The organism is Halopseudomonas formosensis, from assembly GCF_900115905.1.
In the GTDB taxonomy this organism is placed as follows: Bacteria; Pseudomonadota; Gammaproteobacteria; order Pseudomonadales; family Pseudomonadaceae; genus Halopseudomonas; species Halopseudomonas formosensis.
The window spans coordinates 1-56423 of record NZ_FOYD01000003.1 but is presented as its reverse complement, the minus strand read 5'-3'; the positions used below and the strand labels follow the sequence as shown (position 1 = coordinate 56423).

Below are 56423 nucleotides of genomic sequence, written 5' to 3'. Positions count from 1 at the left end.
TCAGTGATCCTGAGGTGCTGCTGATCGACACCCGCAACGACTATGAGGTGTCCATAGGCACCTTTGAAGGGGCTATTGATCCGCAGACCAGGACCTTCAGGGAATTCCCCGAGTACGTGCGTCAGCAGTTCGATCCGCAGAAGCACAAGAAGGTCGCCATGTTCTGCACCGGCGGCATCCGCTGCGAGAAGGCGTCCAGCTTCATGCTCAAGGAAGGATTCGAGGAGGTCTACCACCTCAGGGGCGGCATTCTCAAGTATCTGGAGGAAGTGCCCGCCGAGCAGAGCAAGTGGCGAGGCGAGTGCTTCGTGTTCGACAACCGGGTCACCGTCCGCCATGACCTGGCGCCGGGCACCTTCGACCAGTGCCATGCCTGCCGGCATCCGGTATCAGCCGAGGACATGGTTTCCCCGCAGTACGAGCAGGGCGTCAGTTGCCCGCATTGCTATGACAGCCTGCCGGAGAAGACCCGGCGCCGGGCGCAGGAGCGTCAGCGGCAGATCGAGCTGGCCAAGCGGCGCAATCAGCCTCATCCCATAGGCCTGGCACCGGAACTGGCCAGCCCCAACGCCCGTTAGGCCGGAGAGCAGCGCATGTCCCAGCGCCTGATCTACATAATGGATCCCATGTGTTCCTGGTGCTGGGGCTTCGCCCCGGTGATCGATGCGCTGCAGGCAGCTCACCCACAGTTGCCGTTGCATCTGGTGGTCGGCGGGCTGCGCCCCGGCGTCACCGATCCGCTGTCCGAAGCCACCCGTCGCACGCTCGGCGAGCACTGGCAGGCGGTAGGCCGGAGCAGCGGTCAGCCGCTTTTGACGCCCGATGCCCTGCCGGACGGTTTCATCTACAACACCGAGCCGGCCTGCCGTGCGCTGGTGGTGGCCCGGGAGCTGGATCCACAGTGCGTCTGGCCGCTGGCCAGGGCCATTCAGGCTGCCTTCTACACCCAGGCCCGGGATGTGACGCAGTGCCAGATCCTCATCGAGCTGGCCGAGCAGGTGGGCTACAACCGGCAGCGCTTTCACAGGGCCTTCATCGCCGAACAGGCGGTGACGGCAACCGCAGCGGATTTCAACTGGGTGGCGGATCTGGGGATCAGTGGTTTCCCCACGCTGCTGGCCCAGCGCAACGGCATGCTGGCACTGCTCGCCAACGGCTATCAGCCGGCGGCGCGGATACTGCCGCTGCTGCAGCGCTGGGTGGAGGCGGGCTGAGAAAAACCCCGCCAGGGCGGGGGCTTCTCGGACTCAGTGGCGCGGGTCGAGCAGGGCCGGGCGGCCTTTCTCTTCGGGGGCCTGGAACAGCAGGTAGAGCTGGGTCAGCACGTCGGGGATGTGGTCCAGCATGTCCTGTACCATTTCCTCGTCCTGGGCGATCTCGGCGAACTCGGGCTGATCCTCGAACAGGCCGGAGCCGACCATGATCGGCAGCAGCAGTTCGCTGACGGTTTCCTCGTCCTGACGGAACCAGTCTTCCTCGCGCAGGAATACCCCTTCCAGAAAGCCCACGCACCAGCTGCGCAGATCCGACAGGTCCGGCTCGTCACCCAGGGTGAGTTCACACGGCGGCTCCAGATCCTCGTCACTGGCCAGGGTCCGGGCGATCTGCGCCTTGAGCTCGCGCAGGGCGGACTCGATATCGGCCTTCTGGGCCTCGTCAACGTAGCGGGGCTCCTCGGCGAACAGCTCGAACATCCATTCCTGTTCCGGCACTTCAACCGGGGCGATGGACAGGGCGGTCAGGTAGCCATGCCCGGCTAGATAATCGAGAGCTTCATCGTGCAGGTCGTCGGCATCAAGGAACTGCTGCAGGCGCTCGAGTTGGTCGGCAAAGGACATGGCACACCTCATCATGGATAATGGGTCGCATTGTACGCATCTGCCGGGCGTTTTGCCAAAGCATTGGCAAACCGGCAGTGTGTCCGGGCGAACCCCGCCTGGGCTGATATACTCGCCCCTTTCATGCCGGTCTCAACCGGCTGCCCGAGTGCAATCATGCAAGGAGAACCATGCGCGAGCAAGCCTTACAGAAACTGCGGGATATTTTCGGTTATGGCGAGTTTCGCGGACAGCAGGCCGATATCATCGATCAGGTTGCCTGCGGCGGTGATGCCCTGGTACTGATGCCCACCGGCGGTGGCAAGTCCCTGTGCTACCAGATCCCCGGCCTGCTGCGCCCCGGGCTGACGGTGGTGGTGTCGCCGCTGATCGCTCTGATGGACGATCAGGTGGCCACCCTCAACGAGCTGGGGCTGCGGGCGGCGGCGCTGAACTCGACCCTGGACGAGCAGAGTCGGCGGGATATCGCCGAGCGCCTGCGTCGGGGTGACATGGACTTTCTGTATCTGGCCCCGGAGCGCCTGCTCAAGCCCCGCACCCTGCAGTTCCTGCAGAGTCTGGACATTGCCCTGTTCGCCATCGACGAGGCCCATTGCGTATCCCAGTGGGGGCATGACTTCCGCCCCGAGTATCTGCAGCTGGGGCAACTGGCCGAGCTGTTCCCCGGCGTGCCGCGCATGGCGCTGACCGCCACGGCCGATGAGCGTACCCGGGAGGAGATTGCCCAGCGACTTCGCCTGGAGCATGCCAGACGCTTCATCTCCGGCTTTGACCGGCCCAACATCTTCTACCGCATCGTGCCCAAGGACCGCCCGCGCCAGCAGCTGCTGGCCTTTCTCAGGGACCAGCGCGGCAATGCCGGTATCGTCTACTGCCTGTCGCGCAAGAAGGTGGAGGACACCGCCCAGTGGCTGAGCGAGCAGGGCTGGCCGGCCTTGCCCTATCACGCGGGGCTGCCGCCGGAGCTGAGGGCCACCCACCAGCGGCGCTTCCTCAACGAGGAGGGGCTGATCATGGTGGCGACCATCGCCTTCGGCATGGGTATCGACAAGTCCAACGTGCGTTTCGTGGCGCATCTGGATCTGCCCAAGAGCATCGAGGCCTATTATCAGGAAACCGGTCGTGCCGGACGTGACGGGCTGCCGGCCGATGCCTGGATGGCCTACGGGCTGCAGGACGTGCTGCTGCTCAACCAGATCATGGCCAGCTCCGAGGGCGACGAGCGACACAAGCGCATCGAGCGGCACAAGCTCGACGCCATGCTGGCGTTGTGTGAGCTTACCGGCTGCCGGCGGCAGTCGCTGCTGGGCTATTTCGGTGAAACCCTGGAAGAGCCCTGCGGGCACTGTGACAACTGCCTGGAACCGGCGGACACCTGGGACGGCAGCGAGGCAGCCCGCATGGCCCTGTCCGCCATCTACCGCAGCGGACAGCGCTATGGGGTGGGGCATCTGGTGGACATACTGCTGGGACGGGATAACGAGAAGATCCGCAGCGCTGGACACCAGCACCTGTCCACCTACGGGATCGGCAAGCAGCTGAGCGAGCAGGAGTGGCGTTCGGTATTCCGTCAGTTGATCGCCCGCGGGCTGGTTGAGATCGATCTCGACGGCTTCGGCAGCCTCAGACTCTCTGAGAGCTGCCGTCCGCTGCTGCGTGGCGAGCAGACCCTGGCCCTGCGCCGGGATATCGCCAGAACCGCACCGCTGCCGGCCCGCGGAGGCGACAAGCCGGTGATTGCCGAGGCCGATCGTGCCCTCTGGGAGCAGCTGCGGGCGCTGCGCAAGCGCCTGGCCGAGGCCCATGGCGTTCCGCCCTATGTGGTATTCGCCGACTCCACCCTGGTCGACATGCTGCGTCTGCGTCCCACCACCATGCAGGACATGGCCCAGGTCAGCGGTATCGGTGCGCACAAGCTGGAGCGCTACGGTGCGGACTTCCTGCAGGTGCTGCTGGCCTATGGCGAGGGCGGGGATGCTGTCCCGCCGGTGCACCAGGCCCAGGAGGTTCAGGCCCTGGCGCTGGCCGGCATGGAGCCGGCGCAGATTGCCGCGCAGACCGGCATGCCGATAAAACAGGTCTATCTGAAGCTGGCCCAGGCCATCAGTACCGGCCAGCTGGAGCTGCACCATGCCGTGGACCTGCCGCCGGGGCAGCTGGAGCGAATCCAGGATCTGTTCCTGAACGAGGCCGAGGACGACCTTCCGGGGGTGCGCGCCGTGGCCCGGGAACTGGATGAGCCGGTGGAGGAGGGCGTGCTGCACTGCATCCGGGCGGCTCTGGTACTGGAGATCAGCGGCTGAGCCGGGGCGGACTCAGAAGGTCTGCCCCAGGTTCATGTACAGCGCCCGCTCGCCTTCCTCGTTGGCACCGATGCCCAGAAACAGTGGCCCGAGAAAGGTGTCCATGCCCAGCAGCAGGCTGGCGGCGCCCATGTAGCCGGTATCCAGCTCGTTGGCTCCGCGGTTGTAGATACGTCCGTACTCCAGGGTGCCCCCCAGATACATGGGAAGGGTCAGCGGCATGCTGCTGGGGTTGAGTCGGCGGTAGTACACGGCCCGCGCCAGATTGTAATTCTGGCCGGCCAGGGCGTTCTCCCGGAACCCGGAGAACTTGCCCAGCCCGCCGAGCAGGAAGCTGCTCTGCGCAACGTCCACATCATCATCGGTACGCCCGATGGAGGCGCCCAGTTGCAAGCTGTGCGGACCGCTGGCGAAGGCCCGGCTGGCGCGCAGCTCGACCTGCTGGTAGCGCTCATCGGCACCCAGGCTGGGCTCCGACTGTCGCCACATCAAGCGTGCCGAATCACCGGAGCGGGGGAAGTTGACGTTGTCCAGGGTATCGCGATCGACCTGCAGGGTGTAGAAGGCCTCGTTGAATTTCAGGGTCGGCTGATCCTGATCGCCCACCCGGATCTCCGCCTCGCCGTCGTAGCGGGAGATGCCGAAGCGCACCTCACCATTATTGGCTATCTGCCGACCCACGTTGATCCCCGCACCGTAGCGCTGCTGGCGATAATCGGCCACCGGGTCGTTGTCCAAGATCACTTCCACATTGCGTGCTTCGGCGTCGATGAAGGGTGCGATGAAGTAGCGCGAGCCGTAGTCCAGCGGCTGGTAGAACTCGCTGTACAGCTGCTGGTGCTCACCCAGCTGCAGTCGGGTCAGCCACTCGGCGCCCAGCGGGTTGACGCCATTGACCCGGAAGCTGGCGCCTATGGTGAAGCGGCTGCCTCCCTCGAAATCGTCGGACAGGTTCAGCCCCAGGCGCAGGTAGTCGGTGCCGGTCTGGCGGCCATGGGTGCGGATCAGCAGGGTATTGCGCTCGCCCTCATGCACTATCTCGTAATTGACCTGACTGAAGTAGTCGGTGCCGTAGATGGTGCCCATGTCCTTGGCCAGGTGGTCGGGGTTCAGCGGCTCACCCAGCTGCTGGCGCACCATGCTGCGTACTACCTCGTCGGCGACCTTGCCGCTGTTGATCACCCGGATGTCATGGATGATCGGCTGGCGGTGGGGGCGGGCACGGGCCAGGTTGCCCCCGGTGCGGTCATCCCGGGGTGAGGAATAGGCGTGCAGCAGGGGCGATTGCAGCAGGCTCTGTTCCCCGGCAGCTATGGCCTCCTCCGCCTCGGCAAAGCTGCTGAAGGCGATGTCGCCCAGTTCCGGCTGCAGCAGCATGTCCGTACCGGTCAGTGTGGCCAGCTGCTCCTGGGTGTTGTGTCGGGTCAGCAGGGTGGTGGTCTGGTCCATAACGTCGAGAATGGTGGTCATCTGCTCCGCCGGCTTCAGCGGAGTGGCGATGTCCACCACTATCACCCGGTCCACGCCCATCTCGCGGGCCACGTCCACCGGCAGGTTCTTCGACAGCACGCCGTCTACCAGCATGCGCCCGTCGACGGTCACCGGGGCAAAAAAGCCGGGCAGGGCGATGCTGGCCCGAATGGCCTGGGGAAGGTGGCCTCGATCAAACACCACGGCGTCGCCGGTGGCAATGTCGGTGGCCACGGCGCGGAAGGGAATGGGCAGCCGGTCGAAGTCGTCTATGTCGTTGGTATGGACCAGCAGGCTCTCCAGAACCAGGCCCAGGTTCTGGCCCTGCAGCAGGCCCAGCGGGAAACTCAGCTTGCCGTCTTTGAAGGACAGCCGCTGCTTGACCAGGAAGTCCCGGTCGTCCTGCTTGCGGCGGTAGGGAATGTCCTCGCGCTGGGGTGAGTCGCTCAGGGCCGCCGGCCAGTCCATTTCCAGGGCGATGCGTTCCAGTTCCTCGGCGCTGTAGCCGGCGGCGTACAGACCGCCGATCACCGCGCCCATGCTGGTGCCGGCGATGGCGTGAATCTGGATGTCCATCTTCTCGATCTGCTTGAGCACGCCGATATGGGCCAGGCCGCGGGCGCCTCCGCCGGACAGTACCAGGCCGGTGCGGGGTTCGCTGGCGGTGGTGGTATCGGCCAGACTCGGCAGGCACAACAGCAGGAGCAACAGAATGAGCGCGGATCTGAACATGGTACGGCCTGAAGAGTGACAAAGGGGGCGAACGGATTGCGCCATAGTATACGGGGCAGGAGACCCGGGGTGCACCCGCCGGCCCGGGGGGAGTTGTTTCAGCGCCGGCACCCGCCGGCGAGTGCTCAGATGATGACCTTGTCGCGCAGCTTGCGCGCGGCCAGCTCCAGGGCCTTGACGATCTCGTCCTTGTCGTAGTTGCGAATGCCGTTGGTGTCCAGGTACATGGAGAATCCCGGCAGCTCGTGCTCGACGAAGGTGGGGGCGGCCCCCAGATCCCGGCGCAGACCGACCACCTGATAGATCTGCAACGGCCGGCTGAAGCCCTTGACGTTCAGCTGGCCCTTGTCCCGGCACATGACCAGATCCTTGGTCAGCGACCAGGTTTCGTGGGAGATCAGAATCTCCCCGGCCTCGGCGGCGCTTTCCAGGCGGCTGGCCAGGTTCACCTCGCGGCCGATGATGGTGTAGTCCATGCGCATGTCGGCGCCGAAGTTGCCGACGGTACAGTAGCCGGTGCTCAGACCCATACGGATCTCCAGCGGCTTGGTGATGCCCTGGCTGCGCCATTGCTGGCGCAGCACCTTCATGTGCTTGCGCATGGCGATGGCCATGGATACGGCCGCTTCGGCGTCCTGCTTGGCGCCGCGGCTGACCGGGTCGCCGAAGAACACCATCATGCTGTCACCGATGAACTTGTCGATGGTGCCGCCGTATTGCAGGGCGATGCGGGACATCTCGTTCAGATAGTTGTTGAGCAGGTCGGTCAGTGCTTCGGCTTCCATCTCTTCGGCCAGCTCGGTGAAGCCGCGGATGTCGGAGAAGAACACCGTGAGTTTCTTGCGTCGGGTTTCCAGGGTGACCTTCTGGTTGCCGGAGAAGATGGATTCCCAGACCTGGGGTGACAGATACTTGGCCAGATTGCTGGCCAGGGTGGCCGCCTTTTCCTGTTCAGCGCTGATCACCTCCTGCGCCTGTTCCAGATGGCGGCCCTGACGATAGATGAACATGGCCATCACCACGGTGAAGATCCCGCCTCCCGCCAGGCTGCAGAACGCCAGCAGCGGGCTGCTGGCAAACTGCGGCTCCGGCGTCAGCAGCGCGGCGGACAGCATGGTACCGGTCAGTGCCAGCAGAAGGGCGGAAAACAGATACAGCGGCCCGCCGATGATGATGGCGGTGAAGCTGATCAGCAGCAGGAACACCAGACTGGGGACCATGCTGAACTGGCACAGGGTGATGAACACCCCGGTGTGCACGGCATCCAGCGCGAGCAGCACCAGATTGAACTGGCTGCGCTGCCCCTTGTTGCGCCAGCGGGCGATCAGGCGCATGAGATGGGGGTAGATCAGGGCGTAGAGGACCGCGCCACCGGTTATCGGGGTCAGTCCCTGCTCCCGGGCCAGCGCGGCAAATACCAGGGCCACGCACAGATAGGCCATGACCCGGGAGTAGTAGCCCTCCAGCGGTGGGCGAACCGGTTGCGTTCGAGTATCCAGATTCATGATCAGTCGTTCCCTGGCCTTGGCGTTTGCCGGCCTGATCTCTGGGGCATGCCCTGATCGGACCGGACGCCGGACCGATCATAGTACGCATGTATCACCGGGAAAAGTACCGCCCCGTGCTGCAGGGGGCGCATCAGAAGCGGATACGCCCGGTCAGCGCGTCGCGCAGCATGACCCAGTCACCCATGAAGCTGTACAGCGGGTACTTGAAGGTCGCCGGACGGTTCTTCTCGAAGAAGAAGTGGCCTACCCAGGCAAACCCGTAGCCGGCCACGGGCAGTGCCAGCAGCAGCCAGAAGTTGGCGCTGATGAGGGCCCAGGCCAGTATCGTCAGGACCAGCAGGCTGCCGACGTAGTGCAGGCGGCGGCTCACATCATTGCTGTGTTCGCTGAGGTAGAACGGATAGAACTCGGCAAAGGAGCGGAACTCGCGGCTGGCGGCGGGCTGCTGGATGCTGGTATCGGACATGGATGTTCTCCTTTGTTGTTATGGGTTTGTTACTGGATCCTGCCCGCCGGTCGTTGCCGGGGGTTTGCTATGATCCCCAACTCATGTTTCTGGAGTTGGTCTGATAATGAATGCATTGAGTGCTTTGCACAACCGTGTTTCCATGCCAAGGCTGACCGGTCCGGCACCGACCGCGGAGCAACAGGAGGCCATGTTCCGCGCCGCCCTGCGTGCACCGGATCATGCCTGGCTGCGGCCCTGGCGTTTTCTGGTGCTGGAGGGGGCGGATCTGGAGCGGCTGGGCGAACTCTTCCATGCAGCGGCGCTGGCTCGCTGTGGAGACCCCTCGGCCGAGGAAGTGCAACGTGCACGCAAGCTGCCCCTGCGCGCGCCGATGATCATTGTTGCCATCTGCAGTCCCAAGGTACACCCCAAGGTGCCGGCTCAGGAGCAGGAAATGTCCTGTGCCGTGGCGGTGGGCAACATGCTGCTGGCAGCCCATGCGCTGGGATTGGGGGCGGTGTGGCGCACGGGTGATCCGGCCCGGGATCCGGTGATACGTGAGGGTCTGGGGCTCAGCGCCGAGGAAAGCATCGTTGCCTTCCTCTATGTCGGTCAGCCTCTTGGGGAGCCCAAGCCGGTGCCGGTGCTCGATTCGCGGGACTTCTTCCAGCGCTGGCCCGACAACTGAGCATGGCGGGGCAGGCTGATGCGGGCGCGCAGGCCGCCTGTATCGGTCAGACTGAAATCCAGCGTGCCGCCGTGTCTGGCCACCGCCCGCCGGGCGATGGCCAGCCCCAGGCCATGGCCTGAGTCGGCGGGCTGGCCGGGTACCCGGGCGAAGGGCTCACCGAGGCGCGACAGCCACTCCTCGGGAACCCCGGGACCCTGATCGCTGATTTCCACCTGATAATCACGGCCAGTGGCCTCCAGCCTGACCATCACTTCTCCTCCTGCCGGGGAAAAACGCAGGGCATTGCGCAGCAGATTGTCCACGGCGCTGGCCAGCTGGTCCGACCAGCCGTACAGGGTGCCGCCGGTGGCACCTTCCAGTCTGAGCTGCCGATCACCGGCAACGAAACGGGCATCCTCAAGGGTGTTGGCAACCAGACTGTCCAGTTCGAAGGGGGCGGGCGGGATGTCCCGCGCATCCAGCCGGCTGAGGGTCAGAATATCCCCGATCAGACTGTCAAGGCGGCTGCATTCGCGGTCCAGGCGCTCCCAGAGAGGATTGTCCGCGCTCAGCCCCTGCTTCTGTCCCAGCGCCAGTCCGATACGCAGCCGCGCCAGCGGCGAGCGTAGCTCATGGGAAATGTCTCGCATCAGCTGGGTCTGACTGTTGAGCAGGCTCTGCACCCTGTCTGCCATGTTCTGGAACTGGCGCGACAGCTGGCCTATCTCGTCCCGGCGGCGCCCGGTCCGGGCCAGGGCAGTGGCATCGAAGCGGCCCTCGGCCAGATCCTCGGCGGCGGCGCCGAGCTGGCGCAGGGGAGCCGTCAGGTAGCGGCTGAGCAGCAGACTCAGTGCGGCCAGCACCAGCATGGCGATGGTGATATTGGTCAGCATGGCAAAGGGCGTGCGCTGCCAGCGGAAGAGTTCGGGGCCGGGTATGTGCAACAGCAACTGGTAGGACGCCTGATCGGAATCCCAGGCCAGCTGGAACAGGCGGCCATAGCGCGGTCGCGGGGGGGAGGCTTCGTCGCTGGCCTCGCGCCGGGGCAGGGTGGGCAGGGTGCCCTGCAGCAGTCGCTGGCCCTGGTCATTGAACAGCTCGGCGCGCAGACGGTACTGCTGCAGCTGCTGCTCCAGCCACTGCTGCGCGGCAGCTGGCCCCTGCTCCTCATAGACGCCAACCAGCTGCGAGCTGAAATCGCGCAGCTGCGGATGGAACTGCAGCAGGAGCCAGTCCTGCTGCAGGGCGCGGCTGATCAGGAAGCCCGAACCACCCACCAGCAGGGTGGCCAACCAGAGAACGGCGAAGACCTTCCAGAACAGCCGCATGGGCGGGGTTACTCCCGGTGTCAGTTAGTGTCGGCGTCGCGCTCGGCGCCACGGCCCTGGCGACGCTCCTGCATGTGCTTGTGCATCTCTTCGCGGCGCTGCTCGCGCATTTCCTGCAGTTTGCTGCGCTGCTCCTCGGTCAGCACCGCGTTGACCTGCTCCTGGCGCTGTTCGCGCAGGGTGCGCATCTGTTCGCGCTGCTGCTGGTGGATGTCGCGCAATTGTTCCTGCTGCTGTTCGGTCAGCTGCAGTTCGCTTGCCATGCGCTCCATATGGCGCTGGTGATGCTTGCCCGGTACCTCGGTGGCGGCCAGTGTGCTGGTGGCCAGGGCGGTAGTCAGGGTGAAGAGACCGGCAATCAGAATAGGTTTCATGGACTTGCTCCCGTTATGACGACCGGGGAATCCGGCCAGTGATTGACAGTCTAGGGATGCCAGTGTCAGCCAGCGCCAGCGTTGGGTAAAGGCTGTGTAAAGTCATTGCCGTGGCGTCCGGAAACGGCATCAGCCATACAGATAGCCGCGCCCGCGGATCGACTGTATGCGGTTGCGCCCGTCGGCAAAACTGCCGAGCTTGCGTCGCAGATTGCTGATATGCATGTCCAGGCTGCGATCATAGGGGCCCAGCGGCTTGCCCAGTGCCTGCCGGGACAGGGACTGGCGATCAACCAGCTGGCCGGCGTGCTCCAGCAGGGTCCTGAGGATCAGAGCCTCGGTCTGGGTCAGGGGCAGCAGCTCGTCATCCTGCCAGCACATCAGGCTGGCGGTGTCCATGCGCAGATCGCCGACTTCCAGTACCGGCGCATCGCTTCCTGCGGCGGAGCGGCGCAGCAGTGCTCGCAACCGCGCCACCAGTTCCCTCGGGTCGGCGGGCTTGGCCAGATAGTCGTCGGCGCCCAGCTCCAGACCGAGGATGCGGTCCACCGGCTCGCCCCGGGCGCTGAGCATCAGCAGCGGCGTGTTGCAGCTCTGGCGCAGTGCGCGCAGCACCTCGAGGCCATTCATGCCGGGCAACATCATGTCCAGCACTATGGCACCGTAGTCACCGTTGAGCGCGGCCTCCAGGCCCTCGGCACCGTCATGCACGGCGGTCAGGCTGAAACCCTCCGCCTCGAGCCAGGAACCCAGCAGATCGCAGAGTTCCCGGTCGTCGTCGATCATCAGGATATGCTGTTTCAATTCAACCACATATTGCGTTTGCGACCACCACCCAGACGGCCCAGCAGCCAGCCGGCCAGCAGGCTGAGCGCCACAGTGGCACCGCCGACCGTGAACCATTTGCGTTGTTCTTCGCTGCGCTGGGTGTCAACCAGTTCCTCCATGACCGCCAGGCGGTCACGCAGGGCTATGTTCTGCGTACTCAACTGTTCGATCTGCGCAGCGTTGTCATTGCCGCTGCCGGCCAGCTGGTCAGCCAGGCGCTGGCGCTCGGCTTCGATCCGGGCCAGCTCGGCCTGAAGGGTGCCTATGTCCTGTTCGGTCTGCTGTTCGATGGCAGACTCATCGGCGGGCGTGTCGGCAGACTGCGCAATGCCGGTCTGGGGAAGCCAGAGTGTGGCCAGCAGAGCGAGGATCAGGGGGTGGTTGGACATGTGGATTCTCCGGTCATCAGGCTGGCAGTACGCGTTTGAAAGGTTTTACCACGACCTGCGAATACACCCCGGCGCTGACATAGGGGTCGGCATCGGCCCAGGCGCGTGCTTCCTCCAGGGAGGCAAACTCGGCGACTACCAGACTGCCGGTGAACCCGGCTTCCCCGGGGTCGTTGGCGTCCACCGCGGGGTGGGGGCCGGCCAGCAGCAGGCGGCCGGCATCCTGCAGCTGCTGCAGGCGCTCCAGATGCGCCGGTCGGGCGGCCAGTCGGGCCTGGAGTGAGCCAGGCGCATCGCTGGCGATGATGGCGTAGAACATGGGTTCTCCTGATCGGTGAAGCGGGTCCTGGCGCCTACGTTATGCGATTCGGTTAGGTGTTGTCAGCGCCCAGGCGGCATAATAGCCGAATTCTCTTGCCGGATGACCGGAGACAGGCGTGTTGGTTGATCTTCATATGCACAGTACCGCGTCGGATGGTGCCCTGGCGCCGGCCGAGCTGATGGCCCGGGCGGCCGAGGCCGGTGTCGACCTGGTCGCTCTGACCGACCACGACTGCGTGGACGGTCTGGATGAGGCCCGTGACGCCGCTGCCCGGCTGGGCATGGCGTGGGTCAGTGGCGTCGAACTCTCGGCCCAGTGGCAGGGCCATACCGTGCACGTGCTGGGCTATGGCTTCGACCCTGTCGCACCGGGGTTGCAGGACGCCCTGGGGCAGGTGCGCCAGGGGCGCTGGCGCCGGGCCGAACAGATTGCCGAGCGATTGGCCGCCAAGCGCATGCCCGGCGCCCTGGAGGGCGCGCTGGCTGCCCAGCGCGCCGCTGGGGGCGACCCCGACAGTCCGCCGGCACGGCCGCATTTTGCCGACTGGATGGTGCAGGTCGGACATGTCCGGGACCAGGGGGAAGCCTTCCGCAAGTGGCTGGGCGCCGGCAAGCTGGGGGATATCAAGCAGCACTGGCCGACCCTGGCCGAGGCGGTGCAGCAGCTGCGTGGGGCAGGCGGGGTTGCGGTGCTGGCGCACCCCTGGCATTACGGCTTTACCCGGGCCCGGCTGCGGCGCCTGCTGCGCGACTTCGCCGAGGCCGGCGGGCGCGGTCTGGAGGTGGTCAATGGCAAGCAGGCGCCGGAGCAGGTCGGGTTGCTGGGCCGGCTGAGCATCGAATTCGGCTTTCTGGCCAGTGTCGGCAGCGATTTCCACCATCCTGCGGCGCCCTGGATGGCCCTGGGCGCCATGACGCCCCTGCCGAGCGACTGCCAGCCGCTGTGGACCGACAACCGATTTACCGATGCGGTTGTGATGCATGCTCAATAAATCCTAAACTCCTGCTAAACAACGCGAGATTACTGCCGTGAGCCAATACTTCCAGATCCACCCGGACAACCCCCAGCCGCGGCTGATCAGCCAGGCGGTTGAGATCATCCGTGCGGGCGGGGTGATCGCCTATCCGACCGACTCGGCCTATGCACTGGGCTGTCATCTCGGCGACAAGAACGCGCTGGAGCGCATTCGGCGGCTGCGGCAGCTGGACGACAAGCACAACTTCACGCTGGTGTGCCGCGACCTCTCCGAGCTGGGGGTCTACGCCAAGGTGGACAATGCCACCTTCCGCGCATTGAAGAACAACACTCCGGGGCCCTATACCTTCATTCTGCACGCCACCACCGAGGTGCCCCGGCGGCTGCTGCACCCCAAACGGCGCACCATAGGCCTGCGGATTCCCGGTCACCGCATTACCCAGGCGCTGCTCGAAGCCCTGGGCGAGCCGCTGATGAGCGTCACCCTGATGCTGCCCGGCGAGGACCTGCCGCTGACCGATCCGGAGGATATCCGCGACCGGCTGGATAACCATGTGGATCTGATCATTGACGGCGGCGTCTGCGCCATCGAGCCGACCACTGTGGTGGCGCTGCTCGATGGCGAGACTGAGGTGCGCCGCATCGGTCTCGGCGATCCCGAGCCCTTCGGTGCAAGCCGTGACTGAAGCCATGCCGGCCGCCGACCGGACCGTTGGTGGCCGGCAACTAACCGACGACTGCCAACCCCTATGAACTACCAGACAATCAGGAGTATCCCTTGAGTTCCGTTGAATCCCGGCACCGGGTCGTATCCGGCATGCGTCCTACCGGACGCCTGCATCTTGGTCATTATCACGGTGTGCTGAAGAACTGGGTCAAGCTGCAGCATGAGTACGAGTGCTTCTTCTTTGCCGCCGACTGGCACGCCCTGACCACCCTCTACGAGAACCCGCAGGACATCGAACAGAACGTCTGGGACATGATGATCGACTGGCTGGCAGCTGGCGTCAGCGGCACCTCCGCGACCCTGTTCATCCAGTCCCAGGTGCCGGAGCATGCCGAGCTCAGTCTGCTGCTGGGCATGTCCACCCCGCTCAGCTGGCTGGAGCGGGTACCGACCTACAAGGATCAGCAGGAAAAACTGCGCGAGCTGGATCTGGCCACCTACGGTTTCCTCGGTTACCCGCTGCTGATGAGTGCGGACATCCTGATCTACCGCGCCGGTCTGGTGCCGGTGGGCGCCGATCAGCTGTCCCACGTGGAGATCACCCGGGAGCTGGCGCGCCGCTTCAACCATCTGTATGGCAAGGAGCCGGGGTTCGAGGACAAGGCCCGTGCGGCAATCCAGAAGATGGGCAAGAAGGCCGCCAAGCTCTACAGCAACCTGCGCGCCGCGTACCAGGAGCAGGGCGATGCCGAGGCCCTGGAAACGGCCCGGGCGCTGTTGCAGGAGCAGCAGAACATCACCCTGGGTGACAAGGAACGCCTGTTCGGTTACCTGGAAGGCGGTGGCAAGGTCATCCTGCCCGAGCCCCAGGCGCTGCTGACCCCGGCCTCCAAGATGCCGGGGCTGGATGGGCAGAAGATGTCCAAATCCTATGGCAATACCATCACCCTGCGCGACACCACCGACGAGGTGAGCGAGAAGGTGCGTCGCATGCCGACCGATCCGGCCCGTGTGCGGCGCACCGATCCGGGTGATCCGGACAAGTGCCCGGTCTATCAGCTGCACCTGGTGTATACCGATCAGGCCACCCACGACTGGGTCAATCAGGGTTGCCGCAGCGCCGGCATCGGCTGTCTGGACTGCAAGAAGCCGGTGATCGACGCCATCTGCGCCGAACTGGGCCCGATCCAGCAGCGGGCCGTGGAGTACGAAGGCAATCCGGATGCGGTGCGCCTGATCCTCAACGAAGGTGCCGAGCGCGCCCGTGATGCGGCCCGTGACACCCTCAACGAAGTGCGCCAGGCCATGGGCCTGAGCTACCGCCGCGGCTGATGAGCACTCGCGAGCCGGAGCAACTGACCGCCGCTGCCCCGACAGCGGCGCCGCCGGTTGCTCCGGCTCCGGTGCAGCATGAGCTGCCGCTGGCCATCGTCAATGGCCAGCCGCTTACCGAACTGCCCCAGGATCTGTACATACCGCCCCAGGCGCTGGAGGTCTTTCTTGATGCCTTCGAAGGGCCCCTGGATCTGCTGCTGTACCTGATCCGCCGGCAGAACCTGGATATCCTCGACATCCCCGTTGCCCAGATCACACACCAGTACATGGGTTACGTGGAGCTGATGAAGGCCGTGCGCCTGGAGCTGGCCGCCGAATACCTGGTGATGGCGGCCATGCTGGCGGAGATCAAGTCGCGCATGCTGCTGCCACGCCAGGAGACCCAGGGTGACGAGGAAGAGGACCCCCGGGCGGAGCTGATCCGGCGGCTGCAGGAATACGAACGTTTCCGCCAGGCCGCCGAGCAGCTGGACGAGCTGCCGCGAGTGGGTCGGGATATCGCCCTGGCCAGCGCTGCGCCGCCGGCCCTGCAGGCGCGGACCGCCCATCCGCCGGTGAGCATGGAGGAGCTGTTGCTGTCGCTGGCCGAGGTGTTGCGTCGGGCCGACATGTTCGAAAGTCATCAGATCAGTCGCGAGACACTGTCGACCCGAGAGCGCATGACACAGGTACTGGAGCGGCTCCAGGGCGGCCAGTTCGTGCCCTTCAGCGGCCTCTTCACTCCCGAGGAGGGGCGGCTCGGGGTGGTGGTGACCTTCATGGCGGTGCTCGAGCTGATCAAGGAACAACTGGTCGATCTGGTGCAGAGCGAGCCCTTTGCACCCATTCACGTCAAGGTAAGGACAGATGTCACAGCCAGCGCTTGAACGGATTCTCGAGGCGGTGCTGCAGGCGGCGGGCAAGCCGCTGAGCCTGGAGCGCATGCGTGAACTCTTCGACGAGCACCTGGCGCCCTCCGCGCAGGAGCTGCGCAGCGCGCTGACCCGTTTGCAGGAGGAGTATGCCGACCGGGCGGTGGAGTTGCGCGAGGTGGCCGGTGGCTGGCGTCTGCAGGTGCGCAGTGATTATGCCGAGTGGGTCGGTCGGCTCTGGGAGGAGCGGCCGCAGCGCTACTCCCGGGCACTGCTGGAGACCCTGGCGCTGATCGCCTATCGCCAACCTGTAACCCGGGGCGAGATCGAGGAAGTGCGGGGCGTGGCGGTGAGCAGCCAGATCATCCGCACGCTGCTGGATCGGGAATGGGTACGGGTGGTCGGCCATAGGGAGGTGCCGGGCCGACCGGCCATGTACGCTACCACCCGGCAGTTTCTCGACTACTTCAATCTGACCAGTCTGGCCGAGCTGCCGCCACTGGCGGAGCTGCGTGAACCCAGCGAGGTGCTGGAGCACCCGCCGCTGGCCGATGAACAGGCACCTGAGGGCTCGCAGCCTGCCTGGCCGCCGGCCGACGGCGGCGAGGAGGAGGTGGAGACCGGCACCGACTTCCATACCCTGCTCGAAGAGCTCAATGCAATGGAGACCGGCCTCAAGACCGACTTTGCCGACCTGCCGCCACCGGGGATGGATGTCGAGCCCGAGGACCCGGACGAGTAGTAGATCCCGCTGGCTGCTGCGCGGGCAGGGTGCTATTCTGCGCACCCATCCGTTCATTTCAGTCGCAAACACACCGGGAGGTGCCCATGACAGACCAACCCATCAATCCCGAACTGCAGGAAGACGTGCCTGCCGCCGGGGAAAAACTGCAGAAAGTCCTGGCCCGCATGGGGCTGGGTTCCCGCCGCCAGGTCGAGGAGTGGATCTCCGCCGGTCGGGTAACCGTCAACGGTGAACCGGCACGTCTGGGTTGTCGCGTGGACAGCCTCGACCAGATCGCCGTCGATGGCCGCCCGCTCAAGCGTGACCTCAACACCGAAGTGGTACGCCGGGTGCTGATCTACAACAAGCCCGAGGGCGAGGTGTGCACCCGTGACGACCCCGAAGGGCGCCCGACCGTGTTCGACCAGCTGCCGCGGCTCAAGCAGGGGCGCTGGGTCAATGTCGGACGACTGGATATCAACACCACCGGGTTGCTGCTGTTCACCACTGATGGCGAGCTGGCGAACCGGCTGATGCATCCGTCCTGGCAGATGGACCGCGAGTACGCGGTCCGCGTGATGGGCGAGGTGGACGAGGAGATGATCGAGCGGCTCAAGGAGGGCGTCATGCTCGAGGACGGGCCGGCGCGCTTCACCGACATCGTCAGTTCCGGTGGCGAGGGTATCAACCGCTGGTTCCATGTCTGTCTGCTGGAGGGCCGCAACCGCGAAGTGCGACGCCTGTGGGAATCCCAGGGCGTGCGGGTCAACCGTCTCAAGCGGGTACGTTTCGGGCCGGTGTTCCTGGGCGCGGAGGTGCCGGTGGGGCGCTGGCGTGAGATGAACCAGCAGGAGCTGGATGTGCTCAGCGCCGAGGTCGGACTGCCGCCGGTGCGTCTGCCCGAAGTCAGCGTGGCGGAGAAGGAAAGGCAGAAGCGCCAGTCGCGCAAGCCCTCCATGCATCAGGCGCGCTCGGTACGCCAGAGCAAGCCCAGGGACAGGGATCGGCGCCGCTGATCGATCTGAGGCCCCGGTTCGCCGGGGCCTGTCATTTCAGCCCCGCGCGTCCAGCGCCTGGCCGTTGACCTTCTGGCTGTCGGGGCCCAGCAGGTACAGGAAGGCCGGCATGATATCCGCCGGTTCGGGGTTCTTCTCCGGCTCCTCGGCGGGGTAGGCTGCCTTGCGCATCGCCGTGCGGGTCGCGCCGGGATTGATGCTGTTGACCCGAATCTCGCTGGTACCTTCCTGCTCATCGGCCAGCACCTGCATCAGCCCCTCCAGGGCGAACTTGCTGACCGCATAGGGGCCCCAGTAGGCCCGCGCCCGGCGACCGACGCTGGAGGACACGAAAATCACCGAGGCATCCGGCGCAGCGCGCAGCAGCGGCATCATCGCCTTGGTCAGCGCGAAGGGCGCGTTGACGTTGACCTGCATCAGCCTGAGCCAGTCCTCGTTCTTGACCTGATCGAGCAGGGTGCGCGGGCCAAGCTGCGCAGCATTGTGGACCAGGCCGTCGAGCTTGCCGAAGGTATCGAACAGCTGGTCGGCCAGGTCGTTGTAATCCTTCTCTGCCGCTGTCTCCAGATTCAGCGGACAGATCGCCGGCTGCGGATACCCGGCTTTCTCTATTTCGTCGTACACCGCCTCCAGCTTGGCCAGGGTGCGGCCCAGCAGCACCACGGTGGCGCCGTGGGCGGCACAGGCCAGGGCGCAGGCGCGACCGATGCCGTCGCCGGCGCCGGTGACCAGAATGACACGTCCTTGCAGCAGATCCGGTGAGGCCTGGTAATCAAACATGGGAAGACTCCTGTTGTTTCAGCTGCTCCAGCCAGGGGCGCAGGGCAGCGGCGTTCCTGATGGTGAAATCGGCGTTCCAGTGTAACGGATCATCCCCGGGGGGAAGATAGCCATAGAGCGCCGCGACCGTGCGCATGCCGGCAGCGTGCCCGGCCTGGATGTCCCGCAGGTGATCACCGACGTAGACACTGCGTGCCGGATCCACACCCATCTCGGCGCAGGCCTTGAGCAGGGGCTCGGGGTGCGGCTTGCCACGGCTGACCTGATCGGGGCACACCAGGCTGGCGCAGCGCCCGGCCAGACCCATCGCTTCGAGCAGCGGGATGCTGAACCGGCTCATCTTGTTGGTTACCACGCCCCAGGGCAGCTGCTCGGCGTCGAGCCAGTCGAGCAGCTCGACAATACCCGGAAAGGGGCGGGTGTGGCGGGCGATGTCCTGCTGGTAGCGCTCCAGAAACTCGTCCCTGAGCTCGGCGAACTGCGCATGCTCGGGGGTGATGGAAAAGGCGGCGCAGAGCATGCCGGCGGAGCCATCGGAGACCGTGGAGCGGATCAGGTGCAGCGGCGCTTCCGGCATGCCGCGTTGCTCGCGCATGCTGTGGATGATCGCGAGAAAATCCTCGACCGTATCCAGCAGCGTGCCGTCCAGGTCGAAAAGAACTGCCTGGAGCATGGTCACTGACCGCGCTGGCAGTGGATCATGTAGTTGACGTCCACGTCCGGGGCGAGCTTGTAGTGGCGCAGCAGCGGGTTGTAGGTCAGGCCGATGATGTCCCGGGTATCCAGGTCCGCTTCCCGAGCCCAGCGGCTCAATTCGGCCGGGCGGATGAACTTGGCATATTCGTGGGTGCCGCGCGGCAGCATGCGCAGCAGGTATTCTGCACCGACAATGGCAAAGGCGAAGGCTTTCGGGTTGCGGTTGATGGTGGAGAAGAACACGTGGCCGCCCGGCTTGACCAGGGTGGCGCAGGCGCGGATGACAGAGGCCGGATCGGGGACGTGCTCGAGCATCTCCATGCAGGTCACTACATCGAAACGCCCGGGGTGGAGTTCGGCCATTTCCTCGGCGGTGCACTGCTGGTAGTCCACCTGCACTCCGGACTCGAGCTGATGCAGACGGGCAACCGCCAGCGGCGCTTCGCCCATGTCGATACCGGTGACATGGGCGCCACGCTGGGCCATGGCTTCGCTGAGAATGCCGCCGCCGCAGCCGACGTCCAGTACTTCCTTGCCGGCCAGTGATGCCTTGTCGTCAATCCAGTTGGTACGCAGCGGGTTGATCTCATGCAGTGGCTTGAATTCGCTCTCACGGTCCCACCAGCGGCTGGCCAGTGCTTCGAATTTGGCAACTTCCGCACGATCGACGTTAAGCGTCATTTCAATCCCCTCATTGAATTAGCCGGCCCCCGCGGGGCTGATATCTGTTATTGACCTGCCAGGACAGGCGGCAGCGGCGCCTGCGGCCAGTGTAGTCCCGGATGCCGCGAGCTGCCGTGTCGCGGATTGCAGGAGGCTTCCGGCAGTATACCCTCTGCTCCCGGGCTGGGGCAGTGACATTTGCGCACGCGCCGAGGCGCTGGGGGTATAATGGCGTTTTCGCTGGAGTCCCCCATGCAGTTTCCTTCCCGGGATCAGGTGCCGCCGGCCGCATCGGCACTGGAATGGCACACCAATCATCTGCGCCTGCTCGATCATCGGAGTCTTCCCGAGGCCCGGGTGTGGGTGGAATGTCGGGATGCGGATGAGGTGGCAGACGCCATCGTCCAGGGCGTGGTCCCGGGTGCGGCCGCCGGCGTGGTGGCGGCCTACGGTATCGCCCTGGCGGCGCGCCGTATCGGTCGGAGCGCTGACTGGCTGGCGGCGCTGAAACCTGATCTGACGCTGCTGGCCGGGTCGTCACCGGCATCGGCTCAGCTGGGCTGGGTGCTGAGCGTCGTGATTGATCGGTTGCAGCGTCTGCCTTCCAGCGGAGCGGATGTGCCGGAGCTGCTGGCGCAGCTGGCCATGGATCTGCATCTGAGTGATCGGGAGGCGGCGCGCAGCATGGGCCAGCTGGGGCTGCAGGTCTTCAAGCGTCACGCCAGTCAGTCGCAGCGATTGCTGGCAATGCCCGGCAATCTGGCCGGCGGCAGTCTGCGTGGGCTGCTGGAGCTGGCCCGTGCCGCCCATGGGGCGGGGCTGATGGAGCATCTCCATCTGTGTGCGGATCAGGATGCCGGGGCGTTGCGCCTGGCGCGCTGGGCGCTGGAGCAGGATGGGGTGCCGGTCAGTGCTCAGGTACTCGCTGCAGCCGGCGAGCTGATGAAGGGCGACAATCTGCACTGGGTGGTGGTGGGTGCCCAGCGCGTTGCCGCCAACGGTGATGTGATCAGCGATCTGGGCACCTATGCGCTGGCGGTGCTGGCCATGCACCATGGGCTGCGTTTCATGGTGGTTGCGCCCAGCTCGGCGTTTGATGTGGGGCTGGAGGATGCGGATGAGATCGAGCCCGAGGATGCGCTGCTGCAGCGCGATGGGCGGTTGCAACTGGATGTCACCCCGGCGGAGCTCATCGATGTGCTGGTAACCGAGCGCGGGGTGGTCGAGCGTCCCGACGCCGGTCGAATCGCCGAGCTGCTGAGTCCGCTGCGCCTGCACTGAGAGGACCGTCGAGCGACTGTGATGTCGAGCACGGGATTGTCGGGCGGCTCCCGCCGGGGCATGGGGTGTGGTATCATTTGCCCCTTTGATCCGGACCCGACAGGGCCTCGTTCCGCGTTGTGTACGCATGGTCACCCCAGCGGTGGCCGACAATAAAAGGAATGCCGTTTCATGGGTGAGCTGGCCAGAGAGATCCTTCCAGTCAATATTGAAGATGAGATGAAGCAGTCGTACCTCGACTACGCGATGAGCGTGATCGTGGGACGGGCGCTGCCGGATGTGCGCGACGGACTCAAGCCGGTGCACCGCCGGGTGCTGTTCGCCATGAGCGAGCTGAAGAACGACTGGAACAAGCCCTATCTCAAGTCTGCCCGTGTGGTCGGTGACGTGATCGGTAAATACCACCCCCACGGTGACTCGGCGGTCTACGACACCATAGTGCGCATGGCCCAGCCGTTCTCCCTGCGCTACCTGCTGGTGGACGGTCAGGGCAACTTCGGTTCGGTGGACGGTGACAGCGCGGCAGCCATGCGTTACACCGAAATCCGCATGACCAGGCTGACCCATGAGCTGCTGGCGGACCTGGACAAGGAAACCGTCGACTGGGTCGACAACTACGACGGCTCCCTGCAGATTCCCGAGGTGCTGCCGACCCGTATCCCCAACCTGCTGGTCAACGGTTCCAGCGGTATTGCGGTGGGCATGGCGACCAACATCCCGCCGCACAACCTCACCGAGGTGATCAACGGCTGTCTGGCGATGATCGCCAATCCGGATATCACCATCGACGAGCTGATGGAGCACATTCCCGGTCCGGACTTCCCCACCGCCGGCATCATCAATGGCCGTGCCGGTATCGTCGAGGCCTACCGCACCGGCCGTGGCCGCATTTACGTGCGTGCCCGCTGCGAGATCGAGGATATCGACAAGGTCGGCGGCCGGCAGCAGATCATCATCAACGAGCTGCCGTACCAGGTGAACAAGGCCAAGCTGATCGAGCGCATCGCCGAGCTGGTCAAGGAAAAGAAGCTCGAGGGCATCAGCGAGCTGCGTGACGAGTCCGACAAGGACGGCATGCGCGTGGTGATCGAGCTGCGCCGTGGCGAAGTGGCCGAGGTGGTGCTCAACAACCTCTATGCCCAGACCCAGATGCAGAGCGTGTTCGGCATCAACGTGGTGGGTCTGCTGGACGGCCAGCCGCGCATCCTCAACCTGAAGGAGCTGCTGGACGCCTTCATCCGCCATCGCCGCGAAGTGGTGACCCGCCGCACCGTCTACGAACTGCGCAAGGCCCGCGAGCGCGGCCATATTCTCGAAGGCCAGGCGGTGGCCCTGTCCAACATCGATCCGGTGATCGAGCTGATCAAGGCTTCGCCGTCCCCGGCCGAAGCTCGCGAGCGCCTGCTGGCGACCGCCTGGGAGCCGGGCAGCGTGATGGAGATGGTCGAGCGTGCCGGTGCCGAATCCTGCCGTCCCGATGAGCTGCCCGAGCAGTACGGTCTGCGTGACGGCAAGTACTACCTGTCCCCGGAACAGGCCCAGGCCATCCTTGATCTGCGCCTGCACCGCCTGACCGGTCTGGAACACGAGAAGCTGCTGACCGAGTATCAGGAGATCCTGGTTCAGATCGGCGAGCTGCTGCGCATCCTCAACAGCGAGGTGCGCCTGATGGAAGTCATCGTCGAGGAGCTGGAGCAGATCCGTGACAGCTACGGCGATGAGCGCCGCACCGAGATCGTGGCTTCGCGCATGGATCTGAGTGTGGCCGATCTGATCACCGAGGAAGACCGCGTGGTGACCATTTCCCACGGCGGTTATGCCAAGAGCCAGCCGCTGGCCGACTACCAGGCCCAGCGCCGTGGCGGTCGCGGCAAGGCGGCGACCGGGGTAAAGGACGAGGATTACGTATCCCACCTGCTGGTGGCCAACAGTCACACCACGCTGATGCTGTTTTCCAGCAAGGGCAAGGTGTACTGGCTCAAGACCTACGAGATTCCCGAGGCCTCGCGTACCGCCCGCGGCCGGCCGCTGGTCAACCTGCTGCCGCTGGAAGAGGGCGAGTTCATCACCGCCATGCTGCCGGTGGAGGAGTACACCGAGGGCTGGTACGTGTTCATGGCCACCGCCAACGGCACCGTGAAGAAGACCCCGCTGCCGCAGTTCAGTCGTCAGCGCAGTGTTGGTCTGATCGCGCTGGATCTGGACGAGGGCGACATCCTGATCGGCGCTGCCCTGACCGATGGCAGCAAGCAGGTCATGCTGTTCTCCGACGGCGGCAAGGTGACCCGTTTCGAGGAGTCCGACGTCCGGCCGATGGGCCGTACCGCGCGCGGCGTGCGCGGCATGCGCCTGGCCGACGGACAGCGACTGGTGTCCATGCTGATTGCCGAGGAGGGTACGCAGATTCTGACCGCCTCCGAAAACGGCTACGGCAAGCGCACCCCGGTGGAGGAGTTCCCGCAGTACAAGCGGGGTGGCCAGGGCGTCATCGCCATGATCACCAACGAACGCAATGGTCCGCTGGTCGGCGCGGTACAGGTGGTCGACGGCGAGGAAATCATGCTGATCTCGGATCAGGGTACTCTGGTGCGTACCCGGGTGTCCGAGGTCTCAAGCCTGTCCCGCAACACCCAGGGCGTGACCCTGATCAAGCTGTCCAACGGCGAGAAGCTGGTGGGTCTTGAGCGGGTGCAGGAGCCTTCCGATGACGAGGAAGGCGATGATGAAGAGATGGGCGATACCGACGCCGGTGCAGCCGAAGGCAGTACCGGAACCACAGACGCAGAAGAGTAGAGGTCAAGGTGAGCAAACGCGTGTTCAATTTCTGTGCTGGCCCGGCAGCGTTGCCGGAAGCCGTATTGCAGACAGCCCAGGCTGAGCTGCTGGACTGGCAGGGCAAGGGCCTGTCGGTCATGGAAATGAGCCACCGCAGTGACGAGTTCGTGGGTATCGCCGAGCGGGCCGAACAGGACCTGCGCGACCTGCTCGCCGTCCCGTCGGACTACAAGGTGCTGTTCCTGCAGGGTGGCGCCAGTCAGCAGTTCGCGCAGATCCCGCTGAATCTGCTGGGCGAGGGCGGCAGCGCCGACTACATCGACACCGGCATCTGGTCGCGCAAGGCCATCGAGGAGGCCTCCCGTTACGGTCACGTCAACGTCGCGGCCTCGGCCAAGGGCTACGATTACTTCGCCATCCCCGGGCAGAACGAGTGGCAGCTGTCGGCCGATGCCGCCTATGTGCACTACACCCCGAACGAAACCATCGGCGGCCTGGAATTCAACTGGATTCCCGATGTGGGTGACAAGCCGCTGGTGGCGGACATGTCCTCCACCATTCTGTCCCGTCCGCTGGATGTATCGCGTTTCGGCCTGATCTACGCCGGCGCGCAGAAGAACATCGGTCCCAGCGGCCTGGTAGTGGTCATCATCCGCGAGGACCTGCTCGGCAAGGCCCACAGCAGGTGTCCGACCATGCTCGATTACAGCGTGGCCGCCGCCAATGGCTCCATGTACAACACGCCGCCGACCTTCGCCTGGTACCTGTCCGGGCTGATCTTCCAGTGGCTCAAGGAGCAGGGTGGGCTGGAGGCCATGCAGCGCATCAACGACGCCAAGCAGCGCAAGCTGTACGCCGCGATCGATGCCAGCGAGCTGTACACCAACCCGATCAATATCGCCGACCGCTCCTGGATGAACGTGCCTTTCCGTCTGGCCGACGACCGTCTGGACAAGCCGTTCCTGGCCGGTGCCGAAGAGCGCGGCCTGCTCAACCTCAAGGGGCATCGCTCGGTGGGTGGCATGCGTGCCTCCATCTACAATGCCGTGCCCGAGGCGGCGGTGGATGCGCTGGTGGCCTACATGGCCGAATTCGAAAAACAGCACGGTTGATCAGCGATGTCAGAAGAAGCCCAACTCAAGGCCCTGCGTAACCGGATCGACGCCATCGACGAGAAGGTTCTGGAGCTGATCAGCGAGCGTGCCCGCTGTGCCCAGGTGGTGGCCGAGGTGAAGCAGAAGACCCTGGCCGAGGGCGAGCAGCCGGTGTTCTACCGCCCCGAGCGCGAGGCCCAGGTGCTCAAGCGCATCATGGAGCTGAACAAGGGGCCGCTGGACAACGAAGAGGTTGCCCGGCTGTTCCGCGAGATCATGTCTGCCTGCCTGGCACTGGAAGAGCCGCTGCGTGTGGCCTATCTGGGGCCCGAGGGTACCTTCACCCAGGCCGCGGCGCTCAAGCATTTCGGTCACTCGGTGAAGAGCCTGCCGATGGCGGCCATCGATGAGATCTTCCGCGAGGTGGCGGCCGGCGCCGTGCATTTCGGCGTGGTGCCGGTGGAGAATTCCACCGAGGGTGCGATCAACCACACCCTGGACAGCTTCCTCGAGCATGACCTGGTGATCTGCGGCGAAGTGGAGCTGCGCATTCACCACCATCTGCTGGTGGGCGAGAACACCCGGGTGGACAAGATTTCCCGGGTCTACTCCCATGCCCAGTCCCTGGCGCAGTGCCGCAAGTGGCTGGATGCCCACTACCCCAACATCGAGCGGGTGGCGGTGGCCAGCAATGCGGATGCGGCGCGCCGGGTGCAGAGCGAGTGGAATTCGGCGGCCATCGCCGGCGACATGGCCTGCGAACTCTACGGGCTGACCCGGATTGCCGAGAAGATCGAGGACCGCCCGGACAACTCCACGCGTTTCCTGATCATCGGCAATCAGGAAGTGCCGCCGACCGGCGATGACAAGACCTCGGTGATCGTGTCCATGAGCAACCGTCCGGGCGCGCTGCATCATCTGCTGCAGCCGTTCCACGACAACGGCGTGGACCTGACGCGCATCGAGACCCGTCCCTCGCGCAGTGGCAAGTGGACCTACGTGTTCTTCATCGACTTCCTCGGCCATCAGCATGATCCGCTGGTCAAGGATGCACTGGAAAAGATTCGCGATGAGTCGGTAGGGCTGAAGATTCTCGGTTCCTATCCCAAAGCGGTACTTTGAAACTGTCGCAGCAGGCCGCAAGCGTCCGGCGAAAGGCGATGCTTGGGGCCTGCCGCCTGAAGCTTGAGGCTTGGACATGAGTTGTGATTTTCTGAGTTTGGCGCTGCCGGGCGTGCAGAAGCTGTCGCCCTATGTGCCCGGCAAGCCGGTGGAAGAGCTGGCCCGGGAGTTCGGTCTGGACCCGGCAAGCATCGTCAAGCTGGCCAGTAACGAGAACCCCCTGGGGCCGGCTCCCTCGGTCCTTCAGGCGGTGCAGCGGGCCCTGCCGGAGCTGACCCGTTATCCCGATGGCAACGGTTTTACCCTCAAGCAGGCGCTGTCCGAGCGCTTCGGCTTCGAGCTGTCGCGTATCACCCTGGGCAACGGCTCCAATGATGTGCTCGAGCTGATAGGTCGCGCCTTTGCCATGCCCGGTGTTGAGGTGGTGTTCAGTCAGCACGCCTTCGCCGTCTACCCGATAGTGACCCAGGCGGTGGGCGCTACTGCGGTCCAGGTGCCGGCGCGCAACTGGGGCCATGACCTGCCGGCCATGGCTGCGGCCATCACCCCGGCGACCCGGCTGGTGTTCATCGCCAACCCCAACAACCCGACCGGCACCTGGTTCGAGCGGGCGGAGTTCGAGGCGTTCATGGCCAGCGTGCCGGAGCATGTGCTGGTGGTGCTGGATGAAGCCTATACCGAATACGTCGAGCCCGGCGAGGCGCTGAACGGCTTCGATTACATCGAGCGTTATCCCAATCTGATCGTCTGCCGCACCCTGTCCAAGGCCTATGGTCTGGCAGCCCTGCGGGTCGGTTACTGCATCAGCCATCCGCAGGTGGCAGATGTGCTGAACCGGGTGCGTCAGCCGTTCAACGTCAACAGCCTGGCCCTGGCCGCAGCGGTCGCCGCCCTGGCAGACGAGAGCTATCTGGCGGAAAGCCGCCAGCTCAATCGCGATGGCATGCGCCAGCTGGAGCAGGGGCTGAACGAGCTCGGACTGCAGTGGATTCCCTCGCGCGGCAACTTCATTGCCGTGGACCTGGGGCGCGATGCCGGCCCCGTCTACCAGGGACTGCTGCGCGCCGGTGTCATCGTACGCCCGGTCGCCGGCTACGAAATGCCCAATCACCTGCGCGTCTCCATCGGGCTGCGCGAGGAAAACCAGCGATTCCTCGAAGCGCTGGCCGGGGTGCTCGCCCAGTGAGCCAGTCGATCATCGGATCGTCCTCGGCCCAGCCGACAATAGGCCGTCTGGCGGTCATCGGGCTCGGCCTCATCGGCGGCTCCTTTGCCAAGGGGCTGCGCGAGTCCGGTTGCTGCCGAGAGGTGGTCGGCTGCGATCCCGATCCGCAGACCCAGCAGCTGGCGGTATCCCTGGGTGTGGTGGATCGCATGGCCGCGGACATTGCCGATGCGGTGCGGGGCGCTGATCTGATCCTGCTGGCGGTGCCGGTGCTGGCCATGGAGTCGGTACTGCGTCAGCTTGCCGCCCTGGACCTGGGGTCGGCGGTGATCACCGACACCGGCAGCACCAAGACCGCAGTGGTCGAGGCGGTCCGTCAGGCCTATGGTCGCGTGCCGCCCCGCTTCGTGCCCGGTCATCCGATAGCCGGCTCCGAGCGCAGCGGCGTGGAAGCCGCGGATGCCGGGCTGTTCCGCCGGCACAAGGTCATACTGACACCGTTGGAGGATACCGACCAGGCCGCCCTGGCTGTGGTGCGCCGGGCCTGGCAGTTGCTGGACGCCGATGTCGAGGACATGCCGCTGGCAGACCATGACGAGGTGCTGGCGGCGACCAGTCATCTGCCGCATCTGCTGGCCTTCTCGCTGGTCGATACCCTGGCCTCGCGCAGCGAGAACCTGGAGATATTCCGCTATGCTGCCGGCGGCTTTCGAGATTTTACCCGGATCGCTGCCAGCGATCCGGTCATGTGGCGTGATGTGTTTCTGGCCAACCGCGATGCGGTGCTGCGCAGTCTTGACACCTTCACCCGTGATTTAAGCCGCTTGCGTGCGGCGGTCGAGGAGGGGGATGCCAACACTCTTTTGGGGGTGTTTACCCGGGCCCGGTCCGCACGTGAGCATTTCAGCAAGATTCTGGCCCGCAGGGCATATATGGAACCCATGCAGACTCAATCAATCAATTTCATCGCCAGCCCCGGCGGCACCGTTCAGGGACGTATCCGCGTACCGGGCGACAAGTCCATCTCCCATCGCTCGATCATGCTGGGCTCCCTGGCCGAAGGGGTGACCGAGGTCGAGGGCTTCCTCGAGGGTGAGGACAGCCTGGCGACCCTGCAGGCCTTCCGCGACATGGGCGTGGTCATCGAGGGGCCGCACCGTGGCCGGGTGACCATCAATGGCGTGGGTCTGCACGGTCTGCAGGCTCCTCCGGGGTCCATCTATCTGGGTAATTCCGGCACCTCCATGCGGCTGCTGGCCGGCCTGCTGGCCGGGCAGAAGTTCACCAGTGAACTGACCGGTGATGCCTCCCTGAGCAAGCGCCCCATGGGGCGTGTGGCCGATCCGCTGCGGCAGATGGGCGCCAGTATCGATACCGCCGAGGGTGGCCGTCCGCCGCTGGTGATCAAGGGCGGCGAAAGCCGGCTCAAGGGCATGGATTACCAGATGCCGATGGCCAGTGCCCAGGTCAAATCCTGCCTGCTGCTGGCGGGTCTGTACGCCGAGGGGGCTACCTCGGTGACCGAGCCGGCACCGACCCGGGATCACACCGAGCGCATGCTCCGGGGCTTCGGTTATCCGGTCAAGGTCGAGGGCAGCAGGGTGACCGTCGAGCCTGGTCACAAGCTGACTGCCTGCAGGATCGACGTCCCGGCGGATATCTCCTCCGCAGCCTTCTTCATGGTCGCGGCGAGCATTGCCGAAGGCTCGGATCTGACCCTGGAGCACGTCGGCATCAACCCCACCCGGGTCGGAGTGATCAATATCCTGCGAGCAATGGGTGCCGATATCGCCCTGAGCAACGAGCGCGAAGTGGGAGGCGAGCCGGTGGCCGACATCCGCGTGCGCTACGCGCCGCTCAAGGGTATCGAGATTCCCGAGGATCAGGTACCGCTGGCGATCGACGAATTCCCGGTGCTGTTCATCGCTGCCGCCTGCGCCGAAGGGCGCACCGTGCTGCGCGGCGCCGAGGAGCTTCGGGTCAAGGAATCCGATCGTATCCAGGTCATGGCTGACGGTTTGCAGCAGCTGGGGATCAAGGCAGAGCCGACCCCGGACGGGATCATCATTGAGGGCGGCGTCATGGGCGGCGCCACGGTGGACAGCCACATGGACCACCGCATCGCCATGTCCTTCGCCGTGGCCTCCCTGCGCGCCACCGCGGATATCCGCATCACCGACTGCGTGCATGTGGGTACCTCCTTCCCCGGCTTTATCGACCTGGCCCGTTCGGTCGGTATGAATCTTCGTCAGGAGGCCAGCGCGTGAGTGACCACTCCACCCCCGTGATCACTGTTGACGGGCCCGGAGGCTCGGGCAAGGGTACCTTGTCCGGCATGCTGGCAGCTCGTCTGGGCTGGCACCTGCTGGACTCCGGCGCCCTGTACCGGCTGCTGGCCTTTGCCGCGCAGAAGCGCGGCACCGACCTGGCCGACGAGCTGGCGCTGGTAGAACTGGCGGCCAACCTGGACGTGCAGTTCATCGCCGATGCCGAGGGTGGCGAGCAGCGCATCATGCTTGAGGGCGACGATGTCAGCCGCACCATACGGACCGAAACCGTCGGTGCCGGCGCCTCCCGTGTGGCAGCCCTGCCGGCGGTACGTCAGGCGCTGCTGGCTCGCCAGCAGGCCTTCCGCGAGGCGCCCGGACTGGTGGCCGACGGCCGGGATATGGGGACAGTGGTTTTTCCCGATGCGCAGTTGAAGATCTTTCTGACCGCAAGCCCCGAGATTCGCGCCGAACGGCGCTACAGGCAGTTGCTGGAAAAGGGCGAAACTGCTAGTCTTGCGGGTCTTCTCGATGAGATCAATGCGCGGGACGAGCGGGACATGAATCGCAGCATAGCGCCACTGCGGCCGGCTGAGGATGCGGTTCTGATCGATTCGTCGCACATGAGCATCGAAAACGTACTTGAGACAGTGCAGGCGGAAGCGCGCAAACGTAACCTTCTGGGCTGATCAGGCGAGTCCTTTGTCGGGCAACCAGCATCACCGTCAGGGGCATTACTTTAATCAACCCACGCAAGCTGGTGGCGTGGCGGGTACGTGGCTGCAGGGCGCGCGAAGTTGGCGGCTCGGCGGTAGCGGCCTTTTACATATCTACAGGAATCCAAATGAGCGAAAGCTTTGCCGAACTTTTTGAAGAAAGCCTGAAAACCCTTGATATGGAGCCGGGCTCCATCATCACCGGTATCGTTGTGGACATCGACTCCGACTGGGTCACCGTTCACGCCGGCCTGAAATCCGAGGGTGTCATTCCGCGCGAGCAGTTCCTGAACGAACAGGGCGAACTGACCATCAGCGTGGGTGATGAGGTACACGTTGCACTGGACGCCGTTGAAGACGGCTTCGGTGAGACCAAACTGTCCCGCGAGAAGGCCAAGCGCGCCGAATCCTGGAAAGTCCTCGAAGCAGCTTTCGCCGCAGAAGAAATCGTCAAGGGTGTCATCAACGGCAAGGTCAAAGGTGGCTTTACCGTCGACGTCAACACCATCCGTGCGTTCCTGCCGGGTTCTCTGGTCGATGTCCGTCCGGTTCGCGATACCGCGCACCTGGAAGGCAAGGAACTGGAATTCAAGGTCATCAAGCTGGACCAGAAGCGCAACAACGTTGTCGTTTCCCGCCGTGCCGTACTCGAAGCCGAGAACAGCGCCGAGCGCGAAGCCCTGCTGGAAACCCTGCAGGAAGGCCAGGTTGTCAAGGGTATCGTCAAGAACCTCACCGACTACGGTGCGTTCGTTGACCTGGGCGGCGTAGACGGCCTGCTGCACATCACCGACATGGCCTGGAAGCGCATCAAGCATCCGTCCGAGATCGTCAACGTTGGCGACGAGATCGACGTCAAGGTGCTGAAGTTCGACCGCGAGCGCAACCGCGTTTCCCTGGGTCTGAAGCAGCTGGGCGAAGATCCGTGGGTCGCCATCACCGGTCGTTATCCGGAAGGTACCCGCGTCATGGCCAAGGTCACCAACCTCACCGACTACGGCTGCTTCGCCGAGCTGGAAGAGGGTGTCGAAGGCCTGGTTCACGTTTCCGAAATGGACTGGACCAACAAGAACATCCATCCTTCCAAGGTCGTTCAGGTTGGCGACGAAGTGGAAGTCATGGTTCTGGACATCGACGAAGACCGTCGTCGCATCTCCCTGGGTATCAAGCAGTGCAAGATGAACCCCTGGGAAGAGTTCTCCAGCAAGTTCAACAAGGGCGACAAGATCTCCGGTTCCATCAAGTCCATCACCGACTTCGGTATCTTCATCGGTCTGGACGGCGGCATCGACGGTCTGGTTCACCTGTCCGACATCTCCTGGAACGAGACTGGCGAAGAAGCCGTACGCCGCTTCAAGAAGGGCGACGAGCTGGAAACCGTCATCCTGTCCGTTGATCCGGAGCGTGAGCGCATCTCCCTGGGTATCAAGCAGCTGGAAGACGATCCGTTCTCCAACTTCGTTGCCCTGAACGAGAAAGGCAGCATCGTTACCGGTACCGTCAAGGAGGTTGACGCCAAGGGTGCGGTAGTTACCCTGGGTGACGACATCGAAGGTACCCTGAAGGCCTCCGAAATCAGCCGTGACCGCGTTGAAGATGCGCGCAACGTGCTGAACGTCGGCGACGAAGTCGAAGCCAAGATCATCGGTGTTGACCGCAAGACCCGCGTCATCAGCCTGTCGATCAAGGCCAAGGACGTCGAGGACGAGAAGGAAGCCATGCAGGATCTGCGCAAGCAGGAAATGCTGGCCGCCGGTCCGACCACCATTGGTGATCTGATCAAGCAGCAGATGGAAAACAAGGGCAACTGATTGCCTGAGTGACTCCATGCAAGAAAGGGCGACTTCGGTCGCCCTTTTTTGTGCCCGCATAAAAAAACGGCACCTGAGGCTTGACTTCGTGAAGGTGTTCGGATCTTCAGCCTTGAACCTTTAAGCACAAGCGTGGTACAACCTTTGAAGTGGATCCTACTCGCTTGAATAAAAAGGGAAAATGATGACCAAGTCTGAGTTGATCGAGCGCATAGTCGAGCAACAACAGGGGCAGTTGACGGCCAAGGATGTAGAGCTGGCAATCAAGACCATGCTGGAACACATGTCGGCGACGCTGGCGGCCGGAGAGCGTATAGAAATCCGCGGGTTCGGCAGTTTCTCACTTCATTACCGCGCTCCCCGGGTCGGCCGTAACCCCAAGACGGGGGAGTCGGTTGCCCTTGAAGGCAAGTATGTACCGCACTTCAAGCCGGGCAAGGAACTCCGTGATCGGGTTAACGAGTCATTGGAAACAGCCTGAGCCCGGTATAATAAAACACGGTGCTGCGCTATACTTTCCGGCATGCTTAATGGATGAGGGTGGTGTTGCATGCAATGGCTCAAGCGCGCGGTGCTTATCATCGTTCTGTTACTGGTGGCACTGTCGACCATTGATTTCATGCTGGAGAACCAGCAGAGCATTGCGTTGCAGTTCCTCGAATTCTCCTCTCCCCAGCTCCCCATTTCCCTCTTCATGGTGATTGCCTTCATTCTCGGCAGTCTGCTCGGCATCTTCATCGGCTGGCTCATGACTACCCGCCTGCGCCTGCGCCTGATGGTGCAGAGCAATGAGCTGAACCGCTACCGCAAGGAAATCGACAAGCTGCGCACCCAGGCCGTCAAAGGCTGACCGACATGCAGGAACTGCTGTTCCTCGGTTTGTTTGTAGTGGCCCTGGCCATCGGCTGGTTCCTTGGGCGCCGCGAGGCAATCCGGGTCGGCGTCATGCTGGCACCCCACGGCAGCGCCATCGACAAGCAGTATTTCATCGGTCTCAACTACCTGCTCAACGAGCAGCCGGATGAGGCGATAGAAACCTTCATCCGGGCACTTGAGGTCAACCCGGAAACGGTCGAGACCCATATTGCCATCGGCAAGCTGTTCTGCCAGCGGGGTGATGTGGAGCGTGCGATCAAGGTACACCAGAACCTGCTGGCGCGGCCTAATCTGACCGCGCTGCAGGCCGACCGGGTGCAGTTCGAACTGGCCAGGGATTATCTGGCAGTAGGCCTGCATCACCGGGCCGAGCGGCTGCTCAACGAGCTGGTGGAAAACAGCTCGACTCTGCGGGCGGAGGCGCTGGCTGATCTGGTTCGTATCCACGAGCGGGAGCGGGACTGGCAGAAGGCCGTTGAAACCGGGCGACGTCTGCTGCGCGAGCGCGAGGAGTTCGCGGTCACGCTGGCACACTACTACTGTGAACTGGCACGTGAGTCCATCCGACGCGGGGAGGTGGTACAGGCACGGCACGAACTGCTGGATGCTCTGGCGGTCCATCGGCAGAGTGTGCGGGCCATGCTGATGCTGGCCGATCTCGACGCGGCGCAGGGGCGCGATGCCGAGGTGCGCAGATGGCTCCAGCGGTTGGCCACCCATGACTCGGATTTCGTGCCCGAGGCGCTGCCGCTACTGCATCGGCTGGCCGAGCGCGGGGCGATCGATGTGCTGGCATATCTTGATCAGGTACTGGACAATAGCCAGCCGCCGATGATGGCCACGGTACTGGCCAAGGCGGACGAGCTGAACAGGCGAAATGGTATCAGTGCGGCGAGCAATCATGTGCTGGCCCATCTGCAACAACAGCCCTCCCTGAGCGGACTGCTCTATCTGATTGATTTGCACAAGGGCAGTGTGGAGCCCAGAGGCTATGCCAATCTGATGATTCTTCGTGGGATCGTCGAGGCTCTGCTGGTGGATCAGCACAAGTATCAGTGCCAGGCCTGCGGTTTTTCGGGCCGCCAGCTGCACTGGCAGTGTCCGACCTGTCATGGCTGGTCAACCATACGCCCACTGAAGGGACGTGAGCTGGCGAAGGCCGGCACACAGCGATTTATCTGATACAGGAATACGAAATGCCCTGCCAAACTCCGATCATTGTTGCCCTGGATTTCCCTGACGCGGCCACCGCAGTGGCCATGGCCGATAGGTTGAATCCGACCCACTGCCGGGTCAAGGTCGGCAAGGAGCTGTTCACCGCCGCCGGCCCGCAGGTAGTGGAGGCGCTGCAGAACAAGGGATTTGAAGTCTTTCTGGATCTCAAGTTTCACGATATCCCCAACACCACGGCCGGGGCGGTGCGCTCGGCTGCTGAGCTGGGTGTGTGGATGGTCAACGTCCATGCCAGTGGCGGCCGGCGCATGATGGAAGCCTGTCGGGAGGTGCTGGACAAGCGCACCGGCCAGCGGCCCCTGCTGACGGCCGTTACCGTCCTGACCAGTCTCGAGCAGGAGGATCTGCAGGAAGTGGGCATCGATATCGAGCCCATGGTGCAGGTTCAGCGTCTGGCACGCCTGACCCAGGAGTGCGGTCTGGATGGTGTGGTCTGCTCGGCGCGGGAGGCCAAGGCGCTGCGCAATACCCTGGGCGACGACCTGCAACTGGTCACCCCGGGCATTCGCCCGGCCGATGCCAGTGCCGACGACCAGAAACGCATCGTCACCCCGGCGCAGGCCATAGAGAACGGCAGTACCTATCTGGTGATCGGCCGGCCGATCACCTCCGCCGCCGATCCGGCCCAGGCGCTGGACGCCATTCTGCAGAGTCTCTGACCCGAAGGGTCGTCACCCTGGACGCGCCGCCGCGAACTCTCGCCGGCGTCGGGCGGCTTTCCATGCAGGTGCTGTCCGGATTCAGGAGTTCGGGCGGCTCCACAGCCATAGCGCCACGCAGGGCAGAAACAGCGTCAGGAACCAGCGCAGCAGCATGGGGGCGGGCAGCAGCCAGATCGATACCAGACTGCTGAGCATCAGCGCACTGGCCATCCATTTTGCTTTGCGTGGTACCGCCCGGCGCTCGCGCCAGTCGATGATCACCGGACCGTATTTCGGATGACGCAGCAGGCGTTGCTCCATCTGCGGCCAGCCCCGCGCGCCCGCCCAGGCCGCCAGTAGCAGGAAGGGGGTGGTGGGCAGACCGGGCAGCACCACGCCAAGGGCGCCCAGCCCCAGGGCAAGGGAGGCAATGCTGCGCCAGTGCCATTTCATCGGGTTGCTCTCAGGTGTTGTCGCTGGCAATGATGCCGGCGCGGTGTTCCGGGGCAGGTGTCTGGCCCTCGGCGAACTCGTCCAGCAGCCGTTGGATGCTGGGAATCCGAATGATCCGCGCCCGACTGTCAATCAGCCCCCGCTCACGCAGATTGGCGATGGCCCGGGAGAAGGTTTCCGGCTTGATCGACAGGCGCGCGGCAATCAGGCTCTTGGGCAGTAACAGTTCGATCTCGGCGCTGTCGGTCCCGCGATCGCGAACCTGTCCTACCAGGTAGAGCGCCAGGCGCTGGGTGGCATTCTGCAGGGTCAGGTTCTCCAGCTCGTCCAGGCGCTGGTGCAGGCGCACGCTCATGTGGCCCAGCAGGTGCAGGCAGGTGTGGGGGTTCTGCTCCAGATGGCGCAGCATCAGCTTGTTGGAAAAGCCTATGAGGCGAACCGGCTCCAGGGCCTCGGCACATACCGGAAACACCGAACGCTGCATGAACATGATGGCTTCGGCGAAGGTGTTGCCTGCGGTAATGATCTCGACGACCTTTTCCTTGCCGTCAGCGGAAATGCGGTAGAGCTTGACCTTGCCACTTTGCACCAGATAGAAGCGCTCGGCCGGATCGCCCTGGCGCTGGATCAGGCCCTGTGGCGGGTACTCCCGTACCTGGGCATCGGCCAGCAGTTCCTCCTGTGCCTTCTCATCGAAATGGGAAAACAGCGGATGATTCAGAATCAGTTGGCGTTGTTCCTGTGTTGAGACCATGGCTGCTCTTCCTTCGGTGAGTTGGGGGCGGGACGCCCCGTGTTCTGCCGCATCCTGAACACATTATAAGGCTTCTGCGGCGCTCGGCGCTGACCGGAGCACTATCCGGGCATCCCTTGATATGCGTCAAAGTGGCACACAGCTGAAGGGCGTAGTCTGCGGACCATCAGCAAGACATGTACCGGAGCACGCTTTCCATGTCCGATCCAATCAGTTGGGACGCGGGTCTGATCCGCCGCTACGACAAGGCCGGACCGCTTTACACTGCCTACCCGCCGGTTGCCCAATACAGTGACGGCATCCTCCCAAATGACCTGTTCGCCGCGCTGCGGGAAAGCGGTCATCTGGATCGACCATTGTCCCTGTACATCCATATCCCGTTCTGCGCCAACGCCTGTCATTACTGCTGGTGTCCCCGGGTTATCACCAAGGACCGCAGTCGTGCACAACCCTATCTGACTGCGCTTTACCGCGAGATGGAGCTGGTCGCCCGGCATCTGGAAGGTGATCAGCCGGTGCAGCGACTGCACCTGGGGGGCGGCACCCCGACCTTCCTCGGCCATGCCGATCTGACCGAGTTGATGGCTCGGGTACGCGGGCATTTCCATCTGCACGAGGATGATAACGCCGACTACAGCGTCGAGGTCGACCCGCGGGAGGCCGACTGGTCGACGCTGGGTCTGTTGCGCGAGCTGGGATTCAACCGGGTGAGCCTGGGTGTCCAGGACCTGGACCCGGAGGTGCAGCGCGCGGTGAACCGCCTGCAGAGCCTGGAACAGACCCAAGCGGTGATGGATGCGGCGCGCGCGCTGGCCTACCGCTCGGTCAGCATGGACCTGATGTACGGCTTGCCCGGTCAGACGCGGGACTCCTTTGCCCATACCCTGGAACGGGTGCTGGAGATGAAGCCGGATCGGCTGACATTGCACAACTATGTGCACCTGCCCCAGCTGCATGCCTCCCAGCGTCATATCGACGAGAGCCGCCTGCCCAGTCGTGATGAGCGGCTGGCGATCTACGCCCGGAGTCAGTGCCAGCTGCTTCAGGCCGGCTACCGTTATATCGGCATGGGCCAGTTCGCTCTGCCGGATGACGATCTCAGTCTGGCCCGGGAAACCGGCCTGATGAGCAGGGGGCTACAGGGCTATGTCCCGGGAGAGCAAACGGATCTGCTGGGGTTCGGCATGGCGGCCATCAGTCAGGTGGGGGACCTGCGCTGCCGCAACACCGGCGATGTGCTGGAGTATCAGCAGAGTCTGGCACGGGACCGGCTGCCGCTGCGCACGGGTCTGCGCTGTACCGCTGACGACCGCTTGCGCAGTGCCGTCATCCAGCAGTTGATGTGCCGTTTCGCCCTGCGATTCAGTGACATCGAAAAACGCTTCAATATCGAGTTCTTCGCCTACTTCGCCGATTGCCGGGCCCAGTTGCAGCAGATGCATGACGACGGGCTGCTGCAGCTTGGGGAGCGCGGTATCCAGGTGCTGCCGGCGGGCAAGCCCCTGATCGCACGAATCTGCATGGTGTTCGATGCCTACCAGCAGGTCGGCAATGGTAACCGCTACGCCCACACCCTCTGAGTGTCCGCGAGCCTGCTGCCGCGAATCTGTATAATGCCCGGCTTTATGGCTCACTGACACGACAGGCTTCCCATGCAATCGAAAATCAGAATTGGTATCGCCGGCTACGGCAATCTTGGACGTGGCGTGGAGATGGCCATTGCCCAGAGTCCTGATATGCAACTGGTCGGCGTCTTCACCCGGCGTGATCCGGCCAGCATCCAGTTGCTGGATGCGAGCGTACCGGTTCATCCCCTGGACGATATCGAGCGGTTCCAGCAGCAGATCGATGTGCTGATCCTCTGCGGTGGCTCGAAGAACGACCTGCCCGAGCAGGGCCCGGCGCTGGCGGCGCTGTTCAACACCGTCGACAGCTTCGATACCCATGCCACCATCCCCGAATACCATGCGGCGCTGGATCAGGCCGCCCGCCCGGCAGGCAAGACCGCGATGCTGTCGGTCGGCTGGGATCCGGGCCTGTTCTCCCTCAATCGCCTGTACGGCGAAGCCATCCTCCCGGTCGGGGCAACCTACACCTTCTGGGGCAAGGGGCTGAGTCAGGGCCACTCCGATGCGGTGCGCCGAGTGCCCGGGGTCAAGGCCGGGGTGCAATACACCATTCCCGCCGAAGAGGCGATCGAACGGGTGCGCAACGGCGAGCTGCCCGAGCTCAGTACACGGGAAAAGCACAAGCGTGAATGCTACGTGGTGCTGGCTGACGGAGCGGATGCCGCCGAGGTGGAGCAGGCGATCGTCAGCATGCCGCACTACTTTGCCGACTACGACACCACAGTCACCTTCATCACGGAAGAAGAGCTGCGCCGTGATCATGCCGCCATGCCCCATGGTGGCGTGGTGATCCGCAGCGGCACTTCCGCTGCCGGGACCACCCAGGTGATGGAATATACCCTGAAGCTGGGCAGCAACCCGGAATTCACTGCTGCGGTGCTGGTGGCCTACGCCCGCGCCACCTGGCGCCTGAATCAGCAGGGTGTGGTGGGGGCGCAGACGGTGCTGGATGTAGCGCCGGCATTGTTGTCGCCAAAGTCGCCCGAGCAGTTGCGCAAGGAGCTGCTCTGATCCGCATCAGCCTCTGACTCGTCTCGATTGACCGGCCCGGGAGTGCCCTGTGCATGCCCCGGGAACCGGTGGAGGTCTTCAGTCGCTTCTACAGCTGACTCAACCGGGCCGGCCATCCGGCCGCGGCGCCAGCAGGATCGGTGTGTAGTGCCAGACAAACAGGGCGAAGGCGCTTGCCCAGCACAGCGCTGCCAGCCAGTAGCCGGTCAGCGGCATGGGGATTGTCAGCCAGACCCGCAGCGGCACCGCCAGGTTGATCAGGATGAAGGCCAGGCTCATTGCCGCCGCCGGTTGCAGGGGGCGGCCGGTGTGGCCGAGGCTGACCCGTGAGATCATCGTCAGGATCATGCCGCCCATGCCGCCGATGGCCAGCAGGTGGGTGGCCTGACTGAAGCCCAGCAGCCAGCCTCCGTGCCACAGGGCCATGGCAATCAGTGCCAGCGCCAGCCAGGCATAGGACAGGTGCAGTGACCACAGCAGTGGCACTGTCCAGATGCGCGGGTGGTGCCAGCGCAGCAGCCGCAGCAGGTGCCCCAGACCCAGCAGCAGGTAGATCGGCGCCTGCCAGGGTGAGGGCCGCAGGCCCACGCCGGTCAGCATCAACAGCGCGACAAACACGCTGCCGGCCATCAGCAGGTTGTCCAGGCGGGGCAGGGCGGCGGTCTGCTCGCGCAGATCCAGCCCGCGCTGGGTGAAGAAGGGGATCACCCGACCACCGATCAGGCCCATCAATCCGGCGATCAGCCAGAGCGCGGCGACGCTGCCATGCCGCTGCAGGGCGAAGTCATCCTGCGCCAGACCCAGCAATGCCAGCAGGTTGCACAGGGTCAGCAGCACCAGCATCACCAGCACCGGGTAGTTGCGAGTCTGCCGGACCTTGAACAGCAGCCGGCCGATGACCAGCGCCACCAGTGGCAGAAACAGCAGGTCCACCGGCACCAGCAACCACAGCGGAGCATTCAGCAGCCAGACCAGCCGGCCCGCCAGCCACAGCGCGGTCAGCAGCAGTACCGGCAGGCCGCTGATGGTCGGCACCCCGGTCCAGGCCTGGATGGCGGTCAGCAGAAAGCCGGCAACAATCGCCATGCCGAAGCCGAACACCATCTCATGCCGGTGCCAGCCGAGGCTGCCACCGGCGGGTGTGAACTCGATATGGCCGAGAAAGGCGGCAATCCACAGTGGCACGGCCAGCACCGCAAACAGCGCCCCGGCCAGAAATAGCGGACGAAAGCCCAGGGCGAACAGGGCGGGGAGTGTGCTGCGAGGTTCCTGCATGAAAATCTCCTGATTGCTTGTTATGCTTTTCCCGGTGTCACCGGTACTCCGCGACCGATGGCACCCAGGCCAACGGCGACGGGAAAAACATGACCTATCTGACGATCAAAACACTGCACCTGCTGGCGGCCATCGCCTTCATCGGCACGCTGTTCTTCCAGGTGCTCATTCTTGCTCCCGCTTCGCGCCGCCTGGCCCCGGCAGTACGGGAGGCGATCGGTCCGGTGCTGGGCCAGCAGGCGCGTCACGTCATCCACTTCGTTGCGCTGGTGCTCTACGGCGCCGGTCTTACCCTGGCCTGGCCCTATCGCACGCTGCTGGCCAATCCGTTGTCCAGCACCTTCACCATCCTGCTGTCCCTGAAGATACTGCTGGCCTTCCTGATCATAGGTCACTATGTGGCGCTGATCTTCCTGCGCCGCGGTCGGCATATCGGTGAACGCGGCATGCACTGGCTGAACGTCAGCCTGCTGGTCCATGCGGTGCTGCTGGTGGTCTGTGCCAAGAGCATGTTCGTGCTCTGAGGTCAGCGGTTGAACAGTACCTCGTTCTCCAGTTGGATGTGCTGGTCCAGTTCCTGACAGAAAATCTCCAGTTCGCGGTACAGGGTTCGCCAGGTGCCGCACGCATACTCCGGTGGCTGGTTGTTGTTGGTCAGCCCCCGCAGCCTGGCCAGGCCCTCATCGTGCTGCTGGTGTTCAAAACGCATCACGCTGATGGGGCCGCGCGCCATCAGACTCTCGCCACGCAGCAGCATCGGAAAGAGTATCTGTTCCTCCTTCTGCATATGGCTCTCCAGCGCCTGATGGATATCACACAGGTGGTCGGCCAGACCGTTGGGGCACTCCGGGTGGCCGCCGTGCACCTGTTCCACCCGCCGTGCCAGACGTATCAGCTCGGGGAGCTGCTGGCGGTGGCGCTCATGGAACTCGTGGAGGATGTGGTCGATAAGCTGGTCGGTGGGAGTATTTACCCAGCTGCCGGTATCGAGGCGCAGGGTATCGAGGCGGGGAGGATGGGCGTGGGGCATGGGGCTCTCCGAATGGTTGATTCCGCTGATATATTCATCAGAGCAAGTCGCATGCCAGCTGTATCTGACTGATATATAGGGTGTTTTATAAATATATGGTTTTTCCTACCCGGCAGGCGTATGGTTCGATGAACCATTAAAGGGTTTGATTGACCATGATTGAAGACTTTCTCCTCCCCGATCTGGTGACCGAACTGCCCGCCGCCATCCGCCTGCAGCGTCTGGTGCAGGTGCTGCGCGAGACCTTCATGTGTGGTGCGGTAGTGCTGCTGCAGCATGACAACGACGCCCTGCGCCCGGTGGCGGCCGTGGGGCTGGTCCAGGATGCCCTGGGTCGTCGTTTCGACCTCGCCAGGCATCCACGCCTGGCAGCGCTGATCTCCCGGCGGGAAATCACCCGGTTCGAAGCCGACAGCACCCTTCCCGATCCCTACGATGGCCTGCTTGATGACAGCCCCGGCGAACCGCTGCCGGTACACGACTGCATGGGGGTGAGTCTGCATGTGGAAGGTGAGCTGTGGGGCGTGCTGACCCTGGATGCGCTGGAGGAGGGGACCTTTGACGAGGGTGCCCGGCAGAAGCTGCAGCGCCTGCTGCCGCTGATCGAGGGGCTGCTGCGGGTAACCCGGCTGGAGCAGGAGAACCGGGCCCTGCGCATGGTGCGTGCCGACGAGCAGCGGGCTCTGCCGGGAATCAAGCAGCATGGCATTGTCGGCAACAGTCAGGCGATCACCCGTCTGCTGGACGAGCTGTCGATAGTGGCCGATTCGGACCTCACGGTACTGATCACCGGCGAGACCGGCGTGGGCAAGGAATTGTTCGCCCACTGGTTGCATGCCCATTCGCCCCGGGCGGGCAAGCCCCTGGTGCAGGTCAATTGTGCCGCCCTGCCTGAGTCGCTGGCCGAGAGCGAGCTGTTCGGCCATGTGAAGGGGGCCTTCTCCGGCGCCAACAGCGACCGGGCCGGGCGTTTCGATGCGGCCAATGGAGGCACCCTGTTCCTCGACGAGGTGGGAGAGTTGCCCCTGCATGTGCAGGCCAAGCTGCTGCGTACCCTGCAGAACGGCGAGATCCAGCGCCTGGGGGCCGACCAGCCGCTGCGGGTGGATGTGCGCATTGTGGCCGCGACCAACCGCAACCTGGCTGACTCGGTGGCCAAGGGCGACTTCCGTGCTGACCTGTACCATCGCCTGTCGGTATACCCGGTGCCGGTGCCACCGCTGCGCGAGCGGGACAATGATGTGCTGCTGCTGGCGGGGCACTTTCTCGAACTCAACCGCGCCCGCCTTGGGGTGCGCAGCCTGCGCCTGTCCCCTGATGCCGAGCAGGCGCTGCTGGGCTACGACTGGCCGGGTAACGTGCGTGAACTGGAGCATGTCATCAGCCGGGCGGCGATCAAGGCGCTGGGCCGTAACGGCTCGCGCCAGGCCATGCTGACGCTGGATGCGGCACTGCTGGATATTCCCATCGGCTCGGGTGCGCTGACCGCGCAATCTGCGCAGACCGAGCTGGATCCGGCCGAGTTGCAACCACTGCGTCTGAGTGTCGAGGCCTGCCAGCGCGAGCAGATCCGCCGGGCGCTCGCCGCCTGCGACGACAACTGGAGTGCTGCCGCCCGCCTGCTTGAACTGGATGCCAGCAACCTTCACAAGCTGGCGCGGCGCCTGGGTCTGAAGAGCTAGGACGGGATCTGCCGGTGGCCGGTAATCACGCAGTCATGCAGGCGCCGGTCAATCGGGCTACAATCGGCGGCTTCCCAGAATCACGGTAGTTGCCATGCCCCTTCCCAGTCATCACCTCGAACTGCTCAGCCCGGCCCGGGATGTAGCCATCGCCCGCGAAGCCATACTGCACGGTGCCGATGCCGTGTATATCGGCGGTCCGAGCTTCGGGGCGCGGCACAATGCCGAGAACAGCGTGGCGGAGATCGCCGAGCTGGTGCGTTTCGCCCGTCTGTTCCATGTGCGCATCTTCGTTACCCTCAACACCATTCTGCATGACGACGAGCTGGAAGCCGCCAGACTGCTGATCCACCAGTTGTACGATGCCGGAGTGGACGCGCTGATCGTGCAGGACATGGGCATCATGGAGCTGGATATACCGCCTATCGAGATCCATGCCAGCACCCAGTGCGATATCCGCACCCTGGACAAGGCGCGCTTCCTCGATCAGGCCGGCTTTTCCCAGCTGGTACTGGCCCGCGAGCTGAACCTGCAGCAGATCAGGGCGATCCACGAGCAGGTCGACTCAACGCTGGAATTCTTCATCCATGGGGCCCTGTGCGTGGCCTTTTCCGGGCAGTGCAACATCTCCCACGCCCAGACCGGTCGCAGTGCCAACCGGGGTGACTGCTCCCAGGCCTGCCGGCTGCCCTACACCCTGAAGGACGAGCGCGGCGCGGTGGTGGCCTACGAGAAGCACCTGCTGTCGATGAAGGACAACAATCAGACCGCCAATCTGGAAGCCCTGATCGATGCCGGCATCCGCTCGTTCAAGATCGAGGGCCGCTACAAGGACATGGGTTATGTGAAGAACATCACCGCCTGGTACCGGCAGCAACTCGACGCCATTCTCGAACAGCGTCCGGAGCTGGCCAGGGCCTCCAGCGGCCGCACCGAGCATTTCTTCGTGCCGGACCCGGACAAGACCTTCCATCGTGGTAGCACCGATTACTTCGTTACCGACCGCAAGATCGACATCGGCGCCTTCGACTCACCGACCTTCACCGGTCTGGCGGTGGGCGAGCTGCTGGAGGTGCGCAGGAACGACCTGCTGGTGGTCACCGATGTGCCGCTGTCCAACGGTGATGGCCTGAACGTGCTGGTCAAGCGCGAGGTGGTGGGCTTCCGCGCCAATGTCGCCCAGCAACTGGCACAGTACGAGGAGGAGGGCAGATCGCGCTGGCAATACCGGGTCGAGCCCAACGAACTGCCTGCCCAGCTGCGCCGGGCGCGCCTGCCTCAGCAATTGAACCGCAATCTGGATCACGACTGGCAGCAGGCGCTGCAGCGTACCTCCGCCGAGCGGCGCGTGGGTCTGCGCTGGGAGGTCGAGCTGGGTCCGGAGCAGTTGCGCTTCGGCGCCACCAGCGAAGAGGGCGTCAGCGTGAGTGCCGAGATCGAGGGGCCCTTCGATCAGGCCCGTCAGGCCGATCGCGCCCTGGAGCAGATGCAGGATGTGCTGGGGCAGCTGGGCAATACTCACTATCACGCTACCGATATCCGCATCAGCGGCGGTCCGGTTCCCTTCCTGCCCGGTTCGCGCCTCAAGGCACTGCGCCGGGAGCTGGTGGAGCAGCTGGATGCAGCCCGGGTGGCCGCCTTCCCCCATGGTTTCCGCAAGCCGGTGGCGGTGCCGCCGCCGGTGTACCCGCAGTCGCACCTGAGCTTTCTGGCCAACGTTTACAACCACAAGGCGCGCGCCTTCTACCAGCGCTACGGGGTCGAACTGATCGACGCTGCCTACGAGGCCCATGAGGAGGCGGGCGAGGTGCCGGTGATGATCACCAAGCACTGCCTGCGCTTCTCCTTCAACCTCTGCCCGAAACAGGCCAAGGGTGTGACCGGGGTGCGCACCAAGGTGGCGCCCATGCAGCTGGTGCACGGTGACGAGGTGCTGACCCTGAAGTTCGACTGCAAGCCCTGCGAGATGCATGTGATCGGCAAGATGCGCAGCAACATCTTCCACTCGCCGCCGCCGGGCAGCGGCAGCAATATCGTCGGCAGCATCACCCCGGAGGAGCTGCTCAAGACCATTCCGCGCCGGGCCCGTTGAGGCGCGGCGCTGGCGCGCTCATTGGGCCTTTACCGCATCCTCGTGCAGTGATTCGTTGAGCTGGTCGACCACTATGGCCCAGCGGGCATCGTCCTCCAGCTTCTCCTGCAGGAACTGTCGCTGACTTTCGCTCCAGAAGGGCGCCTCGGTGATCCGCACGTCGGCGGGTAATTGATGGGTTCGGATGAACTCGGCGATGGCCTCGGCGCTGGAATCCAGTCCCAGTTGGAGGAACAGGTTGGTCATGCGTACCTGGGTATTGTCCATGCTTGCCTCCCGGTAGGTAGTCCTGCTCTAAAGCTATCTGCTGGGCGCGGAAAAGCAAGCCGGTAGCGGCAAGCGGACCCTCGGGAGCGGGAACAGCCCGGGCGGCTCCGGGCGTTCCCGTAACGGGACTAGAACTTCATGCCCGGCAGGTTCAGCGAGGCAGTGTTGCCCCCATCCACGGCCAGCGCCTGGCCGGTGACATAGCTGGCATCGTCGCTGGCGAGGAAGGCAATGGCGCCGGCAATTTCCTCCGGGCGGCCGTAGCGACGCAGCTCGCAGCGCGAACCGAGCCTGTCTTCCTTGTTGTTCTCCCGCGCATAGTCGAACACCCGCTGGGTCATGCCGGTCTCGATCAGCCCGGGGCACACGGCGTTGACACGGATATTCCACTGCCCCAGATCGCAGGCCGAGGTCATGGTGAAGTTGATCACTCCGGCCTTGGAGGCGCTGTAGGCGTTGCCGCCGGCGCCGGAGCGGATGCCGGCCACCGAGGCGGTGTTGACGATGGCGCCGCCGTTCTGCTCACGCATCTGCCGGGAGGCATATTTGGTGAACAGCACCACCCCGAACAGGTTGACGTTGATGATCTTCTGCCAGGTTTCCATGTTCTGGTCGGTGGCCAGACTGTAGTCACCCCCGGCGATGCCGGCGTTGTTGCACAGTACATCCAGCCGCCCGAAGTGGGCCACGGTGTCGGCCACGCACTGCTCGACAGCGGCCTCATCGGATACATCCAGCTCGCGGTGCAGCACCTCGGTGTGCTCCGGCAACTGCTGCAGTGTCTCGGTCAGACCTTCGGCATTGCGGTCGACCAGCATCAGGCGGGCGCCCTCGCTGGCCAGGCGTTTGGCGGTAGCCCGGCCAATGCCGCTGCCGGCACCGGTGATCAGTACAATCTTGTTCTCGAAGCGCTGCATTCTCATCTCCTGTTATTGTTCAGCTGCCGGCTCAGTGGTCGATGCTCGGCTCGCTTGCTGGAACGTCATCCCGGTCGTCGGTATTGATGCCAAGCCGGTCGGACAGCTGATCGGTATCGATATGCCAGGAGTCGGCGATGCCGCGTTCGAAGCGTACCGGTGAGAGGGCGATCAGACCGTCGCGCAGAGCACCGACATCGGTTTCCCGCCCGATGATGCGTTCGCTCTGGCGTTTGAAGCCAAGCCAGTAGTAGGGGACGCCGCGGGTGTCCTCGCGACGCTCGATCTTCACGCCGCCGATGCTGCCGCGCTGCGGCCGACAGATGGCTACCCCACGCACATCCTCCGGCGCCAGGGCCGGGAAGTTGATGTTCATGGCGCAATCCTCCGGCCAGCCCCTTTCCAGCAGTTCGCGCACCAGCTGCGCGCCGTACTGCCGGGAGGTTTCCCAGTGAACCGGATTGGTCGAGTGGTAGGCCTGACTCAGGGCAATGGCCGGAATGCCCAGCAGGGTGCCGGTAAGGGCACCGCCGATGGTGCCGGAGTAGGCCACCGAGTCGCTGATATTGGCTCCGCGATTGACACCGGACAGAATCAGATCCGGCTTGGCCGGCAGCAACTCGGCGACACCGAGCAGGATGCAGTCACTGGGCGTGCCGCTGACGCTGAAGCGGCGCTCCTCGAACTGGTGAACCCGCAGCGGATGGTGTACCGAAATGGACATGGAGACGCCACTCTGATCCAGGTCGGGGGAGACCAGCCATACCTCCTCGGCGATCTCGCGGGCGATCTCCTCGAGCACCTGGAAGCCCGGCCCGCGCCAGCCGTCGTCATTGGTCAGCAGTACGCGTTTTACCGGTTTGGACATGAAGTACCTCGATTGACAGTGCTTGGGGCAAGGGCCTTGCGCAGGTGCGGCACACCCCGATCCGGGTTGGCGGGCACCGGCGCGTCGACGCTGCTCTGTCCCGGCCCCGCCAGGGGTAGCGCGGGTGCGCTACACCCCGGTGTGCCGTTACTTGCGCTGGGCGATTTCCCAGCCGACATCGGCCAGCAGACCGGCCCGCTTGCCTACTTCCAGAGCATCGGCGTTGCTGGCGTTGCCCTGCAGTGCGCGGTGGTAGACGCCCTGGACAATGGCCGCCAGGCGGAACAGGGAGAAGGCCAGGAAGAAGTTCCAGTCCGGAATGGACGAGCGGCCGGTGTACTCGCAGTACCAGTCCAGCACCTGCTGCTCCTCGGGAACGTTGTAATCCTTGAGGTTGAGCCCCTTGAGACCACGCATGCCTTCGAAGCCGGTGTCCTGATGGTAGGGCAGGCAGCAGTAGGCCAGATCCGACAGCGGGTGACCCAGGGTCGCCAGTTCCCAGTCGAGGATGGCCACGACCCGGGGTTCGGTCGGATGCAGGATCAGGTTACCGATGCGGAAGTCGCCGTGGGCGATGGTGGTGAAGTCGTCCTGGGGCGCGTTCTTGGGCAGCCACTCCATCAGTGCGTCCATCGAAGGCATGTCACCCGTACGGCTGGCCTCGAACTGGCCGCTCCAGCGCTTGATCTGACGCTGTACGTAGCCTTCGTGGCGACCGTAGCTCTCCAGCCCAACGGCCTTCCAGTCCACATTGTGCAGCCGTGCCATGGTCTCGATCATGGAGCGGTGGATGGGCATGCGCTGTTCGATGTCGACCTTCTCCAGCAGCGGGTGGGAGTGCACGCGGCCTTCGACGTGATCCATGATGTAGAAGGCGGTGCCGATCACCTCCGGGTCTTCGCAGAGCAGGCGCGCCTTGGGCACCGGCACATCGGTCTGCCCCAGGGCGTTGATCACCTGAAACTCGCGCTCGACCATGTGCGCCGAGGGCAGCAGCTTGCCCGGCGGCTTCTTGCGCAGGACATAACGCTTCTCGCCGATGGTCAGCAGGAAGGTCGGGTTGGACTGGCCACCCTGGAACTGCTTGACCTGCATGCCGTTTTCAACGCCCGGTATGCGTCCCTTCAGGTAGGCTGCCAGCCGCGCTTCATCGAAGCGGTGGGCGGGCAATACGTCGATCAGGATGGCTTCGCTCATCTACAGGATCCCATGCGTAACTAGTGTTGTGGTTGTGCTTCAGCTACCAGAGCCTGCCACCGCGGCAAGGATTTTGCCAGCAGGGCAGGCGGGTTGACCGGGCTCAGGTGATGGTGTCGCCACCGTCGGCCACTATGGTCTGGCCGGTCACGTAGGCACCGGCGGAGGAGGCGAGGAACAGGGCGACACCGGCGATGTCCACCGGTTCGCCGACCCGGCGCAGCGGCAGGGCCTGTTCGACCCGGGTCAGACGGTCCGGGTCGTCCAGCAGCGCCTGGGCGAAGTCGGTGCGGATCAGGCCGGGGGCGATGGCGTTGACGCGGATGTTCTTCGGACCCCACTCCAGCGCCAGGTTGCGCGCCAGGCCCGCCTCGGCTGCCTTGGACATGCCGTAGACGCCGATATTGGCGCTGGCACGGATGCCGGCGATGCTCGACAGCAGCACGATGGAGCCGCCGCCCAGGCGCACCATCTGCGGGATCACCATGTTGCACAGCCAGAAGGTGCCCTTGACGTTGGTGCCCATGATCTTGTCGAAGGCCTCGTCGCTGACCTCGGAGGTGGGGCCGTACACGGGGTTGGTGGCGGCGTTGCACACCAGGATGTCGATCTTGCCCCAGGTGTTGAGGGTGGTATCCACCAGGTTCTGCAGCTGGGCCTTGTCGCCCACATGGCAGGGGATGGCCAGAGCCTCGAAGCCCTGGGCCTGGAGTTCACCGGCAACCTTTTCGCAGGCATCGGCCTTGCGGCTGGAGATGACCACGCGGGCGCCGGCCTTGGCAAACTCTTCGGCGATCGCCTTGCCGATGCCCTTGGTGGAACCGGTGATCACTGCGACCTTGCCGGTCAGATCAAAAAGAGAGCTCATGGATAGCTCCTGTGAAAGTGGTGAGAGGATTGTCGGTCATCGTGAGGGCATCCGCCGGATGCCCTCAACCGAAGTCGTCAGAGGTACTGACCCATTTCCAGCTTGGCAATGCTGTTCAGGTGCACTTCGTCCGGACCGTCGGCCAGGCGCAGGGTACGGGCCTTGGCGTAGGAGGAGGCAAGGAAGCTGTCCTGGCATACGCCCTTGGCGCCATGGACCTGAATCGCGCGATCGATCACGTTGCACAGCATGGTCGGGGCCACGGCCTTGATCATGGCGATCTGCTGACGGGCAACCTTGTTGCCGTACTTGTCCATGCTGCGTGCGGCGTGCAGGGTCAGCAGGCGGGCCTGGTCGATTTCGCAGCGCGAGCGAGCGATCATTTCCGGCACGCTGCCCAGCTTGTACATCGGCTTGCCGAAGGCAACCCGCTCGGCGGCGCGGCGGCACATGGCTTCCAGCGCACGCTCGGCCTGGCCGATGGCGCGCATGCAGTGGTGGATACGGCCCGGCCCGAGGCGACCCTGGGCGATCTCGAATCCGCGACCCTCACCCAGCAGGATGTTGGAGGCCGGAACCCGCACGTTTTCGTAGCGGATCTCGGCGTGGCCGTGGGGAGCGTGGTCATAACCGAATACGTGCAGGTCACGGACGATGGTCACGCCGGGGGTGTCCAGCGGCACCAGGATCATGCTCTGCTGCAGGTGACGGGGTGCATCGGGGTTGGTCTTGCCCATGACGATGGCGATCTTGCAGTGCTCGTTCATTGCGCCGGAGGACCACCACTTGGTGCCGTTGATGACGTACTCGTCACCTTCGCGGCGGATCTCGCACTGGATGTTGGTGGCGTCGGAGGAGGCCACATCCGGCTCGGTCATGGAGAAGCAGGAGCGGATTTCACCGGCCAGCAGCGGCTTGAGCCATTTTTCCTTCTGTTCTTCGTTACCGTAACGCTCGATGGTTTCCATGTTGCCGGTGTCCGGGGCGTTGCAGTTGAACACCTCGGGGGCGAAGGAGACGCGGCCCATGATCTCGCACAGGTGGGCGTATTCCTCGTTGGTCAGGCCGGCGCCGCGCTCGGACTCGGGCAGGAACAGGTTCCACAGCCCCTGGTTGCGCGCCTTCTGCTTGAGTTCTTCAAGGATGGCCGGGTGGCCCCATTTGTTCTGTTTCACCTGCTGGTAGAACAGTTCCTCGTTGGGGTAGATGTGCTCATCCATGAAGGCTTCGAGCTTTTGCTTCAGGTCCTGAATGCGGGGGCTGAGATCGAACATAATGGATCCTTGCAGAGTCGGAGTAGATTGAACCACAGTAGTAGCGGTGGCCGGTTGACGCCGACCTTATAGAGGGACAGGCACCGGGAAAAGCATGTCCTGCAGTTGGAATGGAGGTGCATAAGCAAATTTGATCGGGCTGGCGCCGACCCCGCCGAAATTCACTGACCCATGGAGTAGATGATGTTCAAGACCCTCACTGCAGTCGCGCTGGTACTGACCGCCGGTCTGGCTGCCGCCCAGGATTACCAGGCCGCGCCGCGACTGCAGCCCGAGCAGCAGGAGCAGATCCGCCAGGCGGTAGGCAATCCCCACCGTACGATCAGCAACCTGATGCGCGATGCCGGTCGCAATCCCGAACAGACCCTGAGTTTCTTTGCGGTGGAACCGCAGCATACGGTAGTGGAAGTCTGGCCGGGCGCGGGCTGGTATACGGAGATTCTCGCCCCGCTGCTGCGCGAGCAGGGGAGGTATATTGCGGCGCATTTCGATCCGCAGAGCCCGGTCGGTTACTTCCGCCAGTCCCGTGCCAGCTTCGAGGAAAAGCTGGCAGGCAAGCCGGATGTCTATGACAAGGTCGAGGTAACGGTGCTCAACTATGAGCCGGATGTGGCCATGGCGCCGCCCGAATCCGCTGATCGGGTGCTGACCTTCCGCAACGTGCACAACTGGCTGGCCGAGGGTGAGGAGCAGGCGGCTGTGGTGTTTGCCAAGATGTATGCGGCTCTCAAGCCTGGCGGGCTGCTCGGGCTGGTGGAGCACCGGGCGCGCATCGGCACCGATCTGGAGACCATGATAAAGACCGGTTACGTCACCGAAGAGCTGGTGGTGCAGCTGGCTGAACAGGCCGGCTTCGAGCTGGTCGGGCGCAGTCCGGTGAACCAGAACCCCAGAGATACCACCGACCACCCCGAAGGTGTCTGGACCCTGCCGCCCACGCTGCGGCTGGGCGATGAGAATCGTGCCCAGTATCTGGCGATAGGCGAAAGCGACCGGATGACGCTGCTGTTCATCAAGCGCTGAAAGCTGCCCCGGGGCGGTGACGCCCCGGAGGCCTGCCGCTGGTGCTTTTTCCTTCGCGCGCCTGTCCCTTCCCCCGGCGGGTCTTCCCTCCTATTGCATCTGTCCTTCACCGCCGCCGCGGACGCCGATTCCTTAACGATTTGAAACCGTCATAGCTCCAACTGATAATTCCGCATCCTGTTTGTTGATGAGTGGTTTTCGAAATCGACTTTCGCTGTGCGAACCTGATAGTCTTCGGGTGAGTCCTCTTGCGAGCGGAGTACACGAGTGCTGAACAACAATAATTACCCCACCACGGGGCGTGCCTGGTTCACCGTGGTCATTCTGCTGCTGGCTTATGTGCTGTCCTTCATCGACCGGCAGATACTGAATCTGCTGGTCGGCCCGATCCGTGCCGATCTGGGCATTTCCGACACCCAGATGAGCCTGTTGATGGGCCTGTCGTTCGCTATTTTCTATACCGTAGCCGGGATTCCGCTGGGCCGGGTGGCCGACTCGCGCAGCCGTCGTGGGCTGATCGCCTGGGGTATCTTCTTCTGGAGTCTGATGACCGCCGCCTGCGGCCTGGCCAAGACCTACTGGCACTTCGTGCTGTTCCGTATTGGTGTCGGCGCCGGGGAAGCTGCCTTGTCGCCGGCCGCCTATTCGCTGATGGCCGACAGTTTCCCGCCGGAGAAGCGCGCTACCGCCATCAGCGTGTACTCCATGGGTATCTATCTGGGCGCCGGCATGGCTTTCCTGCTTGGCGGCATCGTCATTACCTGGGCCAATGCCAAGGGTGACGTGACCCTGCCGGTACTGGGTGTCATCCGTCCCTGGCAGCTGATCTTCCTGGTGCTGGGTGTGGTCGGCGCGCTGTTCAGCCTGGTGCTGCTGGCCATCAGGGAGCCGACCCGCAAGGGCGTGGGCGCCGGCGTGGCTGTGCCGCTCAAGGATGTGGGCGCCTATCTGCTGAAGATCCGCAAGGCGGTGATCTGCCACAACTTCGGCTTTGCCTGCCTGTCCTTTGCTTCCTATGGCGCATCGGCATGGATTCCGACCTTCTTCATCCGCACCCACGGTCTGACAGCCGGTGAGGTGGGTATCTACTACGGCAGCCTGGTGATGGTAGCCGGCTCGCTGGGCATCGTGTTCGGCGGCCGCCTGTCGGACTATCTGGCACGCAAGGGCCATCAGGATGCCAACATGCGGGTAGGCCTGTTGTCGGCGGTGCTCACGCTGATGTGCAATGTGGTCTTCCTGGTGGATAACATGACCCTGCTGTGGGTGATCATGTTCTTCAATGTATTTACCGTCGCCATGCCCTTCGGTGTCGCCCCGGCGGCCATCCAGGAGGTCATGCCGAACTCGATGCGGGGCCAGGCCTCGGCTATCTACCTGTTCGTCATCACCCTGATCGGCCTGGGCATCGGTCCGACGGCGGTGGCCCTGGTGACCGACTACGTGTTCCAGGACGACATGGCGGTACGTTATTCGATCTTCTGGGTGGCCAGTGTCATCACCATAGGTGCAGTAGTGTTGCTGTGGCTGGGCATCAAGCCCTACCGTGAGGCGCGGGAAACACTCGCTGCCTGGGGTGCCCGGCAGGAACAGAACGCCTGATGCATTCACCCTTTACTCTCGGCACCCGAAGCAGGGTGCCAGGCTTGAAAAACAGGAGCTGAACCATGACTGATGCAGTAATCGTTTCCACGGCCCGTACCGGCCTGGGCAAATCCTACCGCGGCGCACTGAACGACACCCACAGTGTCGACATGGCCGGTTTCGTGATCCAGGAAGCGGTCAAGCGCGCAGGCATTGACCCGGCGCTGGTCGAGGACGTGATCCTCGGTGCCACCTTCCACGAAGGTGCTCAGGGCAAGAACATGGCCCGTCTGGCAGCCATCCGTGGCGGCCTGCCGGTAACCACCGCCGGCATGTCCCTGAACCGCTTTTGCAGTTCCGGCCTGCAGTCCATCGCCATTGCTGCCCAGCGTGTGGTCAGCGAGAAGATCCCGGCCATCGTTGCCGGTGGCGTGGAATCCATCAGCCTGTGCCAGAACGACAAGATCAACATGTTCCGCGGCACCAACGAATGGATCATGAAGAACAAGCCCGAGCTGTACCTGTCCATGATCGAGACTGCCGACATTGTCGCTGCCCGCTACAACGTCAGCCGCGAGTCCCAGGACGAGTACTCCCTGATCAGCCAGCAGCGCGTGGCTGCAGGTCAGGAGTCCGGCAAGTTCGACGACGAGATCGTACCCTTCACCACTACCATGAAGGTGCAGAACAAGGAAACCGGCGAAATCACCAGTCAGGAAGTCACCCTGACCCGTGACGAGTGCAACCGTCCGAGCACCACCCTGGAAGGCCTGGCCGCTCTGCAGCCGGTGCGTGGTCCGGAGCACTTCGTCACCGCCGGTAACGCCAGCCAGCTGTCCGACGGCGCCTCCGTGTGCACCGTGATGAACAGCAAGGTCGCCGAGCAGCTGAACATCGAGCCCATGGGTATCTTCCGCGGCTTCGCCGTCGCCGGCTGCGAGCCCGATGAAATGGGTATCGGTCCGGTCTTCGCCATTCCGCGTCTGCTTGAGCGCAACGGCCTGACCATGGACGACATCGGTCTGTGGGAACTGAACGAAGCCTTCGCTTCCCAGGTTGTCTACTGCCGCGACCGTCTGGGCATCCCGATGGAAAACCTGAACGTCAACGGTGGCTCCATCGCCATCGGTCACCCCTACGGTGTCACCGGCTCCCGCCTGACCGGCCATGCGCTGATCGAAGGCAAGCGCCGTGGCGTCAAGTACGTGGTTGTCACCATGTGCATCGGCGGTGGCCAGGGTGCTGCCGGTCTGTTCGAGATCGTCTGAGGCACCCACAAGCCTTAAGCGGCAAGCAGCAAGCAAACCCCGGGCCGCGCTCGGGGTTTGTGTTTTCTGGCTTGCCTCCGATTGTCTTGCAGCCTGAAGCTGCCTTTCCAGGGAAATTGCCATGCAGAAGATCATCAACACCAACGATCTGGCCTTTCTGTTGTACGAGCTGCTGGATGTCGAACGTTTTACCCGGTATTCCCGCTACGCCGATCACAGCCGCGACACCTTTGATGCGGCCATCGAACTGGCACTGAAAGTCGGTGCGGAAACCTTCGCACCGCACAACCACCTGTGCGACGGCGACGAGCCGCGCTTCGAGAACGGCAAGGTGGTCATGCGTCCGGAGGTGTCCGAGGCGCTGGCGGTACTGCGTGATACCGGCCTGATGGCTGCCGCCCAGGATTACGAGCGCGGCGGCATGCAGTTGCCCTCGGTCATCGCCCAGACCTGCATCGGTCTGATCAAGGGCGCCAACGTCAGCACCCAGGCCTACGCCGGGCTGACCATCGCCGCCTGCAACCTGATCATGGCCCACGGCAGCGAGGAATATAAGCGCCGCTTTGCCGAGCCGATGATGGAGGGTCGCTTCTTTGGCACCATGTGCCTGACCGAGCCCCAGGCCGGCTCTTCACTGGCCGATATCAAGACCCGCGCGGTGCCCGCCGAGGATGGCAGCTACCGCATCAGCGGCAACAAGATCTTCATCTCCGCCGGCGACCACGAGCTGAGCGAGAACATAGTGCACCTGGTATTGGCCAAGCTGCCGGACGCACCGCCCGGCGTGAAGGGTATCTCCCTGTTCATCGTGCCCAAGTACCTGGTCAACGAGGATGGCAGCCTGGGTGAGCGCAACGACGTGACCCTCGCCGGCCTGATCCACAAGATGGGTTACCGTGGCACCACCTCGACCATGCTCAACTTCGGCGAGAAGGGTGGGGCGGTCGGCTATCTGGTGGGTGAGCCGCACCAGGGCCTGGCGCAGATGTTCCACATGATGAACGAGGCCCGTATCGGCGTGGGCCTGGGCTCGGTGATGCTCGGCTACACCGGCTATCTGCACGCACTGGAGTATGCACGGGAGCGCCGTCAGGGCCGTCCGCTGAAGGAACGCGACCCGCAGAGCCCGATGATTCCACTGGTCCAGCACGCCGACATCCGTCGCATGCTGCTGGCGCAGAAGGCCTTCGTTGAAGGCGGCCTGTCCCTGTGCCTGTACGCGGCGACCCTGTCCGATGAGAAGAAGCATGCCGAGGACCCGCTGGTGCGCGAGGAGGCTTCCGGTCTGCTGGATCTGCTGATCCCCATCGTCAAGTCCTGGCCGTCGCAGTTCTGTGTCGAGGCCAACAGCCTGGCCATCCAGGTGCATGGCGGTTATGGCTATACCCGGGAGTACCCGGTGGAGCAGTTCTACCGCGACAACCGGCTGAACCCAATCCACGAAGGCACCCACGGCATCCAGGGCCAGGACCTGCTGGGCCGCAAGGTTCCCATGCAGGACGGGCGTTTCTACCAGGCACTGGTCAAGCGCATCCGCAGCACCATCGCCGAGTGCGAAGGGGTGAGCGAGCTTCAGGTTTCCGGCCAGCTGCTGGGCGAGGCGCTGACGACCCTGGAGCGGGTGACAGAGGCGCTGCAGGCGATCCGCAAGCAGGATGTGGAGCGGGGACTGGCCAATGCCTACCTGTACATGGAGTGCTTCGGCCATGTGGTGGTCGGTTGGATGTGGCTGCGTCAGGCCCAGGCCGCGCTGCGCGGGCTGCAGGGCAATGGTGTCCAGCCCAAAGCCTTCTACGAGGGCAAGCTCAGGGCCTGCGAGTACTTCATGCGCTACGAGCTGCCCAAGCCACTGGCGCTGGCCGAGGTGCTGGAGCAGGGAGATCGCATCACTCTGGAAATGCCGGACGAGTGCTTCTGACGGATGGGCGCTGGATGTGGACGAGCTGGTGCTCGATGAGATGGTCTCCTCCCTCTCCCTCATACGGCGTCGTGATGCGCCAGAGGAAATAGATGCTAAACATCTATTGAGAAACGAGAAGAGACAGGAGGAGACCATGAACAAATCTACGACAATCGGTATCGATCTGGCAAAGACTGTGTTCTTCGTTGTGGTATTGGACCAACGGGGCAAACAGGCTCGACGCAAGAAGCTCCGTCGCAGCGAGCTTCTGCCGTTTCTGGCGAACTATCCCGAAGCGATGATTGCCATGGAGGCCTGCTCGGGTGCCCATTATTGGGCCAGGGAGATGGAGTCGCTGGGGCATGTGGTCGAGCTGCTGCCAGCGCAGCACATCAAGGGCTACCTGCGTGGCCAGAAGAATGATTACAACGACG

51 protein-coding genes and 3 pseudogenes (1 of these 54 running past the window's edge) are annotated in these 56423 nt (G+C 64.0%); 32 read left to right on the top strand and 22 right to left on the bottom strand.

The features are described from left to right. Both trhO and BM046_RS05570 read left to right on the top strand, forming a co-directional pair. On the top strand, positions 1-578 hold the 3' portion of the coding sequence (gene trhO / locus BM046_RS05575) for an oxygen-dependent tRNA uridine(34) hydroxylase TrhO (protein WP_090537855.1). 364 nt of this gene lie to the left of the window's left edge; the window shows 578 of its 942 coding nt (coding positions 365-942); the start codon falls outside the window, past its left edge; the stop codon is at positions 576-578. A 15-nt stretch (positions 579-593) separates the two neighbouring features. Beyond that, a complete protein-coding gene (locus BM046_RS05570; protein WP_090537853.1) occupies positions 594-1214 on the top strand; it encodes a DsbA family protein in 621 nt (206 codons plus the stop codon). A 33-nt stretch (positions 1215-1247) separates the two neighbouring features. Here BM046_RS05570 and BM046_RS05565 read toward each other — a convergent pair whose 3' ends face one another. Continuing rightward, positions 1248-1838, bottom strand: a complete 591-nt coding sequence (locus BM046_RS05565; protein WP_090537851.1) for a UPF0149 family protein — start codon at positions 1836-1838, stop codon at positions 1248-1250. Positions 1839-2008: 170 nt separating this feature from the next. Here BM046_RS05565 and recQ point away from each other — a divergent pair, with 170 nt between their 5' ends. After that, positions 2009-4141, top strand: a complete 2133-nt coding sequence (gene recQ / locus BM046_RS05560; protein WP_090537849.1) for a DNA helicase RecQ — start codon at positions 2009-2011, stop codon at positions 4139-4141. A gap of 12 nt (positions 4142-4153) precedes the next feature. On the opposite strand, the gene BM046_RS05555 is transcribed toward recQ, so the two are convergent. The 3 genes from BM046_RS05555 to BM046_RS05545 all read right to left on the bottom strand — a co-directional run bounded on the left by BM046_RS05555 (position 4154) and on the right by BM046_RS05545 (position 8317). Continuing rightward, entirely contained in the window at positions 4154-6343 is a 2190-nt protein-coding gene (locus BM046_RS05555; protein WP_090537847.1) for a patatin-like phospholipase family protein, read from the bottom strand. Between the two features lie 125 nt (positions 6344-6468). Then, positions 6469-7848: an adenylate/guanylate cyclase domain-containing protein gene (locus BM046_RS05550; RefSeq protein WP_090537845.1), complete on the bottom strand. Its 1380-nt coding sequence runs from the start codon at positions 7846-7848 to the stop codon at positions 6469-6471. Positions 7849-7981: 133 nt separating this feature from the next. Continuing rightward, positions 7982-8317 carry an Mpo1-like protein gene (locus BM046_RS05545; RefSeq protein ID WP_090537843.1) on the bottom strand — a complete coding sequence of 112 codons (336 nt, stop codon included), beginning with the start codon at positions 8315-8317 and terminating at the stop codon, positions 7982-7984. A gap of 106 nt (positions 8318-8423) precedes the next feature. On the opposite strand from BM046_RS05545, the gene BM046_RS05540 reads away from it, so the two are divergent. Beyond that, positions 8424-8987 (top strand): nitroreductase family protein, encoded by a 564-nt coding sequence (locus BM046_RS05540; RefSeq protein ID WP_090537841.1) that lies wholly within the window; start codon positions 8424-8426, stop codon positions 8985-8987. Here the strand turns inward: BM046_RS05540 and BM046_RS05535 are convergent. From BM046_RS05535 to BM046_RS05515, 5 genes are all read right to left on the bottom strand, one after another. Next, complete coding sequence (locus BM046_RS05535) at positions 8912-10297, bottom strand: HAMP domain-containing sensor histidine kinase (protein ID WP_090537838.1); 1386 nt, start codon at positions 10295-10297, stop codon at positions 8912-8914. The genes BM046_RS05540 and BM046_RS05535 overlap by 76 nt on opposite strands. A 20-nt stretch (positions 10298-10317) precedes the next feature. After that, the gene (locus tag BM046_RS05530; protein ID WP_090537836.1) at positions 10318-10671 is read right to left on the bottom strand and encodes a Spy/CpxP family protein refolding chaperone; all 354 of its coding nucleotides are present in this window, start codon (positions 10669-10671) and stop codon (positions 10318-10320) included. A 129-nt stretch (positions 10672-10800) separates the two neighbouring features. Then, the gene (locus BM046_RS05525) at positions 10801-11457 is read right to left on the bottom strand and encodes a response regulator transcription factor (protein ID WP_090537834.1); all 657 of its coding nucleotides are present in this window, start codon (positions 11455-11457) and stop codon (positions 10801-10803) included. A gap of 14 nt (positions 11458-11471) precedes the next feature. Continuing rightward, positions 11472-11888, bottom strand: coding sequence for an SH3 domain-containing protein (locus BM046_RS05520; protein ID WP_090537832.1), 417 nt, complete (start codon positions 11886-11888; stop codon positions 11472-11474). 16 nt (positions 11889-11904) lie between these two features. Continuing rightward, positions 11905-12207, bottom strand: coding sequence for a YciI family protein (locus tag BM046_RS05515; RefSeq protein ID WP_090537830.1), 303 nt, complete (start codon positions 12205-12207; stop codon positions 11905-11907). A 118-nt stretch (positions 12208-12325) separates the two neighbouring features. Between BM046_RS05515 and BM046_RS05510 the strand changes: the two genes are divergently transcribed. From BM046_RS05510 to rluB, 6 genes and pseudogenes are all read left to right on the top strand, one after another. Further along, a complete protein-coding gene (locus tag BM046_RS05510; RefSeq protein WP_090537828.1) occupies positions 12326-13201 on the top strand; it encodes a PHP domain-containing protein in 876 nt (291 codons plus the stop codon). 37 nt (positions 13202-13238) lie between these two features. After that, positions 13239-13871 (top strand): L-threonylcarbamoyladenylate synthase, encoded by a 633-nt coding sequence (locus BM046_RS05505; protein WP_090537825.1) that lies wholly within the window; start codon positions 13239-13241, stop codon positions 13869-13871. A 92-nt stretch (positions 13872-13963) separates the two neighbouring features. Next, positions 13964-15184, top strand: coding sequence for a tryptophan--tRNA ligase (locus BM046_RS05500; RefSeq protein WP_090537823.1), 1221 nt, complete (start codon positions 13964-13966; stop codon positions 15182-15184). Next, entirely contained in the window at positions 15184-16053 is an 870-nt protein-coding gene (locus BM046_RS05495; RefSeq protein WP_090537821.1) for a segregation and condensation protein A, read from the top strand. Before BM046_RS05500 ends, BM046_RS05495 begins: the two co-directional genes overlap by 1 nt. Next, positions 16034-16780, top strand: a complete 747-nt coding sequence (gene scpB, locus BM046_RS05490) for an SMC-Scp complex subunit ScpB (RefSeq protein ID WP_090537819.1) — start codon at positions 16034-16036, stop codon at positions 16778-16780. Before BM046_RS05495 ends, scpB begins: the two co-directional genes overlap by 20 nt. 86 nt (positions 16781-16866) lie before the next feature. Beyond that, positions 16867-17742 (top strand): annotated as a pseudogene (rluB, locus tag BM046_RS05485) (23S rRNA pseudouridine(2605) synthase RluB); the annotation flags it as partial. Positions 17743-17814: 72 nt separating this feature from the next. Here the strand turns inward: rluB and BM046_RS05480 are convergent. Genes BM046_RS05480 through ubiG form a run of 3 tightly spaced genes read right to left on the bottom strand, consistent with a single transcriptional unit; the run spans position 17815 to position 19935 of the window. Continuing rightward, the gene (locus tag BM046_RS05480) at positions 17815-18558 is read right to left on the bottom strand and encodes a YciK family oxidoreductase (protein ID WP_090537816.1); all 744 of its coding nucleotides are present in this window, start codon (positions 18556-18558) and stop codon (positions 17815-17817) included. Next, entirely contained in the window at positions 18551-19231 is a 681-nt protein-coding gene (locus BM046_RS05475) for an HAD family hydrolase (RefSeq protein ID WP_090537813.1), read from the bottom strand. The genes BM046_RS05480 and BM046_RS05475 overlap by 8 nt, the downstream gene beginning before the upstream one ends. Before the next feature lie 2 nt (positions 19232-19233). Further along, positions 19234-19935: a bifunctional 2-polyprenyl-6-hydroxyphenol methylase/3-demethylubiquinol 3-O-methyltransferase UbiG gene (gene ubiG / locus BM046_RS05470; protein WP_090537811.1), complete on the bottom strand. Its 702-nt coding sequence runs from the start codon at positions 19933-19935 to the stop codon at positions 19234-19236. Positions 19936-20169: 234 nt separating this feature from the next. Here ubiG and BM046_RS05465 point away from each other — a divergent pair, with 234 nt between their 5' ends. From BM046_RS05465 to pyrF, 12 genes are all read left to right on the top strand, one after another. Continuing rightward, positions 20170-21198: a translation initiation factor eIF-2B alpha/beta/delta subunit family protein gene (locus BM046_RS05465; RefSeq protein ID WP_090537809.1), complete on the top strand. Its 1029-nt coding sequence runs from the start codon at positions 20170-20172 to the stop codon at positions 21196-21198. 171 nt (positions 21199-21369) lie between these two features. Then, the gene (gyrA, locus tag BM046_RS05460) at positions 21370-23991 is read left to right on the top strand and encodes a DNA gyrase subunit A (RefSeq protein WP_090537807.1); all 2622 of its coding nucleotides are present in this window, start codon (positions 21370-21372) and stop codon (positions 23989-23991) included. 8 nt (positions 23992-23999) lie between these two features. After that, positions 24000-25085 carry a 3-phosphoserine/phosphohydroxythreonine transaminase gene (gene serC / locus BM046_RS05455; RefSeq protein ID WP_090537804.1) on the top strand — a complete coding sequence of 362 codons (1086 nt, stop codon included), beginning with the start codon at positions 24000-24002 and terminating at the stop codon, positions 25083-25085. 6 nt (positions 25086-25091) lie between these two features. Then, positions 25092-26189 (top strand): prephenate dehydratase, encoded by a 1098-nt coding sequence (gene pheA, locus BM046_RS05450; RefSeq protein ID WP_090537802.1) that lies wholly within the window; start codon positions 25092-25094, stop codon positions 26187-26189. A 76-nt stretch (positions 26190-26265) separates the two neighbouring features. Beyond that, entirely contained in the window at positions 26266-27375 is a 1110-nt protein-coding gene (gene hisC, locus BM046_RS05445; RefSeq protein WP_090537800.1) for a histidinol-phosphate transaminase, read from the top strand. Then, positions 27372-29621: a bifunctional prephenate dehydrogenase/3-phosphoshikimate 1-carboxyvinyltransferase gene (locus tag BM046_RS05440; RefSeq protein ID WP_235818576.1), complete on the top strand. Its 2250-nt coding sequence runs from the start codon at positions 27372-27374 to the stop codon at positions 29619-29621. The genes hisC and BM046_RS05440 overlap by 4 nt, the downstream gene beginning before the upstream one ends. Further along, positions 29618-30310, top strand: coding sequence for a (d)CMP kinase (gene cmk / locus BM046_RS05435; protein WP_090537798.1), 693 nt, complete (start codon positions 29618-29620; stop codon positions 30308-30310). The genes BM046_RS05440 and cmk overlap by 4 nt, the downstream gene beginning before the upstream one ends. 155 nt (positions 30311-30465) lie before the next feature. Further along, the gene (gene rpsA, locus BM046_RS05430) at positions 30466-32148 is read left to right on the top strand and encodes a 30S ribosomal protein S1 (RefSeq protein WP_090537796.1); all 1683 of its coding nucleotides are present in this window, start codon (positions 30466-30468) and stop codon (positions 32146-32148) included. A gap of 184 nt (positions 32149-32332) precedes the next feature. Continuing rightward, positions 32333-32629, top strand: coding sequence for an integration host factor subunit beta (gene ihfB, locus BM046_RS05425; RefSeq protein ID WP_090538410.1), 297 nt, complete (start codon positions 32333-32335; stop codon positions 32627-32629). Positions 32630-32698: 69 nt separating this feature from the next. Further along, complete coding sequence (locus BM046_RS05420) at positions 32699-32998, top strand: lipopolysaccharide assembly protein LapA domain-containing protein (RefSeq protein ID WP_090537794.1); 300 nt, start codon at positions 32699-32701, stop codon at positions 32996-32998. 5 nt (positions 32999-33003) lie between these two features. Then, positions 33004-34206 (top strand): lipopolysaccharide assembly protein LapB, encoded by a 1203-nt coding sequence (lapB, locus tag BM046_RS05415; protein WP_090537792.1) that lies wholly within the window; start codon positions 33004-33006, stop codon positions 34204-34206. Between the two features lie 14 nt (positions 34207-34220). Next, positions 34221-34916: an orotidine-5'-phosphate decarboxylase gene (gene pyrF / locus BM046_RS05410; RefSeq protein WP_090537790.1), complete on the top strand. Its 696-nt coding sequence runs from the start codon at positions 34221-34223 to the stop codon at positions 34914-34916. 81 nt (positions 34917-34997) lie between these two features. Here the strand turns inward: pyrF and BM046_RS05405 are convergent, their stop codons facing one another. Both BM046_RS05405 and BM046_RS05400 read right to left on the bottom strand, forming a co-directional pair. Continuing rightward, a complete protein-coding gene (locus BM046_RS05405) occupies positions 34998-35351 on the bottom strand; it encodes a YbaN family protein (RefSeq protein WP_090537788.1) in 354 nt (117 codons plus the stop codon). 10 nt (positions 35352-35361) lie between these two features. Next, positions 35362-36105 carry a Crp/Fnr family transcriptional regulator gene (locus BM046_RS05400; RefSeq protein ID WP_090537785.1) on the bottom strand — a complete coding sequence of 248 codons (744 nt, stop codon included), beginning with the start codon at positions 36103-36105 and terminating at the stop codon, positions 35362-35364. A 197-nt stretch (positions 36106-36302) separates the two neighbouring features. Here BM046_RS05400 and hemN point away from each other — a divergent pair, with 197 nt between their 5' ends. Continuing rightward, entirely contained in the window at positions 36303-37685 is a 1383-nt protein-coding gene (hemN, locus tag BM046_RS05395; protein WP_090537783.1) for an oxygen-independent coproporphyrinogen III oxidase, read from the top strand. Between the two features lie 72 nt (positions 37686-37757). Further along, positions 37758-38744, top strand: coding sequence for a diaminopimelate dehydrogenase (locus BM046_RS05390; protein WP_090537781.1), 987 nt, complete (start codon positions 37758-37760; stop codon positions 38742-38744). Between the two features lie 99 nt (positions 38745-38843). On the opposite strand, the gene BM046_RS05385 is transcribed toward BM046_RS05390, so the two are convergent. After that, positions 38844-40019, bottom strand: a complete 1176-nt coding sequence (locus tag BM046_RS05385; protein WP_090537779.1) for an NnrS family protein — start codon at positions 40017-40019, stop codon at positions 38844-38846. A gap of 89 nt (positions 40020-40108) precedes the next feature. Between BM046_RS05385 and BM046_RS05380 the strand changes: the two genes are divergently transcribed. Continuing rightward, the gene (locus BM046_RS05380) at positions 40109-40543 is read left to right on the top strand and encodes a hypothetical protein (RefSeq protein ID WP_090537777.1); all 435 of its coding nucleotides are present in this window, start codon (positions 40109-40111) and stop codon (positions 40541-40543) included. Positions 40544-40545: 2 nt separating this feature from the next. On the opposite strand, the pseudogene BM046_RS05375 reads toward BM046_RS05380, so the two are convergent. Then, positions 40546-40995: pseudogene (locus BM046_RS05375) on the bottom strand (hemerythrin domain-containing protein); the annotation flags it as partial. A gap of 209 nt (positions 40996-41204) precedes the next feature. Here BM046_RS05375 and norR point away from each other — a divergent pair. Together norR and BM046_RS05365 are read left to right on the top strand one after the other, a co-directional pair. Further along, positions 41205-42731: a nitric oxide reductase transcriptional regulator NorR gene (gene norR, locus BM046_RS05370; RefSeq protein WP_090537774.1), complete on the top strand. Its 1527-nt coding sequence runs from the start codon at positions 41205-41207 to the stop codon at positions 42729-42731. A 94-nt stretch (positions 42732-42825) separates the two neighbouring features. Next, on the top strand, positions 42826-44823 hold the full coding sequence (locus BM046_RS05365) for a peptidase U32 family protein (protein ID WP_090537772.1): 1998 nt from the start codon (positions 42826-42828) through the stop codon (positions 44821-44823). An 18-nt stretch (positions 44824-44841) separates the two neighbouring features. Here the strand turns inward: BM046_RS05365 and BM046_RS05360 are convergent, their stop codons facing one another. From BM046_RS05360 to BM046_RS05335, 6 genes are all read right to left on the bottom strand, one after another. Then, positions 44842-45090 (bottom strand): DUF2789 domain-containing protein, encoded by a 249-nt coding sequence (locus BM046_RS05360; protein ID WP_090537770.1) that lies wholly within the window; start codon positions 45088-45090, stop codon positions 44842-44844. Positions 45091-45218: 128 nt separating this feature from the next. Beyond that, positions 45219-46007 carry a meso-2,3-butanediol dehydrogenase gene (locus BM046_RS05355; protein WP_090537768.1) on the bottom strand — a complete coding sequence of 263 codons (789 nt, stop codon included), beginning with the start codon at positions 46005-46007 and terminating at the stop codon, positions 45219-45221. 31 nt (positions 46008-46038) lie between these two features. Then, positions 46039-46875 (bottom strand): 5'/3'-nucleotidase SurE, encoded by an 837-nt coding sequence (gene surE / locus BM046_RS05350; protein WP_090537766.1) that lies wholly within the window; start codon positions 46873-46875, stop codon positions 46039-46041. 147 nt (positions 46876-47022) lie between these two features. Continuing rightward, positions 47023-48072, bottom strand: a complete 1050-nt coding sequence (locus tag BM046_RS05345; protein WP_090537764.1) for a phosphotransferase — start codon at positions 48070-48072, stop codon at positions 47023-47025. A gap of 103 nt (positions 48073-48175) precedes the next feature. After that, on the bottom strand, positions 48176-48940 hold the full coding sequence (locus tag BM046_RS05340) for an SDR family NAD(P)-dependent oxidoreductase (RefSeq protein WP_090537762.1): 765 nt from the start codon (positions 48938-48940) through the stop codon (positions 48176-48178). Positions 48941-49017: 77 nt separating this feature from the next. Beyond that, entirely contained in the window at positions 49018-50214 is a 1197-nt protein-coding gene (locus BM046_RS05335) for an acyl-CoA dehydrogenase family protein (protein ID WP_177197796.1), read from the bottom strand. Between the two features lie 183 nt (positions 50215-50397). Between BM046_RS05335 and BM046_RS05330 the strand changes: the two genes are divergently transcribed. The 5 genes and pseudogenes from BM046_RS05330 to BM046_RS05310 form a co-directional block, all read left to right on the top strand. Then, on the top strand, positions 50398-51237 hold the full coding sequence (locus BM046_RS05330) for a class I SAM-dependent methyltransferase (RefSeq protein ID WP_177197795.1): 840 nt from the start codon (positions 50398-50400) through the stop codon (positions 51235-51237). Positions 51238-51504: 267 nt separating this feature from the next. Continuing rightward, a complete protein-coding gene (locus BM046_RS05325) occupies positions 51505-52839 on the top strand; it encodes a spinster family MFS transporter (RefSeq protein ID WP_407920433.1) in 1335 nt (444 codons plus the stop codon). A 65-nt stretch (positions 52840-52904) separates the two neighbouring features. Continuing rightward, positions 52905-54089, top strand: a complete 1185-nt coding sequence (locus BM046_RS05320) for an acetyl-CoA C-acyltransferase (protein ID WP_090537760.1) — start codon at positions 52905-52907, stop codon at positions 54087-54089. Between the two features lie 121 nt (positions 54090-54210). Further along, the gene (locus BM046_RS05315) at positions 54211-56007 is read left to right on the top strand and encodes an acyl-CoA dehydrogenase (RefSeq protein WP_090537758.1); all 1797 of its coding nucleotides are present in this window, start codon (positions 54211-54213) and stop codon (positions 56005-56007) included. A gap of 136 nt (positions 56008-56143) precedes the next feature. Further along, positions 56144-56423: pseudogene (locus BM046_RS05310) on the top strand (IS110 family transposase); the annotation flags it as partial.

What these genes read in the sequence shown, in the direction of transcription:
- BM046_RS05355 (WP_090537768.1), bottom strand. Translation starts at nt 46,007, where the DNA reads ATGCAGCGCTTCGAGAACAAGATTGTACTGATCACCGGTGCCGGCAGC.
- BM046_RS05345 (WP_090537764.1), bottom strand. Translation starts at nt 48,072, where the DNA reads ATGAGCGAAGCCATCCTGATCGACGTATTGCCCGCCCACCGCTTCGAT.
- BM046_RS05315 (WP_090537758.1), top strand. Translation starts at nt 54,211, where the DNA reads ATGCAGAAGATCATCAACACCAACGATCTGGCCTTTCTGTTGTACGAG.
- BM046_RS05330 (WP_177197795.1), top strand. Translation starts at nt 50,398, where the DNA reads ATGTTCAAGACCCTCACTGCAGTCGCGCTGGTACTGACCGCCGGTCTG.
- BM046_RS05520 (WP_090537832.1), bottom strand. Translation starts at nt 11,888, where the DNA reads ATGTCCAACCACCCCCTGATCCTCGCTCTGCTGGCCACACTCTGGCTT.
- BM046_RS05365 (WP_090537772.1), top strand. Translation starts at nt 42,826, where the DNA reads ATGCCCCTTCCCAGTCATCACCTCGAACTGCTCAGCCCGGCCCGGGAT.
- ubiG (WP_090537811.1), bottom strand. Translation starts at nt 19,935, where the DNA reads ATGACGCTTAACGTCGATCGTGCGGAAGTTGCCAAATTCGAAGCACTG.
- BM046_RS05405 (WP_090537788.1), bottom strand. Translation starts at nt 35,351, where the DNA reads ATGAAATGGCACTGGCGCAGCATTGCCTCCCTTGCCCTGGGGCTGGGC.
- BM046_RS05475 (WP_090537813.1), bottom strand. Translation starts at nt 19,231, where the DNA reads ATGCTCCAGGCAGTTCTTTTCGACCTGGACGGCACGCTGCTGGATACG.
- BM046_RS05340 (WP_090537762.1), bottom strand. Translation starts at nt 48,940, where the DNA reads ATGAGCTCTCTTTTTGATCTGACCGGCAAGGTCGCAGTGATCACCGGT.
- gyrA (WP_090537807.1), top strand. Translation starts at nt 21,370, where the DNA reads ATGGGTGAGCTGGCCAGAGAGATCCTTCCAGTCAATATTGAAGATGAG.
- hemN (WP_090537783.1), top strand. Translation starts at nt 36,303, where the DNA reads ATGTCCGATCCAATCAGTTGGGACGCGGGTCTGATCCGCCGCTACGAC.
- BM046_RS05465 (WP_090537809.1), top strand. Translation starts at nt 20,170, where the DNA reads ATGCAGTTTCCTTCCCGGGATCAGGTGCCGCCGGCCGCATCGGCACTG.
- hisC (WP_090537800.1), top strand. Translation starts at nt 26,266, where the DNA reads ATGAGTTGTGATTTTCTGAGTTTGGCGCTGCCGGGCGTGCAGAAGCTG.
- BM046_RS05525 (WP_090537834.1), bottom strand. Translation starts at nt 11,457, where the DNA reads ATGATCGACGACGACCGGGAACTCTGCGATCTGCTGGGTTCCTGGCTC.
- BM046_RS05480 (WP_090537816.1), bottom strand. Translation starts at nt 18,558, where the DNA reads ATGTTTGATTACCAGGCCTCACCGGATCTGCTGCAAGGACGTGTCATT.
- BM046_RS05390 (WP_090537781.1), top strand. Translation starts at nt 37,758, where the DNA reads ATGCAATCGAAAATCAGAATTGGTATCGCCGGCTACGGCAATCTTGGA.
- BM046_RS05550 (WP_090537845.1), bottom strand. Translation starts at nt 7,848, where the DNA reads ATGAATCTGGATACTCGAACGCAACCGGTTCGCCCACCGCTGGAGGGC.
- BM046_RS05380 (WP_090537777.1), top strand. Translation starts at nt 40,109, where the DNA reads ATGACCTATCTGACGATCAAAACACTGCACCTGCTGGCGGCCATCGCC.
- ihfB (WP_090538410.1), top strand. Translation starts at nt 32,333, where the DNA reads ATGACCAAGTCTGAGTTGATCGAGCGCATAGTCGAGCAACAACAGGGG.
- BM046_RS05555 (WP_090537847.1), bottom strand. Translation starts at nt 6,343, where the DNA reads ATGTTCAGATCCGCGCTCATTCTGTTGCTCCTGCTGTTGTGCCTGCCG.
- recQ (WP_090537849.1), top strand. Translation starts at nt 2,009, where the DNA reads ATGCGCGAGCAAGCCTTACAGAAACTGCGGGATATTTTCGGTTATGGC.
- BM046_RS05540 (WP_090537841.1), top strand. Translation starts at nt 8,424, where the DNA reads ATGAATGCATTGAGTGCTTTGCACAACCGTGTTTCCATGCCAAGGCTG.
- scpB (WP_090537819.1), top strand. Translation starts at nt 16,034, where the DNA reads ATGTCACAGCCAGCGCTTGAACGGATTCTCGAGGCGGTGCTGCAGGCG.
- BM046_RS05565 (WP_090537851.1), bottom strand. Translation starts at nt 1,838, where the DNA reads ATGTCCTTTGCCGACCAACTCGAGCGCCTGCAGCAGTTCCTTGATGCC.
- BM046_RS05360 (WP_090537770.1), bottom strand. Translation starts at nt 45,090, where the DNA reads ATGGACAATACCCAGGTACGCATGACCAACCTGTTCCTCCAACTGGGA.
- BM046_RS05570 (WP_090537853.1), top strand. Translation starts at nt 594, where the DNA reads ATGTCCCAGCGCCTGATCTACATAATGGATCCCATGTGTTCCTGGTGC.
- BM046_RS05545 (WP_090537843.1), bottom strand. Translation starts at nt 8,317, where the DNA reads ATGTCCGATACCAGCATCCAGCAGCCCGCCGCCAGCCGCGAGTTCCGC.
- lapB (WP_090537792.1), top strand. Translation starts at nt 33,004, where the DNA reads ATGCAGGAACTGCTGTTCCTCGGTTTGTTTGTAGTGGCCCTGGCCATC.
- BM046_RS05335 (WP_177197796.1), bottom strand. Translation starts at nt 50,214, where the DNA reads ATGTTCGATCTCAGCCCCCGCATTCAGGACCTGAAGCAAAAGCTCGAA.
- pyrF (WP_090537790.1), top strand. Translation starts at nt 34,221, where the DNA reads ATGCCCTGCCAAACTCCGATCATTGTTGCCCTGGATTTCCCTGACGCG.
- BM046_RS05420 (WP_090537794.1), top strand. Translation starts at nt 32,699, where the DNA reads ATGCAATGGCTCAAGCGCGCGGTGCTTATCATCGTTCTGTTACTGGTG.
- surE (WP_090537766.1), bottom strand. Translation starts at nt 46,875, where the DNA reads ATGTCCAAACCGGTAAAACGCGTACTGCTGACCAATGACGACGGCTGG.
- BM046_RS05515 (WP_090537830.1), bottom strand. Translation starts at nt 12,207, where the DNA reads ATGTTCTACGCCATCATCGCCAGCGATGCGCCTGGCTCACTCCAGGCC.
- BM046_RS05400 (WP_090537785.1), bottom strand. Translation starts at nt 36,105, where the DNA reads ATGGTCTCAACACAGGAACAACGCCAACTGATTCTGAATCATCCGCTG.
- pheA (WP_090537802.1), top strand. Translation starts at nt 25,092, where the DNA reads ATGTCAGAAGAAGCCCAACTCAAGGCCCTGCGTAACCGGATCGACGCC.
- BM046_RS05320 (WP_090537760.1), top strand. Translation starts at nt 52,905, where the DNA reads ATGACTGATGCAGTAATCGTTTCCACGGCCCGTACCGGCCTGGGCAAA.
- BM046_RS05385 (WP_090537779.1), bottom strand. Translation starts at nt 40,019, where the DNA reads ATGCAGGAACCTCGCAGCACACTCCCCGCCCTGTTCGCCCTGGGCTTT.
- BM046_RS05530 (WP_090537836.1), bottom strand. Translation starts at nt 10,671, where the DNA reads ATGAAACCTATTCTGATTGCCGGTCTCTTCACCCTGACTACCGCCCTG.
- BM046_RS05495 (WP_090537821.1), top strand. Translation starts at nt 15,184, where the DNA reads ATGAGCACTCGCGAGCCGGAGCAACTGACCGCCGCTGCCCCGACAGCG.
- norR (WP_090537774.1), top strand. Translation starts at nt 41,205, where the DNA reads ATGATTGAAGACTTTCTCCTCCCCGATCTGGTGACCGAACTGCCCGCC.
- rpsA (WP_090537796.1), top strand. Translation starts at nt 30,466, where the DNA reads ATGAGCGAAAGCTTTGCCGAACTTTTTGAAGAAAGCCTGAAAACCCTT.
- BM046_RS05535 (WP_090537838.1), bottom strand. Translation starts at nt 10,297, where the DNA reads ATGCGGCTGTTCTGGAAGGTCTTCGCCGTTCTCTGGTTGGCCACCCTG.